The sequence below is a fragment of the Actinoplanes sp. NPDC051861 genome (assembly GCF_040681145.1).
GTDB lineage: Bacteria > Actinomycetota > Actinomycetes > Mycobacteriales > Micromonosporaceae > Actinoplanes.
Map to the genome: position 1 here is coordinate 1 of NZ_JBFAYE010000015.1, position 57,671 is coordinate 57,671.

Annotated in this window: 41 protein-coding genes and 1 riboswitch (1 of these 42 running past the window's edge); of the genes, 21 read left to right on the top strand and 20 right to left on the bottom strand. The window is 69.8% G+C overall.

Going from position 1 to position 57,671, the window contains the following annotated elements:
• From AB0M02_RS31295 to AB0M02_RS31325, 7 genes are all read left to right on the top strand, one after another.
• The coding region (locus AB0M02_RS31295) for an integrase core domain-containing protein (protein WP_364233330.1) at nt 1-391 on the top strand (391 nt) is incomplete at its 5' end.
• 176 nt (nt 392-567) lie between these two features.
• A complete protein-coding gene (locus AB0M02_RS31300; protein WP_364233332.1) occupies nt 568-1,404 on the top strand; it encodes an ABC transporter ATP-binding protein in 837 nt (278 codons plus the stop codon).
• Entirely contained in the window at nt 1,401-2,192 is a 792-nt protein-coding gene (locus AB0M02_RS31305; RefSeq protein ID WP_364233334.1) for an ABC transporter permease, read from the top strand. The genes AB0M02_RS31300 and AB0M02_RS31305 overlap by 4 nt, the downstream gene beginning before the upstream one ends.
• Complete coding sequence (locus tag AB0M02_RS31310) at nt 2,189-3,328, top strand: sensor histidine kinase (RefSeq protein WP_364233337.1); 1,140 nt, start codon at nt 2,189-2,191, stop codon at nt 3,326-3,328. Before AB0M02_RS31305 ends, AB0M02_RS31310 begins: the two co-directional genes overlap by 4 nt.
• A complete protein-coding gene (locus AB0M02_RS31315; RefSeq protein ID WP_364233339.1) occupies nt 3,325-3,942 on the top strand; it encodes a response regulator transcription factor in 618 nt (205 codons plus the stop codon). The genes AB0M02_RS31310 and AB0M02_RS31315 overlap by 4 nt, the downstream gene beginning before the upstream one ends.
• 139 nt (nt 3,943-4,081) lie before the next feature.
• Nucleotides 4,082-13,579 (top strand): Calx-beta domain-containing protein, encoded by a 9,498-nt coding sequence (locus AB0M02_RS31320; RefSeq protein WP_364233342.1) that lies wholly within the window; start codon nt 4,082-4,084, stop codon nt 13,577-13,579.
• 238 nt (nt 13,580-13,817) lie between these two features.
• A riboswitch (cyclic di-GMP riboswitch) is annotated at nt 13,818-13,896 on the top strand.
• Nucleotides 13,897-13,911: 15 nt separating this feature from the next.
• Entirely contained in the window at nt 13,912-17,247 is a 3,336-nt protein-coding gene (locus tag AB0M02_RS31325; protein WP_364233345.1) for a Calx-beta domain-containing protein, read from the top strand.
• 49 nt (nt 17,248-17,296) lie between these two features.
• Here the strand turns inward: AB0M02_RS31325 and AB0M02_RS31330 are convergent, their stop codons facing one another.
• From AB0M02_RS31330 to AB0M02_RS31340, 3 genes are read right to left on the bottom strand one after another with little or no spacing between them, the layout of a single operon-like run.
• Nucleotides 17,297-19,258 (bottom strand): ABC transporter ATP-binding protein, encoded by a 1,962-nt coding sequence (locus tag AB0M02_RS31330; RefSeq protein ID WP_364233348.1) that lies wholly within the window; start codon nt 19,256-19,258, stop codon nt 17,297-17,299.
• Nucleotides 19,259-19,310: 52 nt separating this feature from the next.
• Nucleotides 19,311-21,047 carry an ABC transporter ATP-binding protein gene (locus tag AB0M02_RS31335; protein ID WP_364233350.1) on the bottom strand — a complete coding sequence of 579 codons (1,737 nt, stop codon included), beginning with the start codon at nt 21,045-21,047 and terminating at the stop codon, nt 19,311-19,313.
• Entirely contained in the window at nt 21,041-21,670 is a 630-nt protein-coding gene (locus AB0M02_RS31340) for a TetR/AcrR family transcriptional regulator (protein WP_364233352.1), read from the bottom strand. Before AB0M02_RS31340 ends, AB0M02_RS31335 begins: the two co-directional genes overlap by 7 nt.
• A gap of 97 nt (nt 21,671-21,767) precedes the next feature.
• Here AB0M02_RS31340 and AB0M02_RS31345 point away from each other — a divergent pair, with 97 nt between their 5' ends.
• Nucleotides 21,768-23,423, top strand: coding sequence for a sulfatase (locus AB0M02_RS31345; protein ID WP_364233355.1), 1,656 nt, complete (start codon nt 21,768-21,770; stop codon nt 23,421-23,423).
• On the opposite strand, the gene AB0M02_RS31350 is transcribed toward AB0M02_RS31345, so the two are convergent.
• Nucleotides 23,420-24,382 carry a nitroreductase gene (locus AB0M02_RS31350; protein ID WP_364233357.1) on the bottom strand — a complete coding sequence of 321 codons (963 nt, stop codon included), beginning with the start codon at nt 24,380-24,382 and terminating at the stop codon, nt 23,420-23,422. The genes AB0M02_RS31345 and AB0M02_RS31350 overlap by 4 nt on opposite strands.
• Nucleotides 24,383-24,452: 70 nt before the next feature.
• Here AB0M02_RS31350 and AB0M02_RS31355 point away from each other — a divergent pair, with 70 nt between their 5' ends.
• Nucleotides 24,453-24,992 carry a GNAT family protein gene (locus AB0M02_RS31355; protein ID WP_364233359.1) on the top strand — a complete coding sequence of 180 codons (540 nt, stop codon included), beginning with the start codon at nt 24,453-24,455 and terminating at the stop codon, nt 24,990-24,992.
• A gap of 7 nt (nt 24,993-24,999) precedes the next feature.
• The gene (locus AB0M02_RS31360) at nt 25,000-25,674 is read left to right on the top strand and encodes an adenosylcobinamide amidohydrolase (protein ID WP_364233362.1); all 675 of its coding nucleotides are present in this window, start codon (nt 25,000-25,002) and stop codon (nt 25,672-25,674) included.
• A gap of 89 nt (nt 25,675-25,763) precedes the next feature.
• Here the strand turns inward: AB0M02_RS31360 and AB0M02_RS31365 are convergent, their stop codons facing one another.
• Entirely contained in the window at nt 25,764-26,351 is a 588-nt protein-coding gene (locus AB0M02_RS31365) for a DUF1684 domain-containing protein (RefSeq protein ID WP_364233365.1), read from the bottom strand.
• Nucleotides 26,352-26,369: 18 nt separating this feature from the next.
• A complete protein-coding gene (locus AB0M02_RS31370) occupies nt 26,370-26,834 on the bottom strand; it encodes a substrate-binding domain-containing protein (protein ID WP_364233368.1) in 465 nt (154 codons plus the stop codon).
• 115 nt (nt 26,835-26,949) lie between these two features.
• Here AB0M02_RS31370 and AB0M02_RS31375 point away from each other — a divergent pair, with 115 nt between their 5' ends.
• Nucleotides 26,950-27,954, top strand: coding sequence for a methyltransferase domain-containing protein (locus AB0M02_RS31375; RefSeq protein WP_364233370.1), 1,005 nt, complete (start codon nt 26,950-26,952; stop codon nt 27,952-27,954).
• Here AB0M02_RS31375 and AB0M02_RS31380 read toward each other — a convergent pair.
• Nucleotides 27,914-28,951 carry a hypothetical protein gene (locus AB0M02_RS31380; protein WP_364233373.1) on the bottom strand — a complete coding sequence of 346 codons (1,038 nt, stop codon included), beginning with the start codon at nt 28,949-28,951 and terminating at the stop codon, nt 27,914-27,916. The genes AB0M02_RS31375 and AB0M02_RS31380 overlap by 41 nt on opposite strands.
• A gap of 93 nt (nt 28,952-29,044) precedes the next feature.
• Between AB0M02_RS31380 and AB0M02_RS31385 the strand changes: the two genes are divergently transcribed.
• Genes AB0M02_RS31385 through AB0M02_RS31395 form a run of 3 tightly spaced genes read left to right on the top strand, consistent with a single transcriptional unit; the run spans nt 29,045 to nt 33,328 of the window.
• Complete coding sequence (locus tag AB0M02_RS31385) at nt 29,045-30,187, top strand: NAD(+)/NADH kinase (protein WP_364233374.1); 1,143 nt, start codon at nt 29,045-29,047, stop codon at nt 30,185-30,187.
• Between the two features lie 12 nt (nt 30,188-30,199).
• Nucleotides 30,200-31,858 carry an FAD-dependent oxidoreductase gene (locus tag AB0M02_RS31390; RefSeq protein ID WP_364233377.1) on the top strand — a complete coding sequence of 553 codons (1,659 nt, stop codon included), beginning with the start codon at nt 30,200-30,202 and terminating at the stop codon, nt 31,856-31,858.
• A 3-nt stretch (nt 31,859-31,861) separates the two neighbouring features.
• Nucleotides 31,862-33,328, top strand: a complete 1,467-nt coding sequence (locus AB0M02_RS31395; RefSeq protein WP_364233379.1) for an ATP-binding protein — start codon at nt 31,862-31,864, stop codon at nt 33,326-33,328.
• A gap of 3 nt (nt 33,329-33,331) precedes the next feature.
• Here the strand turns inward: AB0M02_RS31395 and AB0M02_RS31400 are convergent, their stop codons facing one another.
• The 7 genes from AB0M02_RS31400 to AB0M02_RS31430 all read right to left on the bottom strand — a co-directional run bounded on the left by AB0M02_RS31400 (nt 33,332) and on the right by AB0M02_RS31430 (nt 43,786).
• Nucleotides 33,332-33,835 (bottom strand): DUF664 domain-containing protein, encoded by a 504-nt coding sequence (locus AB0M02_RS31400; RefSeq protein ID WP_364233382.1) that lies wholly within the window; start codon nt 33,833-33,835, stop codon nt 33,332-33,334.
• Nucleotides 33,825-34,505 carry a hypothetical protein gene (locus AB0M02_RS31405; RefSeq protein WP_364233385.1) on the bottom strand — a complete coding sequence of 227 codons (681 nt, stop codon included), beginning with the start codon at nt 34,503-34,505 and terminating at the stop codon, nt 33,825-33,827. The genes AB0M02_RS31400 and AB0M02_RS31405 overlap by 11 nt, the downstream gene beginning before the upstream one ends.
• Before the next feature lie 10 nt (nt 34,506-34,515).
• Nucleotides 34,516-35,859, bottom strand: a complete 1,344-nt coding sequence (locus AB0M02_RS31410; protein WP_364233387.1) for an MFS transporter — start codon at nt 35,857-35,859, stop codon at nt 34,516-34,518.
• Between the two features lie 356 nt (nt 35,860-36,215).
• Nucleotides 36,216-37,160 (bottom strand): hypothetical protein, encoded by a 945-nt coding sequence (locus AB0M02_RS31415; RefSeq protein WP_364233389.1) that lies wholly within the window; start codon nt 37,158-37,160, stop codon nt 36,216-36,218.
• Nucleotides 37,161-37,542: 382 nt separating this feature from the next.
• Nucleotides 37,543-39,420 (bottom strand): prolyl oligopeptidase family serine peptidase, encoded by a 1,878-nt coding sequence (locus AB0M02_RS31420; RefSeq protein WP_364233392.1) that lies wholly within the window; start codon nt 39,418-39,420, stop codon nt 37,543-37,545.
• 4 nt (nt 39,421-39,424) lie between these two features.
• The gene (locus AB0M02_RS31425; protein WP_364233394.1) at nt 39,425-41,197 is read right to left on the bottom strand and encodes an N-acetylglutaminylglutamine amidotransferase; all 1,773 of its coding nucleotides are present in this window, start codon (nt 41,195-41,197) and stop codon (nt 39,425-39,427) included.
• Nucleotides 41,198-41,209: 12 nt separating this feature from the next.
• Entirely contained in the window at nt 41,210-43,786 is a 2,577-nt protein-coding gene (locus tag AB0M02_RS31430) for a carboxylate--amine ligase/circularly permuted type 2 ATP-grasp protein (RefSeq protein WP_364233395.1), read from the bottom strand.
• Between the two features lie 197 nt (nt 43,787-43,983).
• Between AB0M02_RS31430 and AB0M02_RS31435 the strand changes: the two genes are divergently transcribed.
• Nucleotides 43,984-45,054, top strand: a complete 1,071-nt coding sequence (locus AB0M02_RS31435) for an NAD-dependent epimerase/dehydratase family protein (RefSeq protein WP_364233398.1) — start codon at nt 43,984-43,986, stop codon at nt 45,052-45,054.
• A 133-nt stretch (nt 45,055-45,187) separates the two neighbouring features.
• Nucleotides 45,188-47,314, top strand: a complete 2,127-nt coding sequence (locus AB0M02_RS31440) for a bifunctional SulP family inorganic anion transporter/carbonic anhydrase (RefSeq protein WP_364233400.1) — start codon at nt 45,188-45,190, stop codon at nt 47,312-47,314.
• Between the two features lie 76 nt (nt 47,315-47,390).
• Here the strand turns inward: AB0M02_RS31440 and AB0M02_RS31445 are convergent, their stop codons facing one another.
• From AB0M02_RS31445 to AB0M02_RS31465, 5 genes are all read right to left on the bottom strand, one after another.
• Entirely contained in the window at nt 47,391-48,392 is a 1,002-nt protein-coding gene (locus tag AB0M02_RS31445; RefSeq protein WP_364233403.1) for an amidohydrolase, read from the bottom strand.
• 101 nt (nt 48,393-48,493) lie between these two features.
• Nucleotides 48,494-49,723, bottom strand: a complete 1,230-nt coding sequence (gene kynU / locus AB0M02_RS31450) for a kynureninase (RefSeq protein WP_364233406.1) — start codon at nt 49,721-49,723, stop codon at nt 48,494-48,496.
• Complete coding sequence (gene kynA, locus AB0M02_RS31455; RefSeq protein WP_364233408.1) at nt 49,720-50,571, bottom strand: tryptophan 2,3-dioxygenase; 852 nt, start codon at nt 50,569-50,571, stop codon at nt 49,720-49,722. The genes kynU and kynA overlap by 4 nt, the downstream gene beginning before the upstream one ends.
• Nucleotides 50,572-50,581: 10 nt before the next feature.
• Nucleotides 50,582-50,902, bottom strand: a complete 321-nt coding sequence (locus AB0M02_RS31460) for a YchJ family metal-binding protein (protein ID WP_364233687.1) — start codon at nt 50,900-50,902, stop codon at nt 50,582-50,584.
• Between the two features lie 93 nt (nt 50,903-50,995).
• The gene (locus AB0M02_RS31465; RefSeq protein ID WP_364233410.1) at nt 50,996-51,484 is read right to left on the bottom strand and encodes a methyl-accepting chemotaxis protein; all 489 of its coding nucleotides are present in this window, start codon (nt 51,482-51,484) and stop codon (nt 50,996-50,998) included.
• Nucleotides 51,485-51,570: 86 nt separating this feature from the next.
• On the opposite strand from AB0M02_RS31465, the gene AB0M02_RS31470 reads away from it, so the two are divergent.
• Nucleotides 51,571-52,779, top strand: coding sequence for a DUF6596 domain-containing protein (locus AB0M02_RS31470; protein WP_364233412.1), 1,209 nt, complete (start codon nt 51,571-51,573; stop codon nt 52,777-52,779).
• Here the strand turns inward: AB0M02_RS31470 and AB0M02_RS31475 are convergent.
• Complete coding sequence (locus AB0M02_RS31475; RefSeq protein WP_364233415.1) at nt 52,766-53,119, bottom strand: YciI family protein; 354 nt, start codon at nt 53,117-53,119, stop codon at nt 52,766-52,768. The genes AB0M02_RS31470 and AB0M02_RS31475 overlap by 14 nt on opposite strands.
• Before the next feature lie 214 nt (nt 53,120-53,333).
• Between AB0M02_RS31475 and AB0M02_RS31480 the strand changes: the two genes are divergently transcribed.
• The 4 genes from AB0M02_RS31480 to AB0M02_RS31495 form a co-directional block, all read left to right on the top strand.
• Nucleotides 53,334-54,326, top strand: a complete 993-nt coding sequence (locus AB0M02_RS31480; RefSeq protein ID WP_364233417.1) for a LacI family DNA-binding transcriptional regulator — start codon at nt 53,334-53,336, stop codon at nt 54,324-54,326.
• A gap of 204 nt (nt 54,327-54,530) precedes the next feature.
• Nucleotides 54,531-55,904 (top strand): sugar ABC transporter substrate-binding protein, encoded by a 1,374-nt coding sequence (locus AB0M02_RS31485; RefSeq protein WP_364233419.1) that lies wholly within the window; start codon nt 54,531-54,533, stop codon nt 55,902-55,904.
• 62 nt (nt 55,905-55,966) lie between these two features.
• A complete protein-coding gene (locus AB0M02_RS31490; protein ID WP_364233421.1) occupies nt 55,967-56,905 on the top strand; it encodes a sugar ABC transporter permease in 939 nt (312 codons plus the stop codon).
• 4 nt (nt 56,906-56,909) lie between these two features.
• On the top strand, nt 56,910-57,671 hold the 5' portion of the coding sequence (locus tag AB0M02_RS31495) for a carbohydrate ABC transporter permease (protein ID WP_364233423.1). The gene runs 111 nt beyond the window's last position; the window shows 762 of its 873 coding nt (coding positions 1-762); its start codon is at nt 56,910-56,912; the stop codon falls past the right edge of the window.

Genomic DNA, 57,671 nt, shown 5'->3' on the forward strand with positions numbered 1-57,671 from the left:
CGCGAGATCTACTACCTGCTCAATCCCGGCCAGCCGACCCCGCCACCCCGCCGGTCAAAACCTCGAACCGCCGCTTGACAAACAGGAGAGCATCCACGGCACCCAATACACCTCCTGGAGGTTCGGGCAACGAATCAGGAAAGCGGAAATACTCGGCTCCATGGGCAGCGTCGGTGACTGCTACGACAACGCGATGATGGAATCGTTCTGGGGAACCCTGCAATTGGAGGTCCTCGACTCAAAAGAGTGGAACACCCGTGACGAACTCGCCAACGCCATCTTTGAATGGATAGAGTGCTGGTACAACCCGACACGACGACATTCCAGCATCGGGATGCATAGCCCAGTCGACTTCGAACAGCTCCACACCCCGTCTGATCACGACCGTTGACCCCACACCATGGGTGTCCGGACTGCGGGGGGAAGGTCAACACGCGTTGGGGTGTGTGGAGTTTGGGTTGCTATGGGGGCTGAACTCCACACGGGGGTGTCCGTCGATTGGTGGACAGGTGGTGACAGTCGCGCGGTCGTCCCGTCAGCCAGTGCACAACGAGCACGATCGTTGTCATGGAAGCCATCGAGGTAACCGGACTTCGCAAGACATATCGCGGCCGGGACGCGGTCGCCGGGATCGATCTCGTCGTCGCCCGTGGCGAGATCTTCGCCCTGCTCGGCCCGAACGGCGCGGGCAAGACCACCACCGTGGAGATCCTCGAGGGACACCGGCGGCGCACCGGCGGTGACGTGCGGGTGCTGGGGGAGGACCCGGGGAAGGCCGGCTCGGCCTGGCGCTCCCGGATCGGCATCGTGCTGCAGGACGCCGACGACGCGGCCGACCTGACAGTTCACGAGATGGTCCGGCACGTGGCCGGGTTCTACCCGTCGCCGCGCAAGCCGGACGAGGTGATCGAGCTCGTCGGGCTCACCGCCAAGCGGAACAGCAAGATCCGTACGCTCTCCGGCGGCCAGCGCCGCCGCGTCGACGTGGCCCTCGGCATCGTCGGCCGTCCCGAGCTGCTCTTCCTCGACGAGCCGACCACCGGTTTCGACCCCGAGGCGCGCCGGCAGTTCTGGGAGCTGATCCGCACACTGGCCGGCGACGGCACCACGATCGTGCTCACCACGCACTACCTGGACGAGGCCGAGACGCTCGCGGACCGGCTCGCGGTGCTGGCCGGCGGCCGGATCGTCGCCGAGGGCACCCCCGCCACGCTGGGCGGCCGGGGCGCGGCCGAGGCGCTCGTCTCCTGGCGTTCCGACGGCGAACTGCACACCGAGCAGCATGCCGACCCGTCCGACCTGCTGCGACGGCTGCTCGACACCGGCGTCGACCTGACCACCCTCACGGTCACCCGGCCGACCCTCGAGGACACCTACCTGACTCTGATCGGAGCGGCCCGATGAGCACACCCACCATGAGCGTGAGCCGCGGGCACGTGGAACTGCTCCAGTTCATGCGGGACAAGACGGCGGTGGTCTTCACCTTCGCGTTCCCGGCGATGCTCCTGCTGCTGTTCGGCACGATCTTCGGTGACGAGTACAACGACCAGGGCGTCAGCGCGAGCCGGGTGTTCACGGCCAGCATGATCGCGTACGGGATCCTGAACACCGCGTTCGTGACCATGGGGTCGGGCCTGGCGATGGACCGGGAGGACGGGACGCTCAAACGGCTGCGGGGCACGCCCATGCCGGCTTCGGCGTACCTTGTCGGCAAGGCCCTTCTCGTCCTCGTGCTCAGCGTTGCTGAGGCGGCGGTGCTGATCCTGGTCGGCGCGCTCGTCTTCGACGTGCCGATGCCGGACGCCGCGCACTGGCTGACCTTCTCCTGGATCTTCCTGCTCTCGGTGATCGCCTGCTCCCTGCTGGGCGTCGCGGTCAGCGCGCTGGTACGCAACGCCCGCAACGCCGGCGCCATCCTCAACGTGCCGGTGGTCGCGCTGCAGTTCATCTCGGGTGTCTTCATCCAGCCGATGAGCCAGCTGCCCGACTGGCTGGAGAAGTTCGCGTCGCTCTTCCCGGTCCGCTGGATGGCGCAGGGCTTCCGCTACGTCTTCCTGCCCGACGAGGCGAAGGCGCAGGAGATCGGCGGCACCTGGAACCTCGGCGGTGTGGCCGTAGTGCTCGGCATCTGGTGTGTGATCGGATTGGTGCTGTGCCTGGTTACCTTCCGGTGGAGCGACCGGGACCGATGAGTACCGGGCCGGAGCCCACCCCCTCGATGTGGCTGTGGGATCTGTACTTCGCGGTGGTTGCGGTCGCTGTGGCGACCGCAGTCGCCGTCGTCGACGGCTGGTCGCCGGAGCGCAAGGCGGGCGCGACGGCGGCCATCGCGGCGATGACCGTCCTGCACTTCGTGATCGGCCGCCCGGTGATCCGGCGCGACGCCGAGGACGGCCGTGCGCTGTCGGTGGCTCTCGCCCAGCTCGTTCTCTTCGGCACGGCGGTCGTCTGCGTGCCGCTGGCGACGTGGCTGATGTTCATGGTCATCCCGATCTTCTTCATGACGGTCCCGCTGCGCACGGCCGTGGTCCTCGTCGTCGTCGCCAACCTGATCCCGGTCGTGACGGAGCTGTGGAACGATCCCGGCGGCATCGTGATCGACCTGGTGATCGCGACCATCTCCAGCGGCGCCGGGATCTGCATCGGCCTGTGGATCACGAAGATGGTCCAGCAGAGCCAGGAACGGGGAGCGCTCATCGTCGAGCTGGAGGCCAGCCGCGCGGAACTGGCCCGGCTGTCGCACGAGGCGGGGGTCGCGGCCGAGCGGAACCGGTTGGCGGGGGAGATCCACGACACCCTCGCGCAGGGTTTCACCAGCATCATCACGTTGATCCAGGCCGCCGACCCGTCGCTGCGCGACGAGCGGCTCGCGCTCGCCGTGCGTACCGCACGGGAGAATCTGGCGGAGTCGCGGGCACTCGTTGCGGCTCTCTCACCCTCCGCGTTGGCGTCGGCGTCACTGCCAGAGGCGGTACGCCGTCAGAGCGCTCGTTTCTCCGAGGAGTCCGGAGTGCCGGCCTCATTCCGGATGACCGGTTCGTCTCGCGAGCTGCCCACGCGTGTCGAGGTGGTCGTCCTGCGTGCCGCTCAGGAGGCGCTGACGAACGCCCGTCGCCACGCGTCCGCGTCATCGGTTTCCGTTTTGCTGGCTTATATCCCGACTTCCGTGCGTTTAGTGATCCGGGATGACGGCCGAGGGTTCGACCCGGCGGCGGTCGGCGGCTTCGGACTGAGCGGAATGCGGTCCCGCGCCTCGCAGGTGGGCGGCACGTTGACCGTCTCGTCCTCCGGCGACGGCACCACGATCGAGCTGGAGATTCCCGCATGATCCGGATCCTGCTCGTCGACGATCACCCGGTGGTCCGGATGGGCCTGAGGGGCATGCTCGACGCCGAACCCGACCTCACCGTGATCGGCGAGGCCTCCTCCGGTGTGGAGGGCGTCGCGTCGGCGCTGTCGCTGCGGCCGGACATCGTGCTGATGGACCTGCGCATGCCGGGCGGTGACGGCGTGGAGGCGACGGCCGAGATCCTCGCCGCGTCCTCGGAGATCAGGGTCATGATCCTGACCACCTACGAGTCGGACCGCGACATCCTGCGAGCGATCGAGGCCGGAGCGTCCGGTTATCTGCTGAAGGATGCCACGCCCACCGAACTCGCCGACGCCGTCCGGGCCGCGTCCCGTGGCGAGACCGTGCTGGCGCCGAGCGTGGCCTCGACGCTGGTGCGCCAGGTCCGCAGCCCGGCCCCGCCGGCCCTGTCGGCCCGCGAGACCGAGGTGCTCAAGCTGGTCGCGGCCGGTCTGACCAACGCCGAGATCGGCAAGCGGCTGTTCATCAGCGAGGCGACCGTCAAGACCCATCTGCTGAGGGTCTTCAACAAGCTGGACGTGACGGACCGGACGGCCGCCGTGACCACCGCGATGCGGCACGGGCTGCTCTGAGGGTTTGAAACGCGAATTCCTGTCATAAGCCACTTTCCCGGCGGTTAGATTATCGACGGCGCTCCCTCTGTCTTCGCAGCTCAACGCTGCTTTCGGGCCCCGCGCCGTCTTTTGCCCCGTCGCTGAAGGAGACAGGACGATGCGCGACCGCCCGCGCCACCGTGCCGACGTTCAGATCCCGCTCCGGCTCTGGGCGCCGTCCCGGTTCCGCGCCTTCGTCTCCGTCGTCGCCGCCGCGGCGGCCGGGCTGATCCCCACGGTCGCGCTGCCGCCCACACCGGCCTGGGCCGATCCCGGCGACATCATCATCGAGGCCGACATCGAGGACGCCGAGGCGGGCACGTTCACCTTCGAGATCCGCCGGGTCGGCCCGATCGGCACGCCGTTCACCCTGAACTACCAGACCGCGCCGGTGCCGAACGCCGCGCACCCGGCCACCTCCGGCGTCGACTTCACCCCGATCAGCGGCAGCACCACGTTCACCGCGAGCAGCCGCGACTCCATCAAGCGAATCACGGTCACCGGCCTCACCGATCAGAACGACGAGTACGACGAGGTCTTCGGCCTCTCGCTGACCAACGTGAACGACCCGCTGAACAACCTGGCCATCGGCACCCTGAGCGACGACGACGCGCCACCGACGTACTCCTTCGGCGCGGCCGCGACCGTCGGCGAGGGCGACGGCAGCGTGACGGCCACCGCGACGCTCTCGGCGGCCTCGGACTTCCCGGTGTCGATCCCGTACACGACGACCGACGGGACGGCCACGGACCCGCAGGACTACACGGCGACGGCCGGGACGCTGTCGTTCGCTCCGGGCGACGACGCCGAGGACGTGGTCGTGTCGATCAACGACGACAACCGCGACGAGACCGGCACCGAGACGTTCACGGTCGACACCGGTACGCCGACGAACGCCACCCTCACCCCGGCGTCGAAGACGGTGAACATCACCGACAACGACACCCCGCCGGAGGTGTCCGTCGACCCGCTCACGCAGGTGGCCGAGGGCGACCCGGCGATCTTCACGGTCCGGCTGAACGCGGCGTCGAACCTGCCGGTGGACGTGACCGCGACGATCGCCGGCACCGGCGGCGCCACCGGTGGAGGCGGCGACTTCACCGCGGCGACACCGCAGACGGTCACCATCCCGGCGGGCTCGACCAGCGTGACGGTGAGCGTACCGACGACCGGCGACGGGCTCAGCGAGAGCGGCGAGGGCGTCAGCCTGACACTGTCCAGCCCGGTCAACGCGACGCTCGGCGCCGGGAACGCCACGACCGCGACTATCGTGGACAACGCGCTCACCGTCACGGCGGACACCGCGATCACCGAGGGGAACAGCGGCACCCGGAACCAGACGTTCACGGTGACCCTGCCCGTGGCGCCGCAGAACTCCACCCCGGTGAGCTACGCCGTGAACAGCGGCACCGCGACCGCCGGAACCGACTTCGACACGGTGTCCGCCGGCACGCTGACGTTCGGCCCGGGAGTCACCACCCAGCAGATCACCGTGCCGATCCGCGGCGACACGGTGTACGAGTCCGGCGGGGAGGCCTTCGACATCGTCCTGTCCGACCCCGGTACCTCCACCCTCTCCGGCTTCGGGACGTTCCCGTTCACCATCGTCGAGGACGACGTGGCTCCGGCGCTGCTGTCGCTGTCCAGCATCTCCCGGCCCGAGGCGGGCGGGTCCAACTCCGCCGAGTTCGTCGCGACGCTGGACCACGCGAGCAGCCAGAACATCGTGCTCGACGTCGTCGCCACGGACACCGGCGGCGCCGACGCCGACCCGATCGGCGGCCCCGGTGGTGACGACTACGACCTGGACAGCGCGACGTTGACCATCCCGGCGGGCTCGATCACCGGCTCGGTGACGGTGACGGTGAAGGGCGACGCGGTCTACGAGGTGGACGAGACCCTCACGCTCACTGCCACGCGACAGAACGCCGGTGCCACCGGCGGGCCGGTCACCGGCACGCTGACCCTGGAGAACGACGACACCGTCCCGACGATCTCGCTGGCCGGCCTCGGGAGCGGTGAAGGCGTCGCCGACGTGGCGCTCAGCGCCGACGTCACCGGGGAGGCCGAGGACTCGCTGCCGTTCACGGCGACGGCGACCGGTGCGGCGAACAACAGCGGCAGCGACCCCGCCGAGGGCACCGACTTTGACGACGCCGACCTGAACGCCTCCGGCACGCTGACCCCCGGGTCCCTCACCCTCGATCTCGGTGAGATCGACATCGAGGACGACCAGGTCGACGAGAACCCGGAGACGATCCAGATCGCGGTCACCATGGACGGCTCGACGGTCAGTGACTACGTCACGGTCAGCGACGCGGGTAACGACCTGCCGCCGGAGGTGTCGATCGATCCGACGGCGACGGTGGTCGAGGACGCGGGACCGGCGGAGATCCCGGTCAACCTGAACTACGCGCACGACGGCAACAACGCGACCTCGACCGAGAAGACGATCGTGGCGAACTACTCCGCCGCCGCGTCGGGCACGGCGTCATCCGGCGACCTCACCGTCGGAACAGGCTCGGTCTCCTTCGCGCCCACCGATCCGCTGACCAAGGACGCCACGGTGGACGTCACGGCCGACAGCGACTACGAGCTCGACGAGACCTTCTCCGTCACCCTGACCACCACGTCCGAGGCGAGCGGCATAGCCGCGGGGGCGGACGCCAGCACGGTGACGATCGACGACGACGACGATCCGCCCGGCTTCTCGGTCAGCGCCGACGAGACGGTCACCGAGGGCGGCTTCGCGCAGTTCACCGTCACGCTGGACTCGCCCGCGGTCAGCTACATCGACTTCACCGCTGTCATGTCCGACGGTTCGACCAGCGGCAGCGACTACACGCCGCCGGCCGGCACCTTCCAGATCGAACCCGGCCAGACGTTCGAGACCTTCAACGTTCCCATCATCGACGACACGGCGGACGAGGCCGCCGAGACGGCCACCCTGACGGTCTCCCTGGACGGCTCGGAGCCGGACGCCGCGGGTAGCCCGGTAGCCCGGTCCATCAACATCACCGACAACGACGACCCGCCGGAACTGGCGGTGCTGACGCCGATCACCGGCGCGGAGGGCGAGACCAAGGCGATCGCGGCGACGGTCATCGGGTCGGCGCAGGCATCGGTCCCCTACACCGCGACGGTGACCGGGGTAGGCGGGACGGCGGCCGTACCGGGGTTGACGAACGCGGTGCAGGACGCCGACGTGGACGGCAGCGGGCTCACCCTGAGCGGCACCCTCACGCCGTCCGCGCCGACGCTGACCGTGGGCAATCTGGTGCTGGAGGACGATCAGATCGACGAGGACGCCCAGACGGCGGAGGTGTCGATCGCCCTGGCCGGGCAGGACCCGGTGACGACGACGGTGACGATCTCCGACAACGCTGATGATCTGCCGCCGGAGGCGTCGATCGCGGCGAGTGCGTCGGTTGCCGAGGACGGTGGTTCGGCGGCGGTGCCGGTGACGCTGGACTTCGCCCACGACGGCAACGACGCGTCGTCGACCGAGAAGACGATCGACGTCAACTTCAACGCGGCGACCGGTACCGCCACGTCGGGTGACTTCACCACGGGTGCGGGCTCGGTGAGTTTCGCGCCGACTGATCCGCTGACCAAGAACGCTTCGGTGGCGATCACCGACGATGACGACTACGAGTTGTCGGAGACGTTCACGGTTGACCTGACCACGGCGCCGCTGGCGAGTGGTATCGACGGCACGGCGGACAGCAGCACGGTGACGATCACCAATGACGACACCGCGCCTGGTTTCACGGTGACGCCGGACGAGACGGTCGCCGAGGACGGCACCGCGTCCTTCACGGTGACACTCGACGCGCCCGCGGTGTCGACTATTGATTTCACCGCGGTGATGTCGAACGTGACGACCACTGGCGGCGACTACTCGGCTCCGGCGGGCACGTTCCAGATCTCGGCGACCCAGTCCACCGCGACCGTCAACATCCCCGCTGTCGACGACACGGCTGATGAGGCCGATGAGACGGCGACGCTGACCATCGACCTCGACGGTTCGGAGAACGACGCGACCGGTGGCCCGATCGCCCGGACGATCACCATCACCGACAACGACGACCCGCCAACAATCGCCCTGGCACCGATCACAGGCGCCGAAGGGGAGACCAAGGCGATCTCGGCCACGGTCACCGGGTCATCGCAGGCGCCCGTCGCCTACACGGCCACCGTCACCGGCGTCGGCGGAACAGCCGCTGTTCCCGGTCTGACGAACGCGGTGCAGGACGCGGATGTCGACGGCAGCGGACTGACGCTGACGGGCAACCTCGCGCCGGGTTCCGGCACGCTCAACCTCGGCAACCTGGTGCTGGAGGACGATCAGATCGACGAGGACGCGCAGACCGCGCAGGTGTCGATCACCCTGGCCGGACAGCAGCCGGTGACGACGACGGTCACGATCTCCGACAACGCGGACGACCTGCCGCCGGAGGCGTCGATCGATCCGACGGCCACGGTCGCCGAGAACGCGGGCCCGGCGCTGATCCCGGTCAACCTCGACTTCGCGCACGACGGCAACGACGCGTCGTCGACCGAGAAGACCGTCGTGGTGAACTTCGACGCCGCGACCGGGAGCGCTGCCGCAGACGACTTCACCACGGGTGCCGGCTCGGTGAGTTTCGCGCCGACGGATCCGCTGACCAAGAACGCGTCTGTCGCGATCACCACCGACGACGACTACGAGTTGTCAGAGACGTTCACGGTTGATCTGACGACGGCGCCGTTGGCGAGTGGTATCGACGGCACGGCGGACAGCAGCACGGTGACGATCACCAACGACGACACCGCGCCTGGATTCACGGTCACGCCGGACGAGACGGTGGCTGAGGACGGCACCGCGTCGTTCACGGTGACACTCGATGCCCCTGCGGTGTCCACGATCGACTTCACGGCGGTGATGTCGAACGTGACGACCACTGGCGGCGATTACTCGGCTCCTCCCGGCACGTTCCAGATCTCGGCGACCCAGACCACCGCGACCGTTAACGTCCCCGCTGTCGACGACACGGCTGATGAGGCCGACGAGACGGCGACGCTGACCATCGACCTGGACGGTTCGGAGAACGACGCGACCGGTGGTCCGATCGCCCGGACGATCACGATCACCGACAACGACGACCCGCCGACGGTCGCGTTGTCCCCGATCACGGGTGCCGAGGGGGAGACCAAGGCGATCTCCGCGACGGTGACCGGTTCGGCGCAGGCTCCCGTCGCCTACACGGCCACCGTCACCGGCGTCGGCGGAACAGCCGCTGTTCCCGGTCTGACGAACGCGGTGCAGGATGCCGATGTCGACGGCAGCGGACTGACGCTGACGGGCAACCTCGCGCCGGGTTCCGGCACGCTCAACCTCGGCAACCTGGTGCTGGAGGACGATCAGATCGACGAGGACGCCCAAACGGCGGAGGTGTCGATCACCCTGGCCGGACAGCAGCCGGTGACCACCACGGTCACCATCTCCGACAACGCAGACGATCTGCCGCCGGAGGCGTCGATAGCGGCGAGTGCGTCGGTGGCCGAGGACGGTGGTTCGGCGGCGGTGCCGGTCACGCTGGACTTCGCCCACGACGGCAACGACGCGTCGTCGACCGAGAAGACGGTTGTGGTGAACTTCGACGCCGCGACCGGGAGCGCTGCCGCAGACGACTTCACTACCGGTGCCGGCTCGGTGAGTTTCGCGCCGACGGATCCGCTGACCAAGAACGCTTCGGTGGCGATCACCGACGATGACGATTACGAGCTGTCCGAGACATTCACCGTCGACCTGACCACGGCGCCGCTGGCGAGCGGTATCGACGGCACGGCGGACAGCAGCACGGTGACGATCACCAACGACGACACCGCGCCTGGATTCACGGTCACGCCCGATGAGACGGTGGCTGAGGACGGCACCGCGTCGTTCACGGTGACACTCGACGCCCCAGCGGTGTCCACCATCGACTTCACCGCGGTGATGGCGAACGTGTCGACGACCGGTGGTGACTACACGGCTCCGCCCGGCACGTTCCAGATCCCGGCGACACAGACCACCGCGACCGTCAACGTTCCCGCCGTCGACGACACAGCCGATGAGGCCGACGAGACCGCCACGCTGACCATCGACCTCGATGGTTCGGAGAACGACGCGACCGGCGGCCCGATCGCCCGGACGGTCACGATCACCGACAACGACGACCCGCCCACAATCGCCCTGGCACCGATCACCGGCGCGGAAGGCGAGACCAAGGCGATCTCGGCCACGGTCACCGGATCGGCGCAGGCTCCGGTCGCCTACACCGCGACCGTCACCGGCGTGGCCGGCACGACCGCCGCTCCCGGCATGACCAACCCGGTGCAGGCCGCCGATGTCGACGGCAGCGGACTCACGCTCACCGGCAACCTCGCGCCTGGCTCCGGCACCCTCAACCTCGGCAACCTCGTGCTCGCCGGCGACGCGATCGACGAGGAGGACCAGACCGCGCAGGTGTCGATCACCCTGGCCGGGCAGCAGCCGGTCACCACCACGGTCACGATCTCCGACGACACGAACAACCAGACACCGCGGATCGTGTTCGGCGCGGCGCCGACGGTCGCGGAGGAGGCCGGGACGGCCACCGTGCCGGTCGGGCTGAGCTGGGCGGGTCTAGGTGGGAACACCGCGACCTCCACCGAGAAGACCATTACGGTACGCGCGGACACCGCCGACGACTCCGCGACGCAGCCGAGCGACTACGCGGCTGTCGTCAACCGTACGGTGACGTTCCTGCCGGGTGACGTCGCCGAGGACGTCGTCGTGACGGTCGCGGACGACCAGGCGCACGAGCTGACCGAGCAGTTCGACGTCGGCCTCTCCGCGCCGAGCGGCGACGCCACCGTCCCGGTCGCCGACACGGCGGTGACGATCACCGACAGCGACGCGAAGCCGACCTACACGGTCTCGTCGGAGACGGTGAACGAGGGCGGTACGGCCACCGTCACCGTCACCCTCGGTGCACCGGCGGCCGACGACATCCCGATGACCGTGTCCATGGTGGACGGCACCGCCACGCTGGCCGGCACCGATTTCAGCACCCCGACCGCCGCGCTCACCGTCGACAAGGGCACGTCGACCGCAACGGTGCAGGTCGCGAGCCTGAACGACGACCTGTACGAGGGCCCGGAGAGCGCGACGGTCCGGGTCACCCGCGACAACGACGACCACGCGGCCGGTGGACCGGTCGACGGCACGCTGACCATCAGCGACACGGACCCGGTGCCGGTGATCACGCTGAACACCGTGGAGGACGCCGAGGGCGCCACGGTGAACGTCACCGCCACACCGGACGGCGTGGCGCAGCGGACGATGAACTACACGCTGGCCGCCGCCGGTGACTCCGGCGGCGGCGCCAACCCGGCGGAGAGTGGCGACTTCACCGCCTCGCTGACGGGTGTGAGCATCCCCGGCGGGTCCCCGGCCGGCGTACCGGTGGCGCTGGGCACGATCGGCCTGAACGCCGACGCGGTCGACGAGGCCACCGAGACGGTCAAGGTCACCGCACACAACGACGACGCGGCCACCGCCGACGTCTCGTCCACGTACCGCGTCACCGACGACCCGGCCGACCTGCCGCCGGCCGTCTCGCTCGGCCCGGTCTCGGTCTCCGAGGCGGCCGGGTACGCCGACGTGCCGGTGAGCCTCGCCTACGGCGGCGGCAACGCGGCCACCTCGACCGAGCAGGCCGTCTCGGTCAACTACCTGATCATTCCCGGAACCGCGGGGCTCGGCGACTTCGGCCCGACCGCCTCGCCGAACCCGCTGGTCATCGCGGCCGGCACGGCGAACGCTGTGGTCCGGGTGCCGATCGTCAACGACTCGGCGGCCGAGGAGAGCGAGTCGTTCCAGGTGGTCGCCACCCAGGCGGGGCCGGCCGGCGCGACGATCAGCACGGCCGCCGGTACGGTCACCGTCTTCGACAACGACGAGGCGGGCAGCGACGGCGGCGGCACACCGGGCGGCGGGACGCCCGGAGGCGGCGCACCCGGTACCGGCGTGCCCGCGTTCTCGGTCGCGAGCACCGCGTCGACTGTGGAGGGTTCCGGCCCGGCCACGGTCGAGGTGACCCTGGACGCCGCGGCCTCCAACGACGTCGACTTCACCGTGACAGCGGCCGACGGCACCGCCACCGACGCCGCGACCGGGCCCGGCGGGGACGACTACGACGCGCCCGCCACCACGCTGCGGATCCCGAAGGGCAGCCTCGGCGCCACCGTGACGATCCCGGTCCGGCAGGACGCCGTGTACGAGGGCAACGAGAACGCCCGGATCACCGTGGCACTCGCCGCCGGTGAGCGCGACGCCAGTGGCGCGGCCCAGTCGAGCGCGGTGACCGTCACCGACGACGACCCGCGGCCCACGCTCGACCTGATCGCCGTCACCGCGGCCGAGGGGGAGAGCATCGAGGTACGCGGCACCGTCACCGGGACAGCCCAGCGCGATCTGGACCTGGACGACACCACCGCCGCGGCCGAGGACGGTACGGACGACTCGGCGGAGCCCGCCGACTACGACCTCACCGGCCTGAACACCGTGCTGCGGGCCAATACGCCGAGCGGCAGCGGGATCAACCTCGGCACGATCCGCCTGGGCGACGACTCCGTCGACGAGGACACCGAGACGATTCCGTTCGGGGTCGGCGGGGCTCGGGTGGCGTACCGGATCACTGACGACCCGGACGACGTGGCGCCGACCGTCTCGATCAGCGACGCCGACACCCGGGAGAGCGCCGGAGCGGTCGAGCTGACGGTGTCGCTCACCTTCACCGGCGGCACGACCGGGACCGAACGTTCCATCGCGGTGCCGTGGCGCACGATCGCCGGTACCGCCGACGCGGGCAAGGACTTCACCGCGTCGAGCGGCACCGTCCGGTTCACGCCGCCGGTCACCGCGACGACGATCTCGGTGCCACTGCTCAAGGACAACCGCAACGAGTCCGAGCAGGAGTTCACCGTGCAGCTGAGCAGGGCGCAGCCGGCCGACGTGGCGGTCACCAAGTCGACGGGTACGGTCACGGTCGCCGACGACGACAAGCCCAAGGCGCCGACCCTGAACATGCCGTCCGCGGTCACCGGCACCCAGCGGGTCGCCGTCACCGGTGCGGCGGGCGCGGGCGCCAAGGTCGAGATGCTCAGCGCACCCGGGCCGTCCGGCGGGACGTGGCGGGTCGTCTACACCACCACGGCCGACGACAACGGTGACTTCAGCTTCAAGCCCAACTTCACCATGGGTTACCGCGTCCAGGTCCGCTCCGCCGGCCTGACCTCGCCGGTACGCGTGATCCAGGTCCGCCAGGAACCGACCGTCGCCGCCTCCTCGACCTCTCGCGGTACCGCGTCCGTGACGGTCACCGGCGACCCCGATCGCGCCGGCCAGACCGTCACCGTGCAGCGGCAGTCGGGCGGCAACTGGCAGACCGTGGCGACCGGCCGGCTGGACTCCGACGGCACCTACAGCACCACCCAGCGGAGCCTGCGATCCGGCAGCACGTACACGTTCCGGGCGGTCGTGGCCGCTACACCCTCGCTGGGCATTCTCGCCGGTGTTTCACCGACCCGGCAGGTACGAATCCGATGAGGTGAGCACGACGTGAAGGGCGGTCCACGCGGGCCGCCCTTCACGCGTTTCACGGCCGTCCCGCAGAGGGTGATAGAGGTCATGTGAAGGTTTTTATACCGAAAAACGCGTTCCGCCGGTAACCGGTTGATACGCCGGTTAGATTACGGAAGGCGTCGCCTCACACGGATCTTTCATCCGGTGTTTGCGCTGCTGAGGACCGGTTTCAGGCCGGCGCCCCGACCGCCCCAAGGTGCGGTACCCGAACAGGCAAACCCGTCGCGAGGCGGGGACGCAAAGCCAGGGGCCTCCCCGCTGGAGGTTGCCCAGCCGCCGAAGGAGTTAGGAAGAGAATGCGTCATCGACCCATCCAAGCGGCGCCGCGAGAGCGGGTGCCGTTCACGCTCTGGGGACGGAAGCGGGTCCGGCAGGTCTTGGCGACTGTTGCCGCCTCCGCCGCTGCCCTGGTCCCCGCTACGTTCATCGCGTCACCCGCATATGCGGCGACCATCCCGAACCTGACCATCACGCCAGCGGCCAACTGGGAGGGCGGCAGTATCGCCTTCAAGGTCACCTGGACCGGTGCCGCGACGAACGCGAACCAGATCAACTTCACCGTCGTCAGCGGCGGTGCTACGCCGGGCACGCCGACGACTGACTACAGCACCACACCGGATGTGACCTCGGTCGCCGCCAGCGGCTTCCCGGGCACCACCGTGGGCGGCGCGAACTCAGTCATCGTGACGGTGACGACGACCACCGCGGGAACGGCCACCGAGGGCGACGAAACCTTCCTGCTGCGTGCGACAGAAGCCGTCACCAACAATGTCACCGATGCGGTCGGCACGATCTATGACCTGCCGGCCTCCGCTCCACGGCTCGACGTCTCGGGTCCGGCCACGATCGCGGAGAGCGCCGGAACAGCGCCGATCGTCGCCAGCATCGCCAGCCCGCTGGACCACGACATCACCATTCCCGTCTCCGCCGCCGGAACCGCTGTCAACGGGACCGGCACCGACGCGACCTCGACGGGTGGTGTGACCCGTGACTTCACGGCCCTGGCCGCGGACGCGGTGATCACCATCCCGGCCGGCACGACCAGCGGCTCGATCTCGCTCGCCATCAACGACGACACCGTCGACGAGCCGGAGACGCAGTACGTCCGGGTGACCATCGCTCCCAACACGCCGACCGGCGTGACCAGCAGCGGGACCCTGACCGCGGACGTCGGGATCACCGACAACGACGCGGCTCCGACGGTCACCATCGGCGACGCCGCGGCGGTCAACGAGGGCGCGAACGCCAGCTTCCCGATCAAGCTCTCGGGGCTGTCGGAGAGTCCGCTGACGGTCGACTTCGCGACGCAGAACGGCAGCGACACCGACAAGAGCCGCGGGGCTTCCGCACCCGGTGACTACACCGCGGTGCCGGCGACCCCGGTGACCATTCCGAAGATGACCCAGACCGTCTACCAGGCGGTGGCCACTGAGGACTTCGGCGTCGGTGCCGACACCGTGCTGGAGGGTACCGAGACGTTCACCGGCATGATCTCCAACCCCAGCACCGGTCTCACGCTGGGCACGATGACCAGTGCCACCGCAACGATCAAGGACCTGGACTCGCCGCCCAGCGTGGTCGTGACGGACATGACCGCCGGCAACGGCAACCCGCCCATCGACGTGCTCTTCGACGAGGGGTCGAGTACCACCACCAACGCCGAGATCGCGGTGAGCGTCATCCTCGGCGGCACGACGCGGGAGACGCCGCTGCGGCTGGACTACAGCTTCACCGACGCCACCGCGACCAACGGTTCCGACTACATCGGCACCGCCGGCTCGCTCACCATTCCCACGACGGCGACCGGAACCTGGACCGGCAAGATCCCGGTCAAGATCGTCGGCGACACCACGTACGAGGGTGTGACCTACGGTGCCGGCCGGGCCGAGTCGTTCACGCTGACGCTCGCCAGCGCGAACAGCACGCTCGGCGGCCTCGGCACCCAGACCGTCTACATCGTCGAGGGCACCGACGACGCCCAGCCCACGTGGACGACCTCGGACGTCACGGTGGTCGAGGGCAACGAGGGCCAGACCATGGCCCGCATCCCGGTCGCCCTGAGTGGTCCGGCCGGCGTGGACGTCCTGTTCACCGCCGACTTTGCCGCGCAGACCGGCAGCGCGACCGAGACCGGTGTCAACTCCGGCACCACGGTCGGCGACAACGACTACGACCTGCCGGCCTCCAAGTCGGTCACCATCAAGAAGGGTGACAAGACCGGGTACATCGACGTCCCGATCAACGGTGACGCGGTCTTCGAGCGTGACGAGGCGTTCGGCGTCGTGTTCACCACGGCCAGCACGAACGTCAACAGCACCCCGAGTGCCGACGTCGCGCACAGCGCCCGGGTCTCGATCACCAACGACGACGCCAAGCCGACGGTGAAGATCAACGAGCTGGCCAGCGGCGAGGGCACCACGGTCCGCGTGATCGGTACGCTCTCCGGCCTCTCGCAGTACAACTACACGCTCGGCCTCACCACGGCCGGCGCCGGTGACAACGCCGCGACCGCCGGTGCCGACTACGAGGTTCCGTCGACGCTGCCCACCACGGCGATCCAGATCACCCGTGGCCAGACTGCGCTGACCGACTCGAAGCTGGCGGAGTTCTACCTGCTGCCGGACGACATCGACGAGGCCACCGAGACGTTCGGCGTCACGGTCGCGGAGACCTCCGCGTCGCCGCAGGGCTTCACGGCGAGCACCGGCACCTTCCGGATCACCGACGACCCGGCGGACCTGCCGCCGGCCGCCAAGATCCGGGACGAGTCGATCGGTGAGTGGGAAGGCTCGGTCGACGTCCATGTGGACCTGGAGTTCGACGAGAACACCAAGTCGACCACGCAGACGATCAAGATCCCGTGGTGGACCGAGGACGGCACCGCCACGGCCGGCGACGACTACAAGTCGAAGCGCGGCGAGCTGGTCATCCCGCCGGGCACCTCGACCGCCGAGGTCAACGTCGAGATCCTGAACGACAAGCTGAAGGAGGCGGAGGAGACCTTCCGTGTCGAGCTCGGCAGCCCGACCAGCCCGACCGGCGCCTCGGTCAAGAAGGGCACCGGCACCGTCACCATCAAGTCCGAGGACACCGCCAGCCCGGTCACGCCGACCATCAGCGTCGCCGGCCCGGCCAGGGGCGCGGGCATGGCCACCATCTCCGGCAAGGTCGAGGCGAACGCCGCGGTCGAGCTCTGGGGTGCGCCGGTCGCCGGCAACGGTGAGCTGAAGTGGCTGGTCAACGGCAAGGCCGACGGTGACGGCATGTACAGGTTCACCCGCTCGATCTCGACCGGCTACCGCTTCGCGGTCCAGTCGCAGGAGATCAACTCCGCGGAGCGCGCGGTCAAGATCACCCAGAGCCCGGCGTTCTCGGTGAGCTCGACCAAGGGCAAGCTGACCGTCTCGGTCACCGGCAACCCGAAGGCCTCCGGCCAGGCGGTCGTCGTCCAGAAGATGAGCGGCGGCAAGTGGGTGACCGCGTACAAGGGCACCACGACCGCGGCCGGCTTCAAGAAGACCTACACGGTCAAGTCGAAGACCAAGCTGACGCTGCGGGCGTTCGTCGCGGGTAACACCTCGGCGGGCCTCAACGGCGGATACTCGGCCTCGAAGGCGATCACCATCAAGTAACACGCGGGACCAGTGAGAGAGGGGCGGCCGCCGGCCGCCCCTCTTCCTGTCAGTCCACCTCGGCGACGGCCTGCGCGAACTGCGCGGAGTAGAGCCGCTCGTAAGCACCCTTCGCCGCCATCAGATCGTCGTGCGTGCCCTGCTCCACGATGGAGCCGTTCTCCATCACGAGGATCACGTCGGCGTCCCGGATGGTCGACAGCCGGTGCGCGATGACGAAGCTGGTCCGCCCGGTCCGCAGGTTGCCCATGGCCCGCTGGATCAGCACCTCGGTCCGGGTGTCCACCGACGAGGTCGCCTCGTCCAGGATCAGGATGCTCGGCTCGGCGAGGAACGCCCGCGCGATGGTCAGCAGCTGCTTCTGACCGGCGCTGACATTCGACCCTTCTTCATCAATTTTCGTTTCATATCCGTCAGGGAGTGTGCGGACGAACCCGTCGACGTGTGCGGCCTCCGCTGCTCGGAGCACGGCGGCCTGATCAAAATCATCCGCGCCATAGGCCAGGTTCTCCGTGATGGACCCGCTGAACAGCCACGTGTCCTGCAGCACCATCCCGATCTGCTCGCGCAGCTGCTCGCGAGGCATGGTCGCGATGTCGACGCCGTCCAGCAGGATCCGCCCGGACGTCACGTCGTAGAACCGCATCAGCAGGTTGACCAGCGTCGTCTTGCCGGCACCGGTCGGTCCCACGATCGCGACGGTCTGCCCCGGCTCCACGGTCAGCGACAGATTATCGATCAGGGGCTTGTCCGGCAGGTACCGGAACGACACGTTCTCGAACGTGATGCGTCCCCGTACCCCCGGAAGGTCCAAAGGCTCCGGATCGGGGGACTGCTCCGGCGCGTCCAGCAGCGCGAAGACCCGCTCCGCCGACGCCACACCGGACTGGATCAGGTTGGCCATGCTGGCCACCTGGGTGAGCGGCTGGCTGAACTGCCGCGAGTACTGGATGAACGCCTGCACCTCGCCCAGCGTCAGCGTCCCGGACGCCACACGCAGGCCGCCGACGACGGCCACCAGCACGTAGTTGAGATTCGAGATGAACATCATCGCCGGCTGGATGAGCCCGGAGATGAACTGCGCCCGGAAGCTCGACGCGTACAGATCGTCGTTGTGCCCCTGGAAGACCTCGGCGGCCTCGTGCTGCCGCCCGAAGACCCGGACCAGCGCGTGCCCGGTGAACATCTCCTCGATGTGCCCGTTGAGCTTGCCGGTGGTCTTCCACTGCGCCACGAACTGCGGCTGCGACCGCTTGCCGATCGCCGCGGTCAGCCACACCGAGACCGGCACGGTGATCAGGGCGATCAGCGCCAGCAGCGGCGAGATCCAGAACATCACGCCGAGTACGCCGACGATCATCAGCTGTGCCGTGACCAGCTGAGCGAGTGTCTGTTGCAGGGTCTGCGAGATGTTGTCGGTGTCGTTGGTGGCCCGGCTGAGAACCTCACCGCGCGGCTGCTTGTCGAAATAGGACAGCGGCAGGCGGGCCAGTTTGGCCTCGACCTGAGCGCGCAGGTCGTAGACGGCCGCCTGCACGGCCTTCGTGGTGAGCCGGCCCTGGAAGACGCCGAACAGCCAGGCGCCCAGGTAGATCACCACGACCCAGGCGAGGATCTGCCCGAGCCGGGTGAAGTCGACTCCCTGCCCGGGAACCACGTGGTCGACCGAGGCGACCAGGTCGGCCTGGGTCGTGTCACCGCGTTCGCGCAGTGCCTCGGCCGCCTGCTCCTGGGTGACGCCGTCCGGGATCATCCGGCCGATCACCCCGGCGAAGATCACGTCGGTGGCCTTGCCGAGCAGATAGGGCCCGAGCACCGACAGGAAGACGCTGACGACGCCGAACAGCATCACGAACCCGATCACGACCCGCTGCGGCTTGAGCAGGCCGAGCAGCCGTTTGGTGGAGCCCTTGAAGTCCTGGAGTTTCTCCGGTGGGCCGCCACCCATCATCATCCGGGCCGCGGGCGGCCCGCCAGGCGGTGGTCCCGGTCTGCGCGCCGGCGCCGTCATGCGTCTTCTCCGATCAAGAGCTTCAGATGTACGGGAGGAGCACCGCGCCCGGTCATGCCGCCGCCTCCGCCGCCGTGAGCTGGGAGAGCACGATCTCCCGGTAGGTCGCGTTGGTCTCCATGAGTTCGTCGTGGGTGCCCGTGCCAACGACCTTTCCGTCGTCGAGCACCACGATCCGGTCCGCGTCGCGGATCGTGCTGACCCGCTGCGCCACGATCACGACGGTCGCGTCCGCGATGTAGTCGGTGAGCGCCGCCCGCAGTGCCGCGTCGGTCGCGTAGTCCAGCGCGGAGAACGAGTCGTCGAACAGGTAGATCTCCGGCCGGTGCACCAGCGTGCGGGCGATCGCCAGCCGCTGCCGCTGCCCGCCCGAGACGTTGGTGCCGCCCTGCGCGATCGGGGCGTCCAGTTGACCGTCCATCGCCTCGACGAAGTCCCTGGCCTGGGCGATCTCGAGGGCCTGCCACAGCTCCTCGTCGGTGGCGTCGGGATTGCCGTAGCGCAGGTTGGAGCCGACCGTGCCGGTGAACAGGTAGGGTCGCTGCGGAACCAGGCCGATCACCCGGGACAGCAGGTCCGGGTCGAGCTCGCGCACGTCCACGCCGTCGACGAGGACCGCGCCGTCGGTGACGTCGAACAGCCGGGGGATCAGGTTGAGCAGGGTGGTCTTGCCGCTGCCGGTGGAGCCGATGATCGCGGTCACCTCCCGCGGGTGAGCTTTCACCCGTACCCCTGAAAGCACTGCGGCCTCAGCCCCCGGATAGCGGAAACCGACATCTCGCAGCTCGAGTTCCCCATGCCGGGTCAGTGTGTTGATCGGCGCCGCAGGCGGCGCGACGCTGGGCTCGGTGCCCAGCACCTCCTCGATGCGCTCGGCGCAGACCTCGGCGCGCGGCACCATCATGAACATGAACGTGGCCATCATGATCGACATCAGGATCTGCATGAGATAGCTGATGAACGCGGTCAGCTGGCCGACCTGCATGGCGTCGGAGTCGATCCGGTGCCCGCCGAACCAGAGCACCGCGACGCTGGACAGGTTCACGATCAGCATGACCGTCGGGAACATCAGGGCCATGATCCGGCCGACCCGCAGCGACACGTCGGTGAGCTCGTCGTTGGCAACCCCGTAACGCGCCCGCTCGTGCTCGTCGCGGACGAACGCCCGGATCACCCGGATGCCGGTGATCTGCTCGCGCATCACCTGGTTCACCCGGTCGATACGCACCTGCATGCTGCGGAACAGCGGCCGCATCCGGACGATGATCAGCCCGACCGTGCCGATCAGGATCGGCACGATGACCAGCAGCAACCCCGACAGCGGCACGTCCTCGCGCAGCGCCAGCACGATGCCGCCGACGCACATGATCGGCGCGGAGACCATCAGCGTGAACGTGAGCAGCACCAGCATCTGGATCTGCTGGACGTCGTTGGTGGTCCGGGTGATCAGCGACGGCGCGCCGAACTGCCCCACCTCGCGGGCGGAGAAGTCCTGCACCCGGCTGAAGATCCGGGCACGCACGTCGCGGCCGACGGCCATGGCGGTCCGCGCCCCGAAATACACCGCGACGATCTGGGCGGCGATCTGGAGCACGGTGACGCCGAGCATGGCGGCACCGATCCGCAGCACGTAGCCGGTGTCGCCCAGGACCACACCCTTGTCGATGATGTCGGCGTTGAGCGCCGGCAGGTAGAGCGTCGCGAGCGTCTGCAGGAACTGGAAGAGCACCACCAGGGTGATCGCAGTCCGGTACGGCCGCAGATGAACGCGAAGCAGTTTGATCAGCACGTCTCCTGCTCCCCCCGTTTTTCATCAGTGTTTTTCGTAAGAATTCCGTCGAGCAGCAGCGTCGCCAGGTCTCGCCCGCTGAACGCCTCCGGGTCGCCGAACGGCCCGAACGCGTCGGCGCCGCAGTGCAGCAGCAACAGCCGGGCCGCCTTCTCGGGGGAGATCCGTATCCGGTGCGCGTCCGGCCGGAAGACGTCGACGATCGCGGCGTTCAACCGCTGCCGGGACGTCGCTATCCGTGAGTGCGTGTCCGCATCCGCCGCCCCGGCGAAGATCAGCTTGCGGGCCTCGTTCATCAACTGCGCGTTCTCGGTGAACCGGGAGTGCACCAGGTCGGCGGCGATGGCCACGCGCTCGCGCAGATCGGCGCCGCGGTCGATGGCGTCCAGCGCGTCCAGCGTGCTCTGCGGGTCGAGCGCCTTGACCACCGAGCAGACCACCAGCTGGCTCTTGCTCTCGAAGACGCCGAAGATCGTCCCCTCGGCGACGCCGGCGGCGTGCGCGATCTGGCGCGTGCTCACGTCCAGGCCGTGTTCGTGCAGCAGCGGGATGGTCGCCGCGATGAGGGCGGCCCGCCTCTCCTCCGGTGCCATGGCCGGGACACGCCGGCGTCTGGATTCCATGGCGCCCACACTAATGAGCGAGCGCTCACTCATCCACTGACTTTTGTCATGGTGCCCCCTTCGAACCGTCGGCGGCGCCCTGGCGTATGAACAGAGCGTGAGCCCAACCAAGCCCTACCGCCGAGTCCTCCGGCACCTGACCACGGCATTCGCCGCGGTCCTGGTTTTTCTGGCACTGATCGTGCCGGACCAGATCTTCCGGCTGCCGCCCGGAAACTCGGTCTCCACCGCGCTCCTGCGCGTCCCTGTCGAGGCGCTCGTGGCCGGAGTGATCCTGCTCCTGCTGCCGCGCCGGGCCCGGACACCGTTCGCTGCCGCCCTGGGCGTGCTGCTCGGGCTGCTGACCGTGGTGAAACTCGTGGACATCGGCTTCTTCGCGGTGCTGGCCCGCCGCTTCGACCCGGTGCTGGACTGGGCTCTGTTCGACGACGGCTTCAACTTCATGACCGACTCGCTGGGCCGGGCCTCCGCCATCGGCATCGCGATCGGCGCCGTCGCCCTCGCCGCGCTGCTGGTCGCCGGGATGACCTGGGCGGTCCTGCGGCTGAGCGGCATCCTGACCGCCCACCGCGTCGGGGCCTGGCGGGGCCTCGGCGCGGTGGGTGCGGCATGGGTCGGCCTGTTCGCGATGAGCTTCCAGCTGATCGGCGGCATCCCGGTCGCCTCGCACACCGCCGCCGACCTGGCCGCGCACACCGCCCTGGCGCTGCCGAACGACCTGGCCGACCGCAAGCGCTTCGCCGAGGAGATCGCCGTCGACGCGTACCGGGACCGCCCCGGCGACCAGCTGCTCACCGCGCTCAAGGACAAGGACGTGATCGTCTCGTTCGTGGAGAGCTACGGGCGCGACGCCGTGGAGAACCCGGCGTTCAACGCGCCGGTCGTGGCCAGCCTGGCGCAGAACAGCGAGAAGCTGGCCGCCGCCGGGTTCGCGTCACGCAGCGGCTGGCTCACGTCGTCGACCGCGGGCGGCGGCAGCTGGCTCGCGCACGCCACGTTCCTGTCGGGGCTCTGGATCGACAACGAGCAGCGGTACCGCAGCCTGGTGGCCACCGACCGGCTCACCCTCACGAGGGCGTTCGGGCACTCCGGCCACCGCACCGTCGGCGTCGAACCCGGCATCACGTTCGCCTGGCCGGAGGGAAAGTTCTACGGGTACGACCACATCTACGACGCGCACACCCTCGGCTACAACGGCCCGGCGTTCAGCTGGTCCACGATGCCCGACCAGTATGTGATGTCGGCCTTCCAGAAGCTTGAGTACGCGAAGAAGGACCGCGGGCGGCTCCTCGCGGAGATCACTTTGACGTCCAGCCACACCCCGTGGGCGCCGGTGCCGACCATGCTCGACTGGGACAGGGTCGGGGACGGCAGTGTGTACGGGCCGATGGAGGCGGCGGCGGACTCGCCCCAGACCGTGTGGAAGGACAACGACAGGATCAAGAGCGAGTACGCGCGGTCGATCGCGTACTCGATCGACAGCCTGCTCTCCTACATGGCGAAGTACGGCAGGGACGACCTGGTGATGGTGTTCCTCGGAGACCACCAGCCGGCGCCGGTCGTGGTCGGGCAGAACGCCACCCACGACGTGCCGATCACGATCGTGGCGAAGGATCCGAAGGTGCTCGACCGGATCGCGTCCTGGGGCTGGACCGACGGCCTCAAGCCCGCCCCGGACGCGCCCAATTGGCGGATGGACACCTTCCGGGACCGCTTCCTGGCGGCTTACGGCCCCGAAGGTGACCCGCATTAAACGACCTCGATGACCTGGCCCGCCGGAAGTCGTGGCGTGCGGGGCGGTGCGGACTCGGCCGGGTCCAGGGTGCCGAGGCGGACCGCCAGGAACGGGTGGCCGGTGCCGGCGAGCATGCCGCGCAGCGTGTGCCGGGTGGAGGGAATCTCCACCGGGCCGCTCAGCGGCAGCAGGCTCACCGCCTGTTCGGTAGCGGCCAGCCACAGCCGGCTCAGCGCCTCACCCGCGCGCAGCCAGTCGGCGTCGTCGTCGCCCGAGCCGTACAGGACCGCGTAGCTGGCGGCCTGGTCGTGGCCGCCGCCCGCCTTCAACGTCCCCCTGGTCTGGAAGTCACGCTCCGCGACGGTCGCCAGCGGAACCTCCTCGGGCAGGGCCGAGGCCGGGATGCCGGTGCCCTCGTCGCGATCGCCGCCGACCCACCGGGCTGTCTCGGACCGCAGGCGGTCGTCGGTGTCCTCGGCCTTCTGCGCGTGTTCGACCGCCACGGCCAACTCGATGACCTGGTCGCGATCGAGCACGTGCAGCCGCGCCCCGCCCTCCTCGGTCTCCTTGATCAGATGCCGCAGAGTGTCCGCGGGAACCGCGTCGTCGGTCACCGTCCGCCGGTCGGTGCGGCGGACCTGCAGCATCTGCAGGTGCCGGGTCGCCTCCGGGTGTGCCGCCTCGCGCTCGACCGGCCGCAACACCGCGAGGGGCTCGGCGGCCGGCCGCTCCACCTCGAACCGCCAGCCCTCGGCGGTCAGCGCGACCTGCGCGTGGTGAAGGGCGGTGCCGCAGCTCAGCAGCAGCATCCGCCCGTCCGGGTCCTGTGCCGTCAGCTGCCGCTCGGCTACCCCGTGCAGCTCCAGCCGCCCGTCCCGGACCACCCAGCGCCAGGGCTGGGTGTTGTGGATCGACGGCGCGAAGCGGGCGGCGTCGGCCGCCTGTACCAGTGCTCGCGTGACCTCGTCCTCGCTCATACCCCCATGGTGCCCGAATTGCCAGGTCCCGGGTACGGACCTAAGACCCTTCCGTAGTTACGCTGCCCGGGTGTTCTCGATTGATCTGGGTGACGGGGCGGTTCTGCGGCCGTTGGAGCCGTGGCAGGCCGAGGAATTTCTGGCGCACATGGACCGGGCCCGCGCCACGGTCGACCCGTGGATCCCGTGGGCGAGCATCAGCACGGATCTCGCTTCGGCCACCTCGACACTGCGGAGGTACGCGGACCGGCAGGCCGCCGACTCCGGGCGCCTGTTCGGTATCTGGCTCGACGGCACGCTGGTCGGCGGCACGATGTTCGTGGCGTTCGACGCCGCCGCCGGCAACTGCGAGGTCGGCTGCTGGCTGGAGCCGGCCGGGAGCGGGAAAGGCCTGATCACACGGGCGGTACGCGTCCTGATCGACTGGGCTTTCCGCACGCGGGGGATGCACCGGGTGGAGTGGCTCTGCGACCCGAACAACGTGGCGAGCTCCAACGTCGCCAAGCGCCTCGGCATGACCCGGGAGGGCCAGAAGCGGCAGTCCTACCCGTGGCAGGGCACCCGCCGCGACACTGAGATCTGGGCCGTCCTGGCACCGGAATGGACGTAGTACGCCGATGTTCGCCGAACCGTCGCTGACCCACCGCAGGGAGGGCGGCCACGATGTGCCGCTGCTGCTCTGGCGTTTCCCGGAGCCGTTGCTCGCGGTCTCCAGCGCGGTGCTCGGCGGCGGTGTCGGCGTACGCGAGTGGCTGATCAACGCGAGCGTCGCGATGTCGTACGCCCGCCCCGACCCGGACGCGCACCTGTCCGAACTCGCCGCCGAGCTGGGACTGTCCGGTCCCGGGATCGGCCTGCTGACCGGTGTCGACGTGACGGACGTGGTGTCGGCGTCCGACGACGGCGTACAGGTCTATGCCACGGTCGGCCTCGGCGCGCCGATCCTGGCGGCCGACCCGTCGGCTGTCGGTTTCGGTCACGAGCCGGGCACCGTCAACATCGTCGTCGGGATTCCGCAGCGGCTGTCCGACGGTGCGCTGATCAACGCGGTGGCCACCGCCACGGAGGCGAAGGCGCAGGCGCTGGCGGAGTTGGGCCTTTCCGCGACCGGGACGGCCACCGACGCGGTGTGCGTGCTGTGCCCGGTCGGAGGCCCGGCCGGCGGTCCGGTCGCGGCGTACGGCGGGCCACGGTCGAGGTGGGGCGCCCCGATGGCCCGCGCCGTTCACCGGGCCGTCCTCGACGGCGGCGCCACCAACCTCGCGACTCGCCGCTCCTGGTCCGGCGTGTGAAGTTCAGCCCCCACCCGCACCCGAACTCCACACGCACCAAAAGCGGAGCGGGAGGCGTGTGGAGTTCGGCCTCCATATGCACCCGAACTTCACACGTGGTAGGTGAGTTCGCCGGCCTCGATCCGAGCGGCCACCCGGTTCTCGGGCGGGGCGAGGGGACATGCCCACTCCGGGTCGTACGCACAGCTCGGGTTGTAGAGGTAGTTGAAGTCGAGCCGGACCCGATCACCTCCCAGCCAACTCAGGCCGCGTCCGTGCGTACCCTTGACAGAATCGGTCAGATAGCGCCCGCCCCCGTAGCTTTCGCCCCCGCAGGTCCCGTCCCTGACCGGCAGGAACAGGCCGCCGCCGTAGGCGGCTATCCACCAGAGCGAGAGCTCGCCGAACGGCGTCTCGAGAATCCCGGCCCGCGAATAGCCGATCACGCCGTCCGGCCCGCCGGTGTCCACGTCGAGCGAGCCCGGCGCCGGCCGCAGACGCACCTCGACGACCGCCGCGGTGCTCTCCGGGAAATACCTCAGCCCGGCGAACCCGGGCCGGTCGGCGGCGGGGATGGGTGACTGCGGGTGGGTCGCGAACAGGTCGTCGCGGCGCTTGCGGAAGTCCGCCAGGCCGGTCGCCTCCAGATACATGCGGGCGACGGTCGCGCGGAAGTCGGCGAGTTCAAGAGCCTCCATGACCGACAACGCTAGCGATCACGGGCGGAGAAGACCGGTGTCCGTGAGCACACGCTTGCCGTCGCCCTCCAGGACGAACGTGACGAAGGGCTCGCCGGGCTCGGTGACGGCGATGATGCTGAGCAGGCCGGACCCGATGCTCTCGGCCTGGCCGAAGCTGAAGCCGGAACTGGTCACCGTCGCCATGGCGGACGGGTCCTCGGTGACGAACACCTCGGCCGCCTGACCGCCGGTGATCTGCCGGGCCAGGTCGATGCCCTCGCCGTACGTCAGGACGATCTCGGTCGACGGGTTCTGCACCTCGAAGCTCGTCTCGACCTGGTCGAACGACTTCTTGAGCGACTCGTCGGCCAGCACGCGGACCTGCTGGAGACCGGCGGCGGGCGGGGAGGTGGGCGCGGTGGTGCCGCCGGGGCCGTCGCCGCTCTGGGCGCAACCCGCCAGCGCGAGGGCGGCGGTCAGTGCCACAGCGGCCTTCCTCATCCGCCTACTGTGCCAGCGAAAATCCCGGCAGTCATTCCCACCGGGGACATACCCCGACAGAACGGGCCGGGCCCGGGCGTTGCGCACGTCACACCCACCCCGTCATGCTGGTGGCGTGCCGGAACGCATCGCCGAAGTCACCGCCCTGCTCGCCGAGGTGCTGGCGCCGCGTGCCCCGCTCACCGTGATCGTGGACGGCGGGGACCCGGGTGCCGCTGCGGCCTTCGCCGCCCGGCTGGCAGCCGCCTTTCCGTCCACCTCCCGCGCGTGGAACGTGGACGCCGTCCTCGGCCTGACCGGTCCCGGCGGGAGCGTCTTCGACTCTGCGCTCAACGTCCTGGAGCCCGCCACCGACCGCATCCTGGTGTTCCTGCGCGGCGGGCCCCGGCACCGCTTCGCCGAGGGCGACGGCGAGCGCCGCGCCCAGGTCGTGATCGACCATCGCGACCCGGAGTGGCCGGTGATCCGGCAGATCCACCCCGACCTGGCCGATCCCGACAGGTGGTATCTGTCGGAGAGCCGCGCGTTCTTCGCCGCCCGGGCCGCCGACTGGGACACCAAATTCGGCGACGACATCCCGCGCTACACCGAGGCGGTCCGGCTCGCCGGGGTACGCGCCGGCCAGGTTGCCCTGGACGTCGGCTGCGGCACCGGCCGGGCACTGCCCGCACTCGCCGACGCCGTGGGGCCTACCGGACGGGTGATCGGGCTGGACTTCACGCCGGACATGCTCACCGCCGCGCAGAAGGCGCACCGGGACGAGTGCGCCGCGCTGGTGCTCGCCGACGCCCGGCGCCTGCCGGTGGCCGACGCCTCGGCCGACGTGGTCTTCGCTGCCGGGCTGGTCCACCACCTGCCCGACCCGGTCGCCGGCCTGGCCGAACTGGCCCGGGTGACCCGGCCCGGCGGAACCCTCGCGATCTTCCATCCCACCGGCCGCGCGCAGCTCGCCGCCCGGCACGGCCGCACCCTGCGCAAGGGCGAGCCGCTGAGCGAGGAGCGACTGGGCCCGTTGCTCGCCGAGTCCGGCTGGCAGCTGCGCAGCTACGAGGACGTCCCGGACCGCTTCCTGGCCGTCGCTAGTCGCGGCGAGGCCACCAGCGGCGCTTCTTCTCAGTGAGAGGCTGGGGGTTCTCGTCGCGGGAGAGGACGGCCAGCGCCGCGGCCCGGTCGTCCGGCGTGCAGCCCGGCGTGATCAGCATGAGGTGGGCGAGCGACTCCTCGATGGTCACCGGCCGAGGGGCGTTGAACGCGGCGGCGAAGCGGGCCCGCACCAGGCTGTAGACCTCCGGGCGGCGGGCCGGTTCCCGGTACGCGGCGGTGACCAGCGCGAACAGAGCGGCGTCCGCGGTCCAGTCCTCGACGCCGAGCGCCAGGTCGACCAGCACCTCCCACGCCTGGGCGGGGTGGTGCAGGATGCCGAGGCAGACCCACGGTTGCATCAGGCGGTACCAGTAGGTGGGCGTGGACTTCGCCAGGTACTCCCAGCGGGGGGTGTCCGGCGGGCCGGGCAGGTGGGCGAGCAGTCCGAGCAGGTCCGGCAGCGGCACCTCGGCGAACGGCCGTGCCTGGACATAGCCGGACAGCGGTGACGTCCACGGCTCACCGCCGACCTCGCGGAGCACCCGGACCGCGTCGGGCGACGGCACCGGCACGGTAGGGACCGGCAATTCACCGTCATATCGCCATATAGCGTGACGGCCCCGTCGCATCGGTGCCCGAAGGTCTGGATCCGGAAAGTCTGATATGCCGATCTCGACCTCACGCATCACCCGGATGCTCGCGGCGATGGCGCTGGCCGGCTCGGCGGCGGACAGAGCGAGCCTGATCGGGCCCACCTCCTCGCCCTGCGCCAGCCGGGCACCGACGTCGTTGGCGACGTTGCAGATCGCCTCGCCCGGCATCGGCACCCAGTTGAGCCACTTCCGCGTCGAACCGGCCATCGCGAACAGCACGTCGGTCGACGAACACGGATGCGGGCTGTCCACGATCGCGACCAGATCGGTGACGTCACCACCGGCGCGGAACTTGATCGCACGGCGCGCCTCGTCCCGGTGCGGGAAGGCCTGATCCTCGGACAGGCGGAGCAGCTCGGCATCGACGTCGCCGTTGACCATGGCGCGGAATCGTAGCAGCGGATACGACGGCCGGTAACCCGCCGGAAACCGGGCGGCTCGCCGATCCGTGCCCGGTCGTGCAAGGCTGCTCCCATGGGCATGGTTAAGGTCGTCGGTCTCGTGCTGCACCCGCGCCGGGACTGCGGCTCCGCGGTGGACGCCATCGTCAACTGGGCCGCCGAGCGGGGTGTCACCGTGCTCGGCCTGCCCGACGAGATCACCCGGATCGCCTGCGACGCGGTCCCGGTCGAGGTGGAGGAGATGGTCGAGCGCGCCGGGCTGCTGGTCAGCCTCGGCGGCGACGGCACCATGCTGCGCTCGATGCGGCTGGTCGAGGGGCGTAAGACGCCGGTCCTCGGTGTGAACGTCGGCCGTCTGGGCTTCCTCGCCGAGGTGGACCTGCCGGACCTGCAGGAGGCGCTGTCGTCGATCGACGAGCACTCCTACACGGTCGAGTCGCGGACAGCGGTGCGGACCGTCCTTCCGGACGGGCGCGAGGTCACGGCTTTCAACGACATCGCTTTGGTACGGGTACCAGGTCACGGATTGGCGGCCGTCGGCATCCGGGTCGAGGGCAGCAACTTCGTCAACTACGCCGCGGACGCCGTGATCGTCTCCACTCCCACCGGTTCGACGGCGTACAGCTTCTCGGCCGGCGGCCCGATCGTCTCGCCGAACGTGCAGGGCCTGATCGTGAGCGCCGCCGCCGCGCACTCCTCGTTCAACCGGTCGCTGGTTCTGGACACCTCCGAGCACGTCGCGCTGGAGGTGCTGCCGACCAGCGGCCGCCTCGCCATCGAGGTCGACGGCATCATCGAGGGGTACGCGGAGCCCGGCGCCTGCCTGGAGATCCAGCCTCTGCCCAGCGCCGCCCAGGTGATCCGTTTCGGGCGTACGTCGTTCTACGAGCGGGCCCGGCGCAAGCTGCGGGTCGAGGGCAGCGCGCAGGCCGGCAACCCGAACGCGGGGGACGCCGTCGTGGTGGACAGCTTCGAGCAGCAGCGCTACGAGGTGCTGCTCGGTGGCGAGATCGCCGGGATGCTGCACTACCGCCGCCACGACGACCGCGTCGAGCTGCTGCACACCGAGGTCGACCAGGTCTTCTCCGGTCGCGGGCTGGCGGGACGGCTCGCCTCCGCCGCGCTGGCCGACGCGCGCGCCCGGCGGCTGCCGGTCGTCGCCACCTGCCCCTACGTCGCGGGATACCTCGAACGCCACCCCGAGAACGAGAGCTGAGGACAACGACACATGGGCCAAGCCGCCATCCTCACCGTCGACGACGATCCCTCGGTGTCCCGCGCCATCGCGCGTGACCTGCGGCGCCACTACGGCGACCGGTACCGGATCGTCCGTGCCTCGTCGGCCGCCGAGGCCCTCGAAGCGCTGCGTGAGCTGAAGCTGCGCGGCGGACGGGTCGCCGTGATCCTGGCCGACTACCGGATGCCGCAGATGAACGGCATCGAGTTCCTGGAGCAGGCGATGGACCTGTTCCCGCACGCGCGGCGGGCGCTGCTCACGGCGTACGCGGACACCGACGCCGCGATCCAGGCGATCAACGTGGTGGACGTCGACCACTACCTGCTCAAGCCGTGGGACCCGCCGGAGGAGAAGCTGTACCCGGTTCTGGACGCGCTGCTCGAGGCGTGGCAGGCCACCGGCGACAAGGAGCTGCCGGACATCCGGGTGGTCGGGCACCGGTGGAGCGAGCCGTCGTACCAGATCCGCGACTTCCTGGCGCGCAACCTGGTCCCGTACAAATATTTCGGCGCCGATGAGCCGGAGGGGCGCCGCCTGCTGGAGGCCGCGGACTCCGGGCCCGAGGCGGTCCCGCTGGTGGTCACCGCCGACGGGCGGGCGCTGCCCCGGCCGACCGTGCAGGAGGTCGCCGAGGCGGCCGGGCTGTCCACCAACCCGGGTCGCGACTTCTACGACCTGATCATCGTGGGCGGTGGTCCGGCCGGGCTCGGCGCGGCCGTCTACGGTGCCTCCGAGGGACTCAAGACGCTGCTCGTGGAGCGTCAGGCGGTCGGCGGGCAGGCGGGGCAGAGCTCGCGGATCGAGAACTACCTCGGGTTCCCGGACGGGATCTCCGGCGCGCAGCTGGCCGACCGGGCGCGGCGCCAGGCGGGAAAGTTCAGCGCCGAGACCCTCAACACCCGGGAGGTCGTGGGTCTGCGGGCGGACGGCTCCGCGCGTACGCTCACCTTCGCCGACGGCGGAGAGGTCTCCGCCCACTCGATCGTGCTGGCCACCGGGGTCTCCTACCGCCCGCTCGTCGCCGACGGCGTGGCCGATCTGACCGGTTCCGGTGTCTACTACGGCTCGGCCTCCACCGAGGGCCCGGCGTGCGCCGGCTCGGACGTCTACATCGTCGGCGGGGCGAACTCGGCCGGGCAGGCCGCACTCTTCTTCTCCGGGTACGCGAGAAGCGTCACCCTCCTGGTCCGGGGCGACTCCCTCGAAGCCTCGATGTCCTACTACCTGATCCAGCAGCTCGCCCAGGTGCCCAACATCACCGTGCGGACGCGGTGCGAGGTGATCGGCGCGCAGGGCGACGGCCACCTCCAGGCGATCACCATCTGTGACAGCAAGGACGGCACGAAGGCGACCGTGGAGTGCGGTTATCTCTTCGTGTTCATCGGGGCCGAACCGCGGACCGACTGGCTGGGCGACGCGGTGGCCCGGGACGAGCGGGGGTTCATCCGGACCGGCCCGGATCTGCTGGCGAACGGGGACCGCCCGCGGGGATGGGATCGGGACCGGGATCCGTTCTATCTGGAGTGCAGTGTTCCCGGCATCTTCGCCGCCGGCGACGTCCGGGCCAACTCGGTCAAGCGAGTGGCCTCGGCGGTCGGCGAGGGCGCGATGGCCGTCACGCTGGTCCATCGCTACCTGGAGGCGCAGTAAGTCATGACTGCTGAAACCGAAGAGGTCCGGCTCGAGCCCTGTGAGCCCGGCGCGCTGAGCCCGGCCGAGCTGAAGACCCTGTTCCTGTTCGAGAAGCTGACCGACGAGCAGCTCACCTGGATCGCCGAGCACGGCTGCACCATGCGGGTGCCGGCCGGTGGTCTGGTGCTGCGCGAGGGCGACCCCGCCGAGGCGTTCTTCGTGCTGCTCAGCGGCACGGTCTCGCTGACCCGGCGGGTCGGTGAGGACGACATCACCACGACGCGCACCGAGCAGCGCGGCGTCTACATGGGCGCGACCAACGCCTACCTGCGCGACGACGGCGTGCCCCGCACCTACATGGCGTCGATGCGGGCGCTCTCCGACAGCGAGTTCTTCATGCTGTCCGCCACCGACTTCGGGTGGCTGATGCGCGAGTGGTTCCCGATGGCGATCCACCTTCTCGAAGGCCTCACGCTCGGCATGCGCAACACCCAGGCGGCGATCGGGGAACGGCAGCGGCTCGCCGCGCTCGGCGCCCTGTCGGCCGGGCTCATGCATGAGCTGAACAACCCGGCCGCGGCAGCCTCCCGGGCGACCGGTGCGCTGCGCCAGCGGGTCGCCGCGATGCGGATGAAGCTCGGCAAGCTGGCTGCCGGGAAGGTCGCGCCGGACCGGCTCGTCGCGCTGCTCGAACTTCAGGAGGAGGTCATCGAGCGGGCCGCCAAGGCGCCGGCGCTGACCGCCATGCAGACCGCCGACCTGGAGGACGAGCTCGGCGACTGGATGGAGGAACGAAACATCACCGCCGGCTGGGACGTCGCACCGGTCTTCGCGCAGGGTGGCATCGACGTCGACTGCCTCACCCAGATCGAGTCCCGGGTCGCCTCACCCGAGCTGCTCGACCAGGCCATCCACTGGATCGGGTACGCACTCGAGACCGAGCAGCTGATGAGCGACATCGAGGACGCCACCGGCCGGGTGTCGAACCTGGTGAACGCGGCCAAGCAGTACTCGCACCTGGACCGGGCCGCACACCAGTGGATCGACGTGCACACCGGTCTGGACAGCACCCTGGTCATGCTCGCTCACAAGATCGGCGACGTCCGGGTGGTGAAGGAGTACGACCGGTCGCTGCCGCAGGTGCCGGCTCACCCGGCCGAGCTCAACCAGGTCTGGACCAACCTGATCGACAACGCGGTCCAGGCGATGAAGGGCGAGGGCACGCTGACCGTTCACACCTACCGGGAGGACGACCGCCTGGTGGTGTCGATCGGGGACACCGGGCCGGGGATGCCGCCCGAGGTACGCAAGCGGGTCTTCGAGCCGTTCTTCACCACCAAGCCGGTGGGGGAGGGTACGGGACTCGGGCTCGACATCTCGTACCGGATCGTGGTCAACGGCCACGGCGGTGACATCACCGTGGAGTCCAAGCCGGGCGACACGAGGTTCCTGGTCCGCCTCCCGCTGAGCGAGCCGGCCTCGGCCTGAGCTTCAGGAGAGCAGGCCGCGGACGTACGCCGCCTGGCCCGCGTGCTGCGCGTCGTCGTCGTACACGCTGACCAGGCGGACGCCGAGTGTCACGGGCGGATCCCAGTTCTCGTCGACCACCCGGTCCAGGTCGGCGGCTGTCAGACCGCGCAGGTAGGTCAGCGTCCTCTCGTGCACCGCGGCGTAGTAGTCCAGCAGCACCTGAGCGCTCTCCGGGGCGACGGCCGCGACCTGGTCGGCGGTGTGCGCGTATCCGGTGTCGTCCGGGTCGGGCTTGAGCCCGAACCGGGGCGCCCACTCGCCGGAGAGGTAGACCTGCTCGCCGCCGATCAGCTCGGTCAGGTGGCTGTCCTGGACCCGGGTGAGGTGCCAGACCAGCCAGCCGACGGTGTTCGCTCCCTTCCGGGGTGACCACCTGAGCTGGTCGGGGGACAGGCCCTCGACAGCCGTGCTGACCAGCTCCGGCAGCCGGCCGAACGCGTCTTCCAGAATGTCCTCAGCGTCCACTGCCGGCGCCCTCCTGCTGGTTGCTCCCGTCCTGCTCGGTTTCGTCGCCCGCCGTGGGGGCGTCACCGGTCGCCGGGGGTTCGGTCACCTCACCGGTCGCTTCGCCAGTCGGCTCCGCCGGTGCGGTTGTCTCCGCGGGGGCGTTCGGTTCGGTGGTCTGCTCGGTGGTCTGCTCGGTGCTTTCCGGCTGCGGCGAGTCCGATTTATCGGAATTGTCGGAGAAGTTGAGCAGCGTGGGGCTGCCGCCGTCGCGACCGTTCACCGCGTCCGCCGCGGTCTTGCCGGCCATCAGCTCGAACGTGGTCAGCGCGCCCAGGGCGACGACGAACAGCGCGGCGGCCACCAGACCGACCCGCTTCCAGTGAATCCTCCTCGGCTCGGTCTCCTGCTCCGAGGGCGGTTCGTGGGCGGCGGTCACCTCGGGTGTGCCCACAGCGGCCGGTGCCGTCACGAACGCCTGCTGCAGTTTCCTGGTGCCCCGGTCGATCGACCGGTGGTAGACCTCCGTGCCGACCGAGCTGATCAGGCTGGCCACGGCCGCGCCGATCAGCGTGCCGGCCACGCCGAGGAACGAGCCGACCACGGCCGCCGAGACCGCGGCGAGCGTGGCGGCGAGAGCCTTGGGGATGTCGATGCCGGACCAGAACCGGGTTTGCGCGTGGTCAGTCATGTGCCCCCTCTCATAAGCGCCAGCTTTTCGCCTTTACCAGTCCGCTCGTCGTTAAACCGGCCACCACGTCGCGAAGGGGACGGAACACGATGCCCTCCTCGGCGGTGAGGCGGCGCCGGGTCAGTCGCCGGGTGCGCAGAATGCCAGCCAGGCCCACGGCGGCGACCAGGAACTGCACCGACATGGCGACCCGGAAGTCGGAGATGTGATAACTCGCACTTCCGCCGGTCCGCGCGTCCAGGATCAGCCCGATCAGCTCGATCGTGAGCAGCGACGCCACGAACCCGCCGACGTTCACCACACCCGTCGCGGTGCCCAGCCTGTTCGGCGGGTTGAACGTCCGCGCGTAGTCGAACCCGATCATCGACCCCGGCCCGCCCAGCCCGAGCGCGACCACCAGCACCACCAGCAGCGCCATCGGTGCCCGGCCCGGCCACGCGATGACCAGGGCCCAGGCGAGCATGTTGGCGCTCACGATGCCGAGCACCAGCCACGACCGCCGCAACGGGTGGCGCTGCGTCAGCATGCCGAGCACCGGCCCGGACGCCATGCCGGTCAGCACGAACAGCAGCAGCAACGAGCTGGCCGCGCCCCGGCTCAGCCCCTCGCCGGCGATCAGGAACGGGATGCCCCACATCAGCGCGAAGACCGTCCCGGTGAACTGCGTCGTGAAGTGCGTCCACAACCCCAGCCGCGTGCCCGGGTGCCGCCACGCGCTGCCCAGGTCGTCGCCGAGCTGCTGCCAGGAGAGCGCGGAGCCGCTGCTCACCCGGCCGCGCGGGGTGTCGTGCACGGCCGCGAGCGCCACCAGCGCCACGAACACACCGGCGCCTGCCGCACCCAGGAAAGCGGTGGTCCAGCCGGGACCGGCAAGAAGAGCAGCAAGGGGTACGGCAGACAGCACCTGCCCCAACTGACCGACGATCCCGGTCACCTGAGTCAGCACGGGAACCCGCCGGGCGGGGAACCAGTGCGGAACCAGCCGCAGCACGCTGATGAACGTCATCGCGTCACCGGCACCGACCAGAATCCTGGCCGTGACCGCCCCGCTCATGTCGTCCGCGAGCGCCATCATCGTCTGCCCGGCCGCCATCAGCAGCGCCCCGGTGATCACCAGCCGCACCGACCCGAACCGGTCGAGCAGCAGCCCCACCGGAATCTGCAGCCCCGCATAGACCAGCAGCTGCAACACCGCGAACGTGGCGAGCGCCCCCGCCCCGATCCCGAACCGCTCCTGAGCGTCGAGCCCAGCCACCCCCAGCGACGTCCGGTGCAGCACAGCGACGACATAGGCGGAGAGCGCGGCGGACCACACCACCCAGGCCCGAGCGGTCGAGGGTAAGGGCAGCGACATGGCTTCAACCCTTTCTCGCCCCACCCACCCCCGGCAACGTGCGCCTCCTCACCCACCCTCCACCCCCGCCCCCCGCCACCCGCCCCCCCGCCCCGCCCCGCCCTGCGCCGCGCCGCGCCGCCCTGCGCGCCGCCCACCCCGCCCCGCCCTGCGCCGCGCGCCGCCCGCCCCGCCCCGCCCTGCGCCGCGCGCCGCCCGCCCCGCCGCGCGCCGCGCGCCGCCCGCCCCGCCGCGCGCCGCGCGCCGCCCGCCCCGCCGTCGTCGCCCCTTTCACTTGTGTCCCGCCGGAGGACAGGCGAGATCTTGGAGGGTTTGGGCTCGTATGCGGGCGCAAGTCGCCAAGATCTGTGAGTGGGTCACTGCGGGGCGGTGATGTCGAGTGCCTCGCGGAGTTGGGCGGCCACCGCGGCCGGGTCGGTGCGGACCAGCCACGCCGGGAAGCGCAGGATCCGGTCGCCGCGGAGCCAGATCCGGTTCTGCCGTACCTGGTCGTCGCTCCACTGCCGGACGCTCATGTGATGTGAGCCGTCGATCTCGACGTGGAGGTGGGCCGCTTTCCAGTACGCGTCGAGGAAGCGTCGGCGGCCGTCCGCGTCGGTGCGGTGTACCTGTGTGTCGGGAGCTGGAAGGTGATGTCTCCGGCACAGTGCCAGGAAGTCGACTTCGGAGAGCGCCGTGGCGCCGCCCTCGACGTCGGCGATCGTCGCCTTGATCAGACGCCGGCGCCGGGCTGTCGGGAGCAGCTCCAGCACGGCCCGGAGTTCGGCCGGGTCGACCCTGCGCTGCTGACACGCGCTCAGGATCATCAGCTGGGCCTCGCGCTCGCCGGAAGCCCAGCTCGCGGCGTCGACGACCGACCGCGCGATCGTCGTGCGCGGCGGCTGGCCGACCTGGCAGTGGCTCGCCGGCAGGACACAGGTCCGGTGGACGCGCACCCCGGGCATGTCCGCGGGCAGTTTGGGCAGCCGGTCCGAGCAGCGCCGTACCGCCGGGACGACGACCTCGATGGGCTCGGCCACCAGCGCTCGAACCCCGCCCTCGGCGGCCGCGGTGTGCCCGGCGAGCCGCGCGCCGGGCCCCGCCACGAGCACCGCGACCCACAGTTGCTGCGCTTGGGCGAGCCGCCCGTTCTCCGACAGCAAGACGCCGCGGCAGATCGAACGCCACCGCCCCTGACTCAGGTGCCGCCGCAGGGCCGCGCGGCCGATCAGCCCGATGGCCTGAGCTGTGGTGAACACTCCCGCCTGTTCGTAACGCACCCAGTCGAACTCGTCAGCGTCCCGCCCCGGAAGCTCGCGCACCACCCGATGCTGGCCGATCCCCGCCGCCGCCGCTCACCCCCTGTGGACAACCACCCCCGCCCATGGAGATCTTGGAGAGTTCGGGCTCACATACGGGCAAAACCCTCCAAGATCTCACCGGCGACCGGCGACCGGCGACCGGCGACCGGCGACCGGCGACCGGCGACCGGCGACCGGCGACCGGCGGCCGGCGGCCGGCGGCCGGCGGCCGGCGGCGGCGAGCGCGGAGCAGGAAGCGGGGAGTAGGGAGCAGGAAGCGGGGAGCGGGGAGTGGGGAGTGGCGAGCGGGGAGCAGCGAGCGGGGAGCAGGAAGCGGGAGCGGGGACCGGGGAGCCCCGGGGACGCGGGGAGCCCCGGAGCCGGTGCGCGCGAGGCGGGTGGGTCAGGGGAGTAGGTAGCGCTCGAGCCACTCGATCGTGGCGGTCAGGTATTCGGCGCGGGAGGAGCGGTGCAGCAGTTCGTGGCCCTCGCCGGGGAAGAGCAGGTAGCGGTGCGGGTGGCCGCGCTCGGCGAGAGCCGTCACCACCTGTTCGGCCTCGATCACCGGGACGTTGCTGTCGTTCTCACCGTGCACGACCATCAGCGGCGCCCGCAGCCGATCAATGCGGTGAATAGGCGACAAATCCCGCAATAGTGCGGCATCCAGCACCGGATCCCCATACTTGCTCACGGCAGCCGCCGCAATCCACGGCTCCGTGCACTCATAAAACGTCATAAAGTTGGACATGCCGCAAACGTCGATGCCGACGTCGAACAGCTCCGGGAACGACGTCAACGCGGCCAGCGTGAGATAGCCACCGTAGGACCGCCCCATCACCCCGACCCGCCCGGCGACTCCACACCCCCGCAGGTGCTCGACACAGGAGCGGACATCCTCGATCGCCCCGTAACGAAGCCCCAGATTGTCAGCGTCCACGAACGACCGCCCGAACCCCGACGACCCGCGCACATTGGCCGCGAACACAGCGATTCCGCGGGCCACCAGCGCCTGGAACAGGGGTCCGTGGCCCGGCCGCTCCTGCGCCTCCGGCCCGCCGTGCAGCCAGATCACCGTCGGGTGCGGGCCGGGGCCGGACGGCCGGAACAGCCACCCGGTCAGCGCAAGGCCGTCGTGCGCCGGGAAGCGTTCCAGCGTCGGGCGGACCGCGTCCGGGCCGGCGGGCTGCGCCGAGACCGCCTGCACCGAGCCGCGCGACCAGACCCAGACTCCGTGCGGCTGGCCCGGTCCCTCCGCGGTGAATCCGAGCACCGATCCGTCGAAGCTCCACGCGAGGCCGCCGGCTACCGGGCCGGGCAGCGGCGAGATCACCGCCGGGACGCGATCCCCGTCGTGGTCCAGGTCGATCAGCGCGACTTCCGACTCTCCGCCACGGACGTTGAACAAGACCGCAGCGGTACGCCCGTCGGCTGTCACCACAAAATCCTCGACCTCCCCGAGAGTCGGCGCTACGACCTCGGGAAAACGCGAGGCCGACAGGTCGGTTCCGGCGGCCGTGGGGGGAGGGGGGAGTGCGGCGGCGCCGGCCCGGTCGGCGAGTGAACGAGTCGGCACGGTCGCGGCGAGGACCTCAACGGCGTCACCGGCGATGCGGAGGAGAGCCGGGAACTCGCCGTCCTGGCTGAGCGCGTACACACAACCGCCGCCGGGGCTGAAGACGGCCTGTTCTCCGCGGGTGAGTGGTTTCTCCGTACCGTTGGAAAGGTCTTTGAGAATGACCTGGCGGGCACCTCGCGGCCCGTGCCGCAGCAGTGCGAAACGCCCGGCCGGGTCCATGTCCAGAAGCGAGAGAAGGTCGCCCCGCGCGACCACCCGCCGGTCCCCGGTGACCACGTCGATGACCAGCGCGGTGGTCAAATTCTCGGTGAGGGCGAGCTGCGGGCGGCCCGGCAGCCAGCGCATGTTGTCCGCGGTGTCGGTGCCGAAGCCGGCGATCTGGTGCAGGTCCGAGCCGTCCGGCCGGATCAGCCAGATCTCCTGCCGGGGAGCGCCGCCGGGTGCGATCTGGCAGGCGAGCCAGCCGCCGCCGGAGGACCAGCGCACGGCCGAGACGGGCTCGGGACCGGTGTCGACGCGGAAGGCCAGCTCGCTACCGACCGGCTGCACCCAGACCGCGGGCACGCCACCCCGGTCGGAGATGTAGGCCATGTGCCGCCCGTCGGGTGACAGCGTCGGCGACCAGTTGCCGGCCACCTCCGACGGGACGGAACGCCAACCGGCGGGCAGGACGGTGACGTCGACGCGATGGAGCTGACCTTCCATCTATCTAGACCCCCTTGTTCTGCAACCACATCTCCAGCAGCGCGAGCTGCCACAACTGGTTCGCCCCGAGCGTGGTGCGCGGGGTGTTCGGGTCGGCCAGGAGCGCCTCGACGTACTCCGGCCGGAACAGTGCCCGGTCCCGTGCGGCCGGTGCGTGCAGCGCGTCACGTACCTTCTCCAGCATCGGGCCCTCCAGGTGCCGGATGCCCGGCACCGGGAAGTAGCCCTTCGGCCGGTCGATGACCGCGTCCGGGACGAGCCCGCGGGCCGCGTCCTTGAGGACTCCCTTACCGCCCTGAGCCAGTTTGATCTCGGGTGGGCAGGCCGCCGCGAGCTCCACCAACTCATGGTCAAGAAAAGGTACGCGTGCCTCCAGGCCCCACGCCATAGTCATGTTGTCGACCCGTTTGACCGGATCGTCGACGAGCATCACCTGAGAGTCGAGCCTTAGTGCCGCGTCGACGGCCGTGGTCGCGCCGTCACGGCCGAAACTCGCCGCCACGAACTCCCGGCTGACGTCCGCGTCGATCAGCCACTGCGGGTTGAGCTGGCGGGCCAGGTCGGCGTGCGGACGGTCGAAGAACTCCTTCGCGTACGCCTCGACGGCCTGCTCCCGGGGGACACCGGCGAGGGGTGGATACCAGCTGTAACCGGCGAGGATCTCGTCGGCCCCCTGCCCAGATTGCACCACCTTGACACTCTTCGCAACATCTTCGCTGAGCAGGTTGAACGCGATGCAGTCGTGGCTCACCATCGGCTCGCTCATCGCCTCGACGGTCCGCTCCACCGCCGGCAGGAACCGTTCCTGACCGATCCGGATCTGGTGGTGCTCGGTGTCGAACTGCTTGGCGATCAGATCGGAGTACTCGAACTCGTCACCGCTCTCCCCGCCGCCGCCCTCGAACCCGATGCTGAACGTGGTGAGCCCGTGCTGCCCCTGCTCGGCCAGCAGCGCCACGATGAAGCTGGAGTCCAGACCACCGGAGAGCAGCACGCCGACCGGCACGTCCGCGACCATCCGCCGCTCGACGGCGGTTTTCAGTGAGGCTCTGACCGCCTCCGCCCACTCACCCCCGGTCATCTCCCGGGTCCGGGTGAAGGATGCCTCCCAGTAGACCCGCTCGGTCGACGTCCCGTCCGCCTGGATGACGCGGACAGTGGCCGGCGGCAGCTTGCGGATCCCGGAGAGGATGGTCCGCGGTGCCGGTACCACCGAGTGGAACGTCATGTAGTGCTGCAGCGCCACCGTGTCGATCGTGGTGTCCACGCCGCCCGCGGCGAGCAGCGCCGGCAGGGCCGACGCGAAGCGCAGCCGCCCCGGCGACTCGGCCAGGTACAGCGGCTTGATCCCGAGCCGGTCCCGGGCCAGCGTGACGGTGCCGGTCGCGTGCTCGGCGATCGCGAACGCGAACATGCCGAGGAACCGGGTGACGCAGTCCGTGCCCCAGCGGTGGTACGCCTTGAGGATCACCTCGGTGTCCGACGTGGAGAAGAAGGTGTATCCGTACCCGCGCAGTTCCTCGCGGAGCTGCCGGTAGTTGTAGACGCACCCGTTGAAGACCACGGTCAGCCCGAGCTGCTCGTCGGTCATCGGCTGGCGGCCGTTCTCCGACAGGTCGATGATCTTCAGCCGCCGGTGGCCGAGGGCGATCCGGCCGTGCTGCCAGAGGCCGTCGCCGTCCGGGCCGCGCGACTCCATGCAGGGCAGCATCCGGCGGACCGTCTCGGCGTCCGCGGGCCGGTCGCCGTACCGCAGTTCACCGGCGATTCCACACATGGGCTTACCTCCTCAGCCGAGCAACCAGGTGTCCTTCGAGCCGCCGCCGCGCGAGGAGTTGACGATCATGCTGCCGGCCGGCGCGACCCGGGTGAGCGCCGCGGGGGCGACCACCGAGTGGCTTCCGGAGAACACGAACGCCCGCAGATCCACGTGCCGCGGGGCGAGCCGGTGGCCGTCGAAGACCGGGTGGGTGGAGAGTTCGACCAGCTCCTGGGCCACCCAGCGGTGCGGCGCGGTCAGGATCTGCCGCCGCAGCGCGTCGAGCTCCTCGGGTGAGGCGTGCGGGCCGATCACGATCCGGTCGCCGCCGTAGCCGTCCACCGGCTTGCAGACCAGCTCGCCGAGGCGGGTCAGCACCTCGGCCTTCTGGTCCGGTATGCCGCACAGATAGGTGGGTACGTCGGCGAGCAGCGGCTTCTCGCCGAGGTAGTACTCGATCATGGCGTGCACGAAGGCGTACACGGCCTTGTCGTCCCCGATGCCGTTGCCGAGCGCGTTGGCCAGCACGATGGTGTCCGCGTGCAGCGCCGACACCAGGCTCGGGCCGAGCGGCATGCCGTCGGCGCCCGGCGAGTGCACCAGGCTGTCCTCGCCCATCCGCAGGTAGATCACGTCGACCGGGCTGCGGTGGCCGTCGCTGAGCCGCCACACCCGGCCCTCGTCGACGAACAGCTGGGTGCTGCGCACCACGGGTACGTCCATCGCCTCGGCGAGCATCCGGTGCTCGAACCAGGCGGAGTCGTCCGGGCCCTGGCTGAGCACGACCAGAGCCGGGTCGTCACCGGCGGACGGTCCGGCCGCCTCGATCAGCGCCTGCTTGAGCAGCTTCGGCGTGTCCTCGACCGACAGCAGGGCGGCCGGTCGCGGGAGTTCGGGCAGGACGCTCCAGGTGAGGCGGCGGTTCTGCATCGCGTACGCGATCCCGGACGGCACCCGCAGGTTGTCCTCGAGCACGCACCAGTTGCCGGCGTCGTCGCGTACCAGATCAACGCCCGCCACCTGGGCGCGCACCGCCCGCCTGGAGATCAGCGCCCCGCTCGCGCGCAGTTCGGGCGACCCGGTGATCACCCATTCCGGAATCGTCCCGTCGGCCACGATCTGCCGCTCGGTGTAGACGTCGTTGAGGAACGCGTCGAGCGCCTTGACCCGCTGGGTGAGCCCCTCGCGCAGCCGTGTCCAGTCGGTCGTCGGCACGATCCGCGGCACGATGTCGAACGGGAACAGCCGGGTCGCGGCCTCCCCGGCCACACTGAACGTGATGCCCCGGGCCCGCTGCTCCTCGTCCCGGACGTCCTCGCGGTGGCGCAGACCGGTCGCGCCGAGCGAGGTCAGCACCGGCAGGATCCCGGCGTACGCGGGGGACACCCGCCCGTCCGGGAACGCCTCGTCGCCGTGAGCCACGTACGCCTCGATGAGCGCGGGTGCCGGCGTGCCGGGCGGCCCGGCCGTGGTCACCCCGCCCCGGGTGTCGGTCACCAGCAGGTCCACCACGTCGGAGAGCCGGCCGCGCCGGGCCAGGGCGCGCCGCTGGCGTGCCGCCGAGCTGCCCTGGCTCAGCGCCCGGAGCGCGAGGTCGTAGACCTGGTCCCAGTCGCCCAGTTCCTCCAGCTGCGGCCGCAGCTCGGTGATCAGTCGTTCGACCGCGAGGGCGGCCGGGATCGGCACCGGGGAGCGCGGCAGGTCGAGCAGGTCGCCCTCCAGGCCGGAGCGGGCGGCACGCCACATGGCGGCCCGGTGCAGCGGCGGGCGGGCGGCGGGCATCACGAGACCGGCTCGGTGTTCCTGCTGAGCCCGGAGCACGAGCGCGCGGAAGATCCCGGCGATCAGGATGACGGTCTCGACATCCGGGCTGGCGTCGGTGACCCGCAGCTCCACGGTGGGCACGTGCGCCGACGGGCGGACGTCGAAGTAGACCATCTTCGGGTCGCTGATCGTCCCGGAGGCGATCAGGTCGTTGACCAGGGCCTCGTGCTCGGCGGCGGAGTTGAGCGGGCCGCTGTCGCCGGCGGTGGGCCAGCGCATCCAGACCAGGGAGCGGACGCTGGCGTACCCGGAGTCCTCGCCCAGCCAGTAGGGCGAGGAGGTGGAGAGGGCGAGCAGCACCGGCAGGGTGGGCGCGACCCGCTGGGTGATCGCGACCGCCTCGTCGCGGTCCGGCACGCCGACGTGCACCTGGGTGCCGCAGATCAGCTGCTCCCGGACGAGCATCTGGTACTCGTGGAGCATCCGCTGGTAGCGCGAGGTGGGCGTGACCGGCAGCGAGTCCAGGTCGACGAGCGGCACGGTGCCGGCCGCGACCAGGCCGAGGCCGAGTGATTCGGCGACGGTCATCGCGGTCCGGCGCCGCTGCGCGACGCCTTCGCGCAACTCGTCGAGGCCGGCGCTGACCGGGGTGTTGGTCTCCACCACGGAGCGGTGCAACTCGGCCGAGAAATGGGCTCCGTCCAGGCGGTCCAGGATCTCCGGAGCACGGGGTACGAGCTCGCGCGTGGCCAGGTCGACGACGTGCAGCTCCTCCTCGACGCCGAGGGTGAGAGCGGTCCGGTCGGGGACGTGGGGGTTCGGGGCCTGGAGGGACTCCGTCATCGCGACCGCCTTCGGAACGTTTCGGCTGAACCTGCTTATCCGCCGGAGCCTTCCGATCGGATGTGGCGAATCTGTGACGTGCCCGTTTCACGCTCTCGTCAAGCATCACGATCGCGACACCCCGGACCGGGCCACGGCGGCGGTGGCGGCGATCTGTACTCTCGGCGCGTGGCGACCGACACCCCGCGGAGGTCCTGATGAGCAGCGTCGTCGTAATCACCGGCTCGGCCGGCCTGATCGGTTCCGAGGCGGTGCGGCACTTCGCCGCGCTCGGCATGGACGTGGTCGGGGTCGACAACGACATGCGCGGCTACTTCTTCGGTGCCGACGGCTCGACGCAGTGGAACCTGCAGCGGCTGACCAAGGAGGTCGGCGACCGCTACACCCACCACAGCATCGACATCCGGGACCGGGACGGGCTGGACCGGCTCTTCGCCGAGCTGAGCGGCAACATCGGCCTGGTGATCCACTGCGCGGCTCAGCCGAGCCACGACTGGGCCGCCCGTGAGCCGTTCACCGACTTCGACGTGAACGCGGTCGGCACCATCAACATGCTGGAGGCGACCCGGCGGCACGCGATCGACGCGCCGTTCATCTTCACCTCGACCAACAAGGTGTACGGCGACACGCCGAACTCGCTGCCGCTGGTCGAGCAGGAGACGCGGTGGGAGCTGCCCTCCGATCACCGGTGGTTCGGCGGCATCGACGAGACCATGTCGATCGACAGCAGCATGCACTCGGTCTTCGGTGCCAGCAAGGTGGCCGCCGACATCATGGTCCAGGAGTACGGCCGGTATTTCGGGATGCCCACCGCGGTGTTCCGGGGCGGCACGCTGACCGGACCGGGGCACTCGGCGGCGGAGTTGCACGGCTTCCTGGCGTACGTGATGCGGTGTGTCATGGAGCAACGGACATACCGGATTTTTGGGTATAAAGGCAAGATGGTCCGGGACGCCATCCACTCGCACGACCTGGTGTCGGCGTTCGAGGCGTTCCACCGCGCACCGCGGGTCGCCGAGATCTACAACATCGGCGGCGGCCGCTTCTCCAACTGCAGCCACATCGAGGCGTTCGCCATCGCGTCGGAGATCACGGGGCTGGAGGCGCGGACGGAGTACGTCGAGGAGAACCGGGCCGGCGACCACCAGTGGTGGATCAGCAGCACCGCCCGCTTCGAGGAGCACTTCCCGGAGTGGAAGCTCACCTACGACGTCCCGGCGATCCTCCGCGAGATCTACGAGTCGAACAGGGACATCTGGAAGGCCTGATCCTTCTTTTCCCGGAGGCCGCGTGGCGCATGCCGCGCGGCCTTCGCCGTTCCCGCTGGCAACTTGCTGTGTCTTGCGGGGCCGGGGAGCGTTCCGTAACGGTGCGTTAACCGGCATACCGTATTTTTATGAAATGTCCGACTTGACGCAGCTTTTGCGCCGGGACTTGCCGGCGTCCATCGTCGTGTTCCTGATCGCCATTCCACTGTCGCTCGGTATCGCCGCCGCCTCGGGTGCGCCCCTGCTGGCGGGCCTCGTCGCCGCAGTCGTCGGTGGCATCGTCGCGGGTGCCCTCGGTGGCGCCCCACTACAGGTGAGCGGCCCCGCCGCCGGCCTCACCGTGATCGTCGCCGGAGCGGTCGCCGACTTCGGGTTCGCCGGCACCGCCGCCATCGTGGCCGTGGCCGGCCTGATCCAGATCCTTCTCGGCGTCTCCCGCCTGGGCCGCGCCGCGCTCGCCCTGTCCCCGGCCGTCGTGCACGGCATGCTCGCCGGCATCGGCCTCGTCATCGCTCTCAGCCAGGTGCACGTCATGCTCGGCGGCGCCGCGCAGAGCTCCGCCTGGCACAACCTGCGGGACCTGCCCGTACAGATCGCCACGCACCACGGTGTGGCCGCGCTCCTCGGCGCGCTCACCGTCGCCATCCTTCTGCTCTGGCCCCGGCTCGTCAGCGTCTCCATGCTGCCCGCCGCGCTGGTGGCCGTCGTGTCGGTGACCGCCCTCGCCGCCGTCATGGGCGCCGACGTGGCACGAGTGCAGCTGCCCGACGAACCACTCGCCGGCCTGATCCGCCCCGCCTGGCCGGACGCCCCGGTACGCGAGATCGCCCTGGCCGTCATGACCATCGCCCTGGTCGCGAGCGTCGAGTCCCTGCTCTCCGCGGTGGCCGTGGACCGGCTCCACGACGGCCCCCGCGCCAACCTGAACCGCGAGCTCGTCGCACAGGGCGCCGCGAACACCGCCTCCGGACTGCTCGGCGGCCTGCCGGTGACGGGGGTGATCGTGCGCAGTTCGACGAATGTGGCGGCGGGTGCGCGTACCCGGGCGTCAGCGATCCTGCACGGCCTCTGGATCGCCGCGTTCGTACTCCTCTGGGCGGACCTGCTGGAGACCATCCCGATGGCGGTGCTCGCCGCGGTGCTGATCGTGGTCGGGTTGCGCCTGGTCAGCCTCGCGCAGATGCGCACGTACGCGCGGCATCGGGAACTGCCGACCTACCTGGTCACGGCGCTCGGCGTCGTCTTCACGGACCTGCTGACCGGTGTCGCGCTCGGCATGGTCAGCGCGGCGGTGCTCATCCTGTGGCGGCTCACCCGCTGCGAGATCCGCCGTGCCGAGCGGGCGCCGGGGGAGTGGCTGGTCACGATCAACGGAACCCTGGCGTTCGTGGAGTCGGCGCGGCTCACGCGTGAACTGACCGCGCTGCCGCCGGGAGCGGACGTGGACGTCGAGCTCCATCTCGACTACCTGGATCACGGGGCGTTCGAGACGATTCGGGAGTGGCGGGAGGGCTACGAGCGGGCCGGGGGCAGCGTCCGGATCCGGGAGGTGCACGACTCCTGGTTCCATCAGGCGACTTCGGGGCGGCTGGGGGGCGGGAAGCGTACGCCGCGAGTCATCGGGTCGTGGTCGCGGTGGCAGGACATGGATCAGCAGCGGCGGGATGCCATGGCGGCGGGGATCGCGGAGTTCGAGCGTACGGTCGCGCCACTCGTTCGGCCGCACCTCGCTGACCTGGCGCGCGACGGGCAGAGTCCGCAGCAGCTCTTCATCACGTGTGCGGACTCCCGCGTGGTCCCCAACCTGATCACCGCCAGCGGCCCCGGCGACCTGTTCTGCGTCCGAAATATCGGAAATATCGTCCCAAAGTGTGGAGAGGCGGATTCGTCAGTCGGCGCCGCCATCGAGTACGCCGTCGAGGTCCTCGGCGTCACGACGATCACCGTCTGCGGCCACTCCGGCTGCGGCGCCGTCCGCGCCCTGATGACCGGAGCCGCCCGCCCCGACTCGGACCTGGGCGACTGGCTCTCCCACTCCGGCGTCCGCTTCACCGACCCCACCGACGAGGAACGCTGCTGCACCGACAACGTTCTCAACCAGCTCACCAACCTACGCACCTACCCGACAGTCCGCGCCGCCGAAACAGCCGGCCACCTGCGCCTCAAGGGCATGTACTTCGACCTGGCCCAGGCCCGCATGTACGAGGTGGACCCCATCATGGGCAACCCCCACCCCGTCTCCTCCCTGCCGGCCGCCTGACGAACCCCCCACCCGCGCGGACCTTGGGCGCCGGGCCCGCCCTGCGTGCGCTCGGGCGCCCAAGGTTCGGGGACGGTCAGCGGCAGGACGGGCGGATGGCGTCGTCGACCACGCGCGCTGTGGCCAGGACGTCGGCGAAGCGGGAGGGGTCGAGGTCCATACCGCTGGGGATCCACGAGATCTCGGGGCTGTCACTTTCGGTCATCGCGGAGAGGATCTGGGAGGGGTCCAGGCCCGCCGACTGCAACGAGTGGATCTCGCGGATGTTGATGCCGGGCGGGAGCGGGCCGTTGCCGAGGTCGGTGCCGTAGCGGACGCTTCCCCCGTACCCGATGAAGCGCCGCAGGTTGTCGACGGCGATCTCCCGCGCCGGGTCGGGATCTCCCCAGCCGTGGATGTCCAGCGTGCTGATCCACCGCATGCCGGCGGCGCAGGCACGCAGAAGAGTGTCGTCGAGCCGTTCCGTCCACGGCGTATGCGCCAATATGTCCACCCCCGCCGCGCAGGCCGACGCCGCGGTTCCGGGACCCTCGGCGTGCACCACCACCTCCAGCCCGGCAGCGTGCGCGGCGCCGACCACTGCCTCCAGCGTCGGCTGCGGCAGTCGCGGCCCCCCGGCGTGCGCGGTCACCTTGATCAACGACGCGCCGCCGGACCGCGCCTCGGTGACCGCCGCGGCGGCGTCCGCGGCCGAGGTGATCTCGCGCCAGCTGCCCGCGGGCGCCCACACCCGATCGCTCGGATAGCCACCAGGAGCGATCAAAAACGGACCGGCGTACCTGAGGCGCGGCAACTTCGACCCGGGCTGCCGGGTGCGTGCGGCGAGATCTTCGAGCGAGGAGGGTACGCCACCGAGGTCCCAAACCCCCGCAATCCCCCCAGCCCGAACCGTGGCCAGGTCGACCAGCGCCGAGTGCACATGCGCGTCGACGAGCCCCGGCAGCAGCGTCCCCGGAAACCGCCGCGTCCCGGCAACCGGCGCCATCTCCACCGGCACCGGCTTCACCACACCGTCCGCGCCCACGCGCAGCGCCACTCCCGCGCGCAGCCGCCCGCCCCACCACACCGAGTCAGCCACCAACCACCCGATCCGTGGCTGGTCACCACCCTCGCGCAGGGCCGCCGCCGCACAACCACCGGTCCCGCCGCAGCAGCCACCAGTTCCAGCTCCAGGCGAGCTCACCGGTTCTTCTCGATGAGGTCGCGCAGGACGGACAGGCCCTGACAAACCTCCGTGAAACTGGTGCTCAACGGCGCCGGACCGATCCGTAGGCCGTCCGGCCGGCGGTAGTCCGGGATCACCCCGCTGTCCCACAACGGCGAGAGGAACTCCTTGAAGCCGTCCCTGCGCAGCGTCACGTGACCGCCCCGCTCCGAGGCCGACCGCGGCCCGGCCACCTCCACCCCCAGCGGCGCCAGCCACTCGTCCGCCAGGTCCAGTACGTACCCCGTCAGCAGCAACGACTTGGCCCGGACCGCCTCGATGCCCGCCTCCGCGAGCATGTCGAGGTTGGCGTGCAGCGGGACCATCGCCAGGATCGACGGTGTGCCGCTCAACAATGCCCGGATCCCCGGCGCCGGTTCATAGCCGTGGCCCATCTCGAACGACGCCCGATGGCCCATCCAGCCCTGGATCGGCTGGCGCACCGTGTCCTGCAGGTCCCGCCGCAGGTAGGCGAAGGCCGGCGCCCCCGGCCCCCCGTTCAGGTACTTGTAGGTGCACCCGACCGCCAGGTCGACCCCCCACGAGTCCAGCGAGATCGGCACCGACCCCGCGGAGTGGCACAGGTCCCACATCGCCAGCGCCCCCGCGGAGTGCGCGATCCGATTGATCTCCGCGACGTCCGCGATCCAGCCCGAGCGGTAGGCGACGTGTGAGAAGAGCACCAGCGCGGTGTCCTCGTCGATCACCGACGCGACCTGGGACGCGTGGATGCCGGTCTCCGGGTCCGTGGAGATCCACACCAGTTCGAGACCACGGGCCGCCGCGATACCCTCGAGGACGTAACGGTCGGTGGGGAAGTTGTCCGTGTCCAGCACGATCTTGCGGCGGCCGGGGCGGGCCGTGACGGCGGCGCCGGCCAGCTTGTAGATCAGGACCGTCGTCGAGTCGGCGATCACGGTCTGGCCGGCGGCCGCTCCGAGGGCCACCGCGCCGAGCCGGTCGCCCAGGGTGAGCGGCCAGTCCAGCCAGCCCTCGTCCCAGCCGCGGATGAGCCGCCCGCCCCACTGGTCGCGGATGAACTCGTCCATCAGACTCGCGGTCGCCTCCAGGGGGCGGCCCAGCGAGTTGCCGTCGAGGTAGGAGAGCAGGTCACTCGCCGGCGGGGTGATGAACCTGTCCCGGTACGCCGCGAGCGGGTCGGCCGCGTCCAGTGCGGCGGCGCGGGCCGGCAGATCGTCGCTCAACGAGGCACCCCTATTTCGGTCCGGACGGCATAGAGCTCGGGGAAGAATGTCAGATCCAGCGCCGCCTTCAGGAAGGAGACCCCGCTGGAGCCGCCGGTGCCGCGTTTGAAGCCGATCGTCCGTTCCACGGTCTTGAGGTGCCGGAACCGCCAGAGCTGGAAGTTCTCCTCCAGGTCGACGAGCTCCTCGCACGCCTCGTACACGTCCCAGTTCGCCTCGGCGTTCTCGTAGATCTGCTGGAACACCGGTACCAGGTCGGGCTGGTACTCGTACGGCTCGGTGACGTCGCGCTGCAGGATCTCGACCGGCACCTGGTGCCCGCGCCGGGCCAGGAAGTGCAGGAACTCGTCGTAGACGCTGGGGGTGCCGAGGGCCTCCTCCAGCAGCGCGCGGGCCGGCGGGTGGTCGTCGAAGATCGCGAGCATGTGCCGGTCCTTGTTGCCGAGCAGGAACTCGATCGCCCGGTACTGGTACGACTGGAAGCCCGACGACGTGCCGAGGAACGAGCGGAACTCCGCGTACTCCGTCGGGGTCAGGGTGGCCAGCACCGACCACTGCTCGGTGAGGGTGCGCTGGATGTGCTTGACCCGGGCCAGTCCCTTGAGCGCGGGCCGCAGCTCGTCCTTGGACAGGTACTCCTGGACCGCCCGCAGCTCGTGGATGATCAGTTTGAGCCACAGCTCGGACGTCTGGTGCTGGAGGATGAACAGCAGCTCGTCGTGGTGCTCGGGCACGCTGACCGGGTGCTGCGCGTTGAGGATCTCGTCGAGGTGCAGGTACTCACCGTACGAGAGGTTGACCTTGAAGTCCCGGACGATGCCGTCCTCGAGGGGCCGCTGTGCCGACATGCTCTCTTCCTTACCGCAGCGGGCCCCAGTACACCCACTGACCCTCGTGGCGAACAAACCGGCTTTTCTCCTGCATGACGCCCGGAGTGCCGCCGTCACGGTAGTGCGCCCGGAACTCCACCGCACCCTCGGCGTCGAACAGGCCGCCGCCGCTGCTCTCCAGCACCTCGAGGCGGGTCCAGCGCAGCCCGGGATCGTTCTCGACGGACTCCGGGCGGGTCTGCGGGTGCCAGCTCCGGAGCAGATGGTCACGCTTGTCGAGGGCGAACGCGCTGAAGCGCGACCGCATCAGGGCTTCCGGGTCCGCCGCCGGCTTGCCGTCGTGGATCAGGCCGCAACATTCATCGTACGCACGGAGCCCGCACGGACAGACTGATGACGTTGTTCGGGGTCCACGCTTGCGAGCCATGCGCCCCAGTATTTCTCAGCCCGCCTGCTGCTCCACCACGATCCCGCTGATCACCTTCTGGCAGCGGTCGAGCTCCTCGATGAGCCCCTGCATCTCCTCTATGGCGGAGACCGCGTTCTGAGTGTCGGCCCGGATGCCGCCGACCTGCGTACCGATCTCGCTGGTCGCCGTGGCCGTCTCGTTCGCCAGGTCCTTGACCTCGCTGGCGACGACCGCGAAGCCACGTCCCGCCTCGCCGGCCCGGGCCGCCTCGATGGTCGCGTTCAGCGCCAGCAGGTTGGTCTGTTTGGCGATCGTGGCGATCAGCTGCACGACCTTGCCGATCTCGGTGCTGCTCGCCTCCAGCCGCTGGATCACCTGAACGGCGGTCTCGGCTGCGGTCACGGCCGCGGCGGTGGCGGTCGCCATGTCGTTGCTGACGTTGGCGAGGCGGTGCACCGAGTCGCGCGCCGACCAGTCCTGCTGACCCTCGGAGGACCATTCGTTCTGCTCCCAGTCGGACATCTGCCGACGACCTCCTTCTGCCAGTCGCCTCAAAACATGCCATCCCGCCCAAGGGGTTCGGAGCGTTTTTGCGAAAGACTGGTGGGGTGGGTGAGGTGAAGACCGTCCTCGATCGGGTGTGGCGTGTTGACGCGGCCGGGATGCTGGGCGTGCTGGCTCGTCGACTCGGTGACCTGGATGTGGCCGAGGAGGCGCTGCAGGACGCCGTGGCGGAGGCCCTGAGGAATTGGGGCGCTTCTGGCGTACCCGAAAATCCTGCCGGATGGCTGGTGCAAACCGCCTGGCGCAAGGCCCTCGATGCTCTTCGGCGGGAGGCCAACGGCCGGGTGAAGGTCGCTGAGCTGGCCGCGGCACCGCCCGGTCCGCCCTCCGGCGACGACCGCCTCGCGATGATCTTCGCCTGCTGTCATCCCGCCCTGCCGGAGCCGTCCCGGATCGCCCTCACCCTGCACGCCGTCGCCGGCCTGCCCGCGGAGACCGTCGCCGCCGCGTTCCTGCTGCCGAGGGCGACGGCCGCGCAGCGCCTGGTCCGCGCGAAGCGGCACCTGCGCGATCACGGCGTGCGGATCGTCACCCCGCCGCCGGAGGAGTTCCCGGACCGGCTGCCGTCCGTGCTCCGGGTCGTCTATCTGATCTACAACGAGGGTTATCTGGCGAGCGACACCGTCGAGCGCCGGGAACTGGCCCGCGAGGCGCTGGATCTGGCCCGGCAGGTGAGCGCGCTGATGCCGGGGGAGCCCGAGCCGGCCGGGCTGGCCGCGCTGCTGGAGTTGCACGAGTCGCGTGCCGCGGCCCGCTTCGACGGCGCCGGGCGGATCGTCCTGCTGGAGGATCAGGATCGGACGCTGTGGGACGCCGGGCTGATCACGTCGGCGATGCGGCGGCTGGCCCGGGCGGCCGCGCGTGACCGGCCGGGGCCCTACCAGCTGGAGGCGGCGATCGCGGCGCAGCACGCGCTGGCGCCGGCGTACGAGCGGACCGACTGGGCGACCGTGCACAAGCTCTACGACCTGCTGGTGACGGTGCGCCCGACCCCGGTGGTGCTGCTCGGCCGGGCGGTGGCGACCGGGTTCACCACCGGACCGGCGGAGGCGCTGGCCGAGGTCGACGCGCTGGGCGGGCAGCTGTCGACCTACCGGCTCTGGCACGCGACCAGGGCCGGCCTGCTGCGCCGGCTGGGCCGGGTGGAGGAGGCAACCGAGGCGACGCGGCGGGCGCTCGCGCTGGCCACCAACCCGGCCGAGCGTGACCTGCTCGCGCGCCGCCTCGACGACCTCGGCGTCAGCGCTCCATGAGCGGCCGGACCTCCACCTTGTCGCCGACGGCCGTGATGCCCGGCCAGCCGGCGGCCACCGCGACGGCCTCGTCGATGTCGTCGGCCTCCAGCAGAATGAACCCGCCGACGACCTCCTTGAGCTCCAGGTAGGGGCCGTCGGTGACCTCGGGCTTGCCGTCGCTGCCACGGCCGACCGTCTTGGCCGTGCTGGTCGGCTGCAGTTCGGCGCCGCCCTCCAGGACCTTTCCGGCCTCGAACCACTTCTGCCACCACTGCTGGACCTCGTCCATCAGGCCCTCGGGCAGTTTCGGCTCGTACCAGTTCGACTCGTCACCGGTGAGGATCATGACGTAGCGCATCTGCGTTCCCCTTTCGATTTCGGGCTGTCACTCCGATGACGATCGGGCGGGCCGGGTAATCGACATCCAGTCTGGCTGAGCTTTGTCTTAACCGCTTCATGGCAGGCTTTGTCCCTTGCCCTGCCCGCAAGCCGGTGCAAGTGTTGACAGAGCATCCGAACAGCACCGCACAGTCCAGTTCAGTTCTTTCATCAATCTGACGTAGGATTCCGCCGTGACCAAACGTCTTGCCGAGGTGGCGAAAAAGGCCGGGGTCAGTGAGGCGACCGTCAGCCGGGTTCTCAACGGGCGCAGCGGCGTCTCGGAGGCCACCCGGACGTCGGTGCTCACCGCCCTCGATGTGCTGGGCTACGAGCGGCCCACCAAACTGCGCGGCGAGCGTGGCCGGCTGGTCGGCCTGGTCCTGCCCGAGCTGCAGAACCCGATCTTCCCGGCGCTGGCCGAGGTGGTGACCGCCTCGCTCGCGCAGCGCGGCTTCACCCCCGCGCTCTGCGCGCGCACGATCGGCGGTGTGCCCGAGAGCGACTACATCGAGATGCTCCTGGATCACCAGGTCAGCGGCGTGGTCTTCGCCGGTGGGGCATATGCGCTGGCCAACGCCGAGCACACCCACTACCGGGCGCTGACCGACCGCGGCATGCCGGTGGTGATGGTCAACGCCGGTGTCGACGTGGGCTTCCCGCACATCTCCACCGACGACGCCGTCGCCGTCGAGCAGGCCTACGGGCACCTGCGCTCCCTGGGCCACGAGAAGATCGGCATGGTCATGGGCCCGGAGGACCACATGCCGTCACGCCGCAAGCTGGAGGCCCTCGCCAAGTTCGCCGACGCGCAGTGGCTGGTGGAGCGGACCACGTTCTCGATGGAGAGCGCCCGTCTGGCCGCCGGCAAGCTGATCGAGCGCGGCGCCACCGGCCTGATCTGTGCCAGTGACGTGCTGGCCCTGGGCTCGATCCGGGCGGCCCGCCGCCTCGGCCTGGACGTGCCGGATGACGTCTCCGTGGTGGGCTTCGATGACTCGGCGCTGATGACCTGCACGGATCCGCCGCTGACGACCGTGCGGCAGCCGATCGAGACGATGGGGCAGGCCGCCGTCGACCTGCTCGTGAACCAGATCGAGGGCACCGGCGCGGAGCCCGACGAGCTGCTTTTCGAGCCGGAGCTGGTGGTCCGCGGGTCGACGGGACCGGCGCCGCAGAAGGACTGATCAGGCAAAACCTTGTCAAGGGACGGGCCAACGGCCCGTCCCTTTTTTGCACCCATCGTCTGTCGAAAAATTTCTAGGAGTCGTCTGGTTCTTGCGCGGCGCACGCCTGACTTTGTATCGTCATCGCCACGAAACATGCGAGAGCCAGGTCACATCTGGCTCCATCCCATAGGCGCGGGTCTCATGGAAGGGCGTCCTCTCACCATGTTCGACACCAGAAAAGCGCTCGGCGTCCTACTCGTCTCCGGCCTGGGCCTCGGCCTCACGGCCTGCTCCACGAAGAGCGACGACAGCGGAACCGACGCCGGCGGCAAGGTCACGATCACCGTCGACTGCCAGCCGGTCGGAGCGCAGAAGGAGCTCCTGCAGAACTGGAACGACGACGTCGCCGCGTTCCAGCAGGAGAACCCCGACATCACCATCAAGAGCGTCAGCGTCGGCGAGCAGTGCAACAACCCGCCGGACTTCACCGCCCGGCTCGCCGGCGGCACCATGACCGACGTCTTCTACGGCTACATGACCGACCTCGGCCAGGTGCTGGACTCCGGCCAGGCGATGGACATCACCGAGTTCGCGAACAAGGACACCATCCCGACCTGGGACAGCGTCGACCCGGCGCTCAAGGAGGTCTTCACCGACGGCGGCAAGCTGTACGCGGTGCCGGTGAAGAACTACTCGATGGGCCTGGTCTACAACAAGACGCTGTTCGCCAAGGCCGGACTCGACGCCAACAACCCGCCGAAGACCTGGCCCGAGGTGCGCGACGCGGCCAAGAAGATCGCCGCGCTCGGCGGCGGCATCGCGGGCTACTCGGAGTACAGCGCCGGCAACACCGGTGGCTGGCACTTCACCGCGCTGCAGTACTCGCAGGGCGGCCAGGTCCTGACCGAGGACGGCAAGAAGGCCGACTTCAACAACGCCCAGGGCAAGCAGGTCCTGCAGAACCTCAAGGACATGCGGTACACCGACAACAGCATGGGCAGCCGCCAGCTCCTGCAGTGGGGCGACCTGCTGACCAACGCGGGTGCCGGCAAGGTCGGCATGTTCGTCGGTGCGCCGGACAGCACCCAGGCGATCGTCAGCCAGTTCCAGGGTAAGTACGAGGACTGGGCGATGGCTCCGCTGCCGGGCCAGGACGGCGCGGGCAAGGCCACCCTGGGTGGCGGCGAGGGCTACTTCTTCAAGAAGGGCCTCTCCCCGGAGCAGGTCAAGGCGGGTCTCAAGTGGCTGGCCTACCAGAAGCTCACCCCGGGCAAGGGCCAGTTCGACTACGCGCGGGCCAAGCCGCAGAACTACCCGGTCGGCCTGCCCCAGCCGCTGCTGTTCACCAACGGCAGCGACGCGCAGAAGCAGGAGCTCGAACTGCGCAAGGCGAACGCCAACGTGGACACCGCCAACTTCTCGATCTTCGAGGCGAACCCGGTTCCGATCAAGGGTGAGCCGAAGAACGCGCAGGCGATCTACGCGGTGCTCGACTCGGCGATGTCGGGAGTCCTGACCGACCCGAAGGCGAACATCGACACGCTGCTCAAGACGGCCGAGGAAAAGGTCAACCAGCTCCAGGCCGCCGGTAGCTGACGCCGCGGACGCGGGGGCCGGCCGCCCGGCCCCCGCGTCACACGAGAACTCGGGAGTATCCCTTGGCGATCATCACTGCCCCGGCGCCGGCGAAACGGACGGACACCGTGACCCAGGCGGCCACCCGGCGCAGCCGCAAACTCCGCGACAACCTCACCGGGCACACCTTCCTGATCGGGGCGGTCCTCTGCTTCGCCCTCTTCATGTGGTACCCGATGATCCGCGGCGTCGTGATGAGCTTCCAGCGCACCCGCCGCGGCGAGACCACCTGGGTGGGCTGGGACAACTACATCCGGATCATGAACGATCCGAGCTTCTGGATCGCCTGGAAGAACACCTTCTACTTCACCGCCCTGGCGCTGGTCCTCGGCTTCGCGGTGCCGTTCTTCGTGGCGATCCTGCTCAACGAGTTCCGGCACGCCAAGGGCTACCTGCGGATCCTGGTCTACCTGCCGGTGATGCTGCCGCCCGCGTCGGCGCTGTTCCTCTTCAAGTACTACGCGTACGACCCGAGCGAGGCCGGTCTCTTCAACGCGATCCTCACCGCGGTCGGCCTGCCCACGTCGGAGTGGATGCAGTCGCCGACGATGACGATGCCGGCCATGGTCATCGCCTCGACCTGGATGAACATGGGCGGCGCGGTGCTGATCTACCTGGCGTCGCTGCAGAACATCCCCGGCGAGCTGTACGAGGCGGCCGAACTCGACGGCGCCGGCATCTGGAAGCGGATCCTGCACGTGACCATCCCGCAGACCAGGCTGATTCTGGCTCTGCTGGCCATGCTGCAGATCGTCGCCACCATGCAGCTGTTCATCGAGCCGCTGATCCTCGCCAACGGCGCCGGCACGCAGGACTCGGCCACTTCCGTGGCGTACCTCATCTATCAGCACGGCTTCTTCCAGAACGACCTCAACGGCGCCGCGGCCCTCGGCGTGATCATGCTGATCGTCCTGGCCGCCTTCTCCGCCGTGTACGTGCGCCTGACGACGAAACAGGACTGACGCCATGACCCGGACGCTCATCTCCCACTCCCAGCTGCAGCGGGGCCGCGGCAAGTTCGTCTACTGGACGCTGCTCACCCTCGTCGTCGTGGTGTTCACCCTGGTGTTCCTCGGGCCGCTGTACTGGATGGTGACCGGCGCGCTCAAGAGTGGCCAGGAGATCGCGCAGACCCCGCCGACGCTGTTCCCGCAGGATCCGCAGGTGCAGAACTACGTCGACGCGTGGAACAACCTGGACCTGGCGAAGCTGCTGTTCAACACGTTCTACTACGCGGCCGGCGCGGTGCTGTTCCAACTCGTGCTGGACACCGCCGCGGCGTACGCGCTCTCCAAGCTCCGCCCGGTCTTCGGCAACGTGATCCTCGGCCTGATGCTGGCCACCCTGATGATCCCGGCGATGGTCCTGATCGTCCCGCAGTACGTCACCGTGATCGAGCTGCCGATCGTGCACCTGAACCTGCTCGACTCGCCGTTCGCGATCTGGCTGCCGCTGGTGGCGAACGCGTTCAACATCTTCCTGCTCAAGCGGTTCTTCGACTCGATTCCGGAAGAGCTGATGGCGGCCGCGTTCGTGGACGGCGCGACGCCGCTGCGCACGCTCTGGTCGATCATCCTGCCGATGTCGCGCCCGATCCTCGGCGTGGTCTCGATCTTCGCGGTCACCGCGGTCTGGAAGGACTTCCTCTGGCCGAAGCTGGTCATGCCGTCACCGGAGACGCGCACGGTCAGCGTCGGCATCTACGCCTTCTCGGGCGGCACACCGATG

Coding starts and splice junctions, on each gene's coding strand:
- AB0M02_RS31465 (WP_364233410.1), bottom strand. CDS start 51,484: ATGTCCGACTGGGAGCAGAACGAATGGTCCTCCGAGGGTCAGCAGGAC.
- AB0M02_RS31370 (WP_364233368.1), bottom strand. CDS start 26,834: ATGAGGAAGGCCGCTGTGGCACTGACCGCCGCCCTCGCGCTGGCGGGT.
- AB0M02_RS31410 (WP_364233387.1), bottom strand. CDS start 35,859: ATGTCGCTGCCCTTACCCTCGACCGCTCGGGCCTGGGTGGTGTGGTCC.
- AB0M02_RS31300 (WP_364233332.1), top strand. CDS start 568: ATGGAAGCCATCGAGGTAACCGGACTTCGCAAGACATATCGCGGCCGG.
- AB0M02_RS31440 (WP_364233400.1), top strand. CDS start 45,188: ATGTCCGACTTGACGCAGCTTTTGCGCCGGGACTTGCCGGCGTCCATC.
- kynA (WP_364233408.1), bottom strand. CDS start 50,571: ATGTCGGCACAGCGGCCCCTCGAGGACGGCATCGTCCGGGACTTCAAG.
- AB0M02_RS31425 (WP_364233394.1), bottom strand. CDS start 41,197: ATGTGTGGAATCGCCGGTGAACTGCGGTACGGCGACCGGCCCGCGGAC.
- AB0M02_RS31485 (WP_364233419.1), top strand. CDS start 54,531: ATGTTCGACACCAGAAAAGCGCTCGGCGTCCTACTCGTCTCCGGCCTG.
- AB0M02_RS31395 (WP_364233379.1), top strand. CDS start 31,862: ATGACTGCTGAAACCGAAGAGGTCCGGCTCGAGCCCTGTGAGCCCGGC.
- AB0M02_RS31320 (WP_364233342.1), top strand. CDS start 4,082: ATGCGCGACCGCCCGCGCCACCGTGCCGACGTTCAGATCCCGCTCCGG.
- AB0M02_RS31325 (WP_364233345.1), top strand. CDS start 13,912: ATGCGTCATCGACCCATCCAAGCGGCGCCGCGAGAGCGGGTGCCGTTC.
- AB0M02_RS31315 (WP_364233339.1), top strand. CDS start 3,325: ATGATCCGGATCCTGCTCGTCGACGATCACCCGGTGGTCCGGATGGGC.
- AB0M02_RS31420 (WP_364233392.1), bottom strand. CDS start 39,420: ATGGAAGGTCAGCTCCATCGCGTCGACGTCACCGTCCTGCCCGCCGGT.
- AB0M02_RS31405 (WP_364233385.1), bottom strand. CDS start 34,505: ATGACTGACCACGCGCAAACCCGGTTCTGGTCCGGCATCGACATCCCC.
- AB0M02_RS31390 (WP_364233377.1), top strand. CDS start 30,200: ATGGGCCAAGCCGCCATCCTCACCGTCGACGACGATCCCTCGGTGTCC.
- AB0M02_RS31310 (WP_364233337.1), top strand. CDS start 2,189: ATGAGTACCGGGCCGGAGCCCACCCCCTCGATGTGGCTGTGGGATCTG.
- AB0M02_RS31385 (WP_364233374.1), top strand. CDS start 29,045: ATGGGCATGGTTAAGGTCGTCGGTCTCGTGCTGCACCCGCGCCGGGAC.
- AB0M02_RS31430 (WP_364233395.1), bottom strand. CDS start 43,786: ATGACGGAGTCCCTCCAGGCCCCGAACCCCCACGTCCCCGACCGGACC.
- AB0M02_RS31435 (WP_364233398.1), top strand. CDS start 43,984: ATGAGCAGCGTCGTCGTAATCACCGGCTCGGCCGGCCTGATCGGTTCC.
- AB0M02_RS31340 (WP_364233352.1), bottom strand. CDS start 21,670: ATGGAATCCAGACGCCGGCGTGTCCCGGCCATGGCACCGGAGGAGAGG.
- AB0M02_RS31365 (WP_364233365.1), bottom strand. CDS start 26,351: ATGGAGGCTCTTGAACTCGCCGACTTCCGCGCGACCGTCGCCCGCATG.
- AB0M02_RS31475 (WP_364233415.1), bottom strand. CDS start 53,119: ATGCGCTACGTCATGATCCTCACCGGTGACGAGTCGAACTGGTACGAG.
- AB0M02_RS31360 (WP_364233362.1), top strand. CDS start 25,000: ATGTTCGCCGAACCGTCGCTGACCCACCGCAGGGAGGGCGGCCACGAT.
- AB0M02_RS31380 (WP_364233373.1), bottom strand. CDS start 28,951: ATGGTCAACGGCGACGTCGATGCCGAGCTGCTCCGCCTGTCCGAGGAT.
- AB0M02_RS31350 (WP_364233357.1), bottom strand. CDS start 24,382: ATGAGCGAGGACGAGGTCACGCGAGCACTGGTACAGGCGGCCGACGCC.
- AB0M02_RS31305 (WP_364233334.1), top strand. CDS start 1,401: ATGAGCACACCCACCATGAGCGTGAGCCGCGGGCACGTGGAACTGCTC.
- AB0M02_RS31330 (WP_364233348.1), bottom strand. CDS start 19,258: ATGACGGCGCCGGCGCGCAGACCGGGACCACCGCCTGGCGGGCCGCCC.